Source organism: Nisaea sp., assembly GCF_040217065.1.
Lineage (GTDB): Bacteria > Pseudomonadota > Alphaproteobacteria > Thalassobaculales > Thalassobaculaceae > Nisaea.
The window spans coordinates 626,172-672,488 of record NZ_JAVJNX010000008.1 but is presented as its reverse complement, the minus strand read 5'-3'; the positions used below and the strand labels follow the sequence as shown (position 1 = coordinate 672,488).

Below are 46,317 nucleotides of genomic sequence, written 5' to 3'. Positions count from 1 at the left end.
ATCCAATCCTATGCACAAGAGCTTCTGTGTTAACTTTAGCTCAGGATGCTCAGGATCAATCATCATGATCGAAAACCGGCAAACCACTCATGGCCGCCGCCTGCGCATCCCTTTCCTATATCCACAATGTCAAAGAACTTCTTCCCCGAAAGGAAGAGACAACGAAACCCTGTTCCGCCTTACCGGCGGCCCCGGATATTCCCCGTCTTTGGAAACCGCGAAGACGATCAACGTTTCGCGAAACCCGAATATAGGCGAGGCCGCTGCTGGATGCAAGCCCTCTTTCGAGAGACGTGCGAGCGCTGCGGCGCCGCGAAGTGGGCCGGTGTATAGGACCTCGGGCCGGGGCCTGTCAACAGCGAAAAAGCCTGACAGCCTCCGAAATTGATGGCACTATATATAGCATAAAAGCGGCGCAAAAAAACATTCCGTAGGGTATTTCGGGGTAAAAAGCGCCGCGAGCTCTGGTTTCTGAAATGGATCAAATCGAGATGCAGAAAGAGCGTCACGGCACAAAAATATTTTCTGCCCGTCCGCTGGCCGTGCTGGTCGCCCTGTCGGTGCTGTCACTCGGTGCCTGTGTGCCCCCAAACTTTCCGTCTTTCGGGCAGTCTGCCTCGACCGGGGCGCCATCGGAGAAGGATGCCGGCCAGGCCGGCGCGCAGACTCAGGACCGCAGCGAAGGCCCGCAATTCGCGGAATTCAGGGATATCCCGATCCCGGCCAATTCGGAAATCGATTTCGACAACCTGCTGGTTCTGGGCGCCGAGGACGGCTGGATCGGCCGGCTGGCCATGACGTCCGGCTACTCGATGCCGGACATGTACGCCTTCTACGAACGGGAAATGCCCCGCTTCGGCTGGGTCAAGATCACCAGTGTCCGCGCCGCGATCAGCACCATGACCTATTCCCGCGGTGAGCGGATCGCCACCGTGACCCTGCAGAGCCGCACCACCGGGGGCACGCATATCGACTTCACCGTCGCACCGGCAAATCCGCTGGCGAACAAGAGCGCCCTGCCCGCGCCCCTTGCGCCCGCGCCTGCCGCCGGGACCGTGGTCAAGAGCTAGAGAGCGTGCGGCCGCCATAACGGCCGCACAAGACTACAGGATTCCGAGTCGCCGCAGCTCCGCCTGCATCTCGTCCGGCATATCGGCATCGATATCGCCGCCGGCCGCGTACAGATCCTGCGGCGCTTTGTCTTCTTCCAGATAACGCCAGCCCTGGAACGCCCGCTGCGGGCGCGGCACGACCCTGACCACAGCCGGATCGAGGACGATACCGCAGCGCGGCCGCCCTTCCCCGGTTTCGACCTCGTCGAGGCGTACGATACGCTGACGGGCCGAGACCTGCCCCTTGATCACCCAGTAAAGCGAGCCGCCGGACAGGATTTCCTCGGCCCGGCGCGGGAAGGACCGCGTGCGATGGATGCTTGTCGGCTCGACGCCTTCGGCCGCAGCGCGCCGGGCCTGGTCCGCCCGGTACTGCTCAAGCTGCTCCACCGTGTCGATCCCGACGCAGAGTTTGATCAGGTTAAGCGGCATGAAATTCTTCCGTGGCAGGTCTCGTCATCGCAGATCACCCCTGTCTACCCGAACATGCCGAGCATCCACCACCAGAGAAAGTCCAGCGGCAATATGACCCCGAGGGAGAGAACGGCCAGAAAGAAGCAGACGCGTGCGCCTTCCCGGATCGGCACATCGCCAAGCTGCATGCCGATGATGAAGGGCGGCACCTGGTAGGGCAGGATCACGGTCGAGAACCCGACCACGATCAGGTTGAGCACGAGAAAAACGGGAAAGCCGCTGGCGTCGGCCACCTGGCCCGCGAGCGGCGCCAGAACCGCCGGGACGGCCGGCATGGTCGACACCATGCCCATCAGGGTTCCGATCCCGGCAATGATGGCGAAATTCTGCGCCGCCTGACCGGGCGCCAGGCCGGCTGATGCGATCAGCTGCTCGCCGATCCAGCTGCCCAGCCCGGAGCGCGATACCAGGGCCCCTACCGCAAGGATCCCGGCGATATAGATCAGTGGATTGAGGGAAATCTTCTGCCGGTAGACCTCGGCGGAGACAAGCCCGACACCGGGCAACAGGCAAAGCACGCCGACCCCGAGCGAGACCCAGGCGGCAGAGACGCCGTGCACCGCATCCGTCGCCCAGAAGACCAGCGCGGCGGCGAGATAGAGGGTCATCTTCCGTTCGGCCGGGCTCATCCCCGACCAGTTGCCCCGCGTGTCCTCCTGCTCAGTCGCATCCGCATGGCCGGGCTCGCGGAACATCCAGGTCAGGAGCATCGCAATCACCACCGCTTTGACGGCGCCAAGCACCGGAAAATGGAGCAAAAGGTAGTCGAAATACCGGATATGCAGGCCATGAGCGGTTTCCGCCGCGCCGACCAGCACATTGTTCGGCACGTTCGCGGGAAGCACCCCGACGGAACAGAGATAGGAGGTCAGAATCATCGCCAGCACCATGCCGTTCCGCCCCTTGCTGCCGGCCGGATAGCCGAGCCGGTCGGCCAGCGCGGTCATGATCGGCATCAGCAGGACGATTCGCGACAGGGTCGACGGCATCAGGAAGATCAGCACCACGGAAACGATGACAATGCCGGAAATAACCGCGCCGTAGCCGCCGGAGATGCGGGCCGTGATGGCCCGGGCCAGACGCTTGCCGAGGCCGGTGACATCGACCGCTGCACCAATGATCAGGCCGCCAAGCACCAGCCAGAAGGCACCAGAGGCGAAACCGGAAAACACGGTTTCCGGCGAGGCGACGGAGAACACCATGGCGAGAAAGAACAGCAGCATTGCCACCAGATGCTCGGCAACGGCGCCGGTCGCCCAGAGCCCGATACAGAGCACGACGAGGGCACCGGCGGGGGCGGCTCCTTCCGGCATGGCCGCGGGCGGCAGGAAGGCAAGCCAGCCTGAAAGAGCGAAAACCGGGAGCAGGATCAGATGGCGGGGCTGCAAATGCGACATCGATACGACAATTCCAACAAGGCCGGGCGGGACCGACAGACAGACGCGAGACCGTGGAGCCGGTCCCGCACCGGCAGATCAGTCAGTGGCGGTCTTCTCGAAGTGAAGCAGATCCGCTCCCTCCTCAACCTGGTCGCCCGGACCATAGTGAAGCGCCGCGACCACACCATCCTCCGGCGCCCGGATCACATGCTCCATCTTCATGGCTTCCAGCACCATCAGCGGATCGCCCTTGGCGACTTCCGTCCCTTCGGCGATGTGAACCGCAATGAGTTTGCCGGGCATCGGCGCCACCAGATGCCCTGAATCTTCTCCGGCCTCGGCCCCGGAAGCCAGTGCCGTTTTCAAAACATAGCGGTGCGCCGCACCGTCGTAAAAGACGGTCACGGCCCCGGCATCAAAGGCGGCCTCGGCGCGCACTGTAATGCCGTCGAGCCGGGCCTGCAGCCGTCCGTCGGCATGCAGCGCGACGGCGATCCGGACCTGGCCACCGCCCTGTTCGAACACATACTCGCCGGCCTCCAGGCGATAGCGCAGCAGCAGCTCGTCGATGCCCTGCAGCAGCGTCAGCCCGTGCAGCGGACTGTCATTCAGGCGCCAGCCATAGGCCGTCGCCCAGGGCGAATAGGGATCGCCGCCAAGGCGGGCCTGCCGCACCACATCAAGGCGGTCCGCTTCCAGCAGCGCCGCTGCCGCCAGCATCGGCATGGTTTCCGCGTCTCCCGCTCCCCTGGCAGCAAGATCGGCGCGATAGGTCTCGATAAAACGGGTATCGACCCCGCCGGCGATAAAAGCCGGATGTTCAACGATTCTCTTAAGATAGGGGACATTGTTCGCCAGCCCGGCGATCCGGACCTCACCGAGCGCCCGAGACATGCGGCGCAGCGCCTCCGCCCGGTCCCGCCCGTGGGCGATCAGCTTGGCGATCATCGGATCGTAATGGACACTGACCGAATCACCTTCGGCGACCCCGGTATCGACTCGCACGCCCGGCATCTCCAGCGGGAAGGCCAGCCGGTTCAAACGGCCGGTCTGCGGCAGGAACTCGCGTTCAGGGTCTTCGGCATAGATCCGCACTTCGATGGCATGGCCTGCATGGGCGATCTGCTCCTGGGACAGCGGCAACGGGCCGCCCTCGGCAACCCGGATCTGCCAGGCGACAAGATCCTCGCCGGTGATCGCCTCGGTCACCGGATGCTCCACCTGCAGGCGGGTGTTCATTTCCATGAAATAGAACGCGCCGTCTTCGTCCATGATGAATTCGACAGTCCCGGCGCCGACATAGTCGATGGCCTTTGCTGCGTCGATAGCCGCTTTCGCCATGGCGGCGCGCACCGTCTCCTCGAGTCCGGGCGCCGGCGCCTCCTCGACGACTTTCTGGTGCCGACGCTGGACCGAACAGTCCCGTTCGAAGAGATGCACCGCGTTGCCGTGCCGGTCGGCGAAGACCTGGACCTCCACATGGCGCGGGCGGGTCAGATATTTCTCGATCAGCAGACGGTCGTCCCCGAAAGCGGCCGCGGACTCGCGTTTGGCGGCGGCAATACCGTCCGCCAGATCCTCTGCCCGCTCGACCACACGCATGCCCTTGCCGCCGCCGCCGGCGCTGGCCTTCAGCAGAACCGGAAAGCCGATCCGGCTAGCCGCTTCTTCCAGGGTTTCAGGATCTTGGTCCGCGCCGTGATAGCCCGGCACCAGCGGCACCCCGGCTTTCGCCATGATGTCCTTGGCAGCCGCTTTCGAGCCCATCGCCTCGATCGCCGGAACGTCAGGGCCAATGAACAGAATCCCGGCCTCGTCGCAGGCCCGCGCGAAGGCTGCATTTTCGGACAGAAACCCGTATCCCGGATGGATCGCGTCCGCCCCCGTCGCCCGCGCCGCCTCGATCAGCCGGTCAATCCGGAGATAGGAGTCGGCGGCTGGCGCCGGGCCGATCGGGCAGGCTGTATCCGCAGCGGCGACGTGAAGGGACAGCGCGTCCGCGTCCGAATAGACCGCGACAGTACGGATTCCGAGCGACCGGGCCGTGCGGGCAATCCGGCAGGCAATCTCGCCGCGATTCGCGATCAGCAAGGTCCGTATGCTGCGCTCCTGCCTCATCAGACCATCCAGTTCGGCGTGCGTTTTTCCAGGAAAGCCGACAGCCCCTCGCGGCCTTCTCGCGTGGCCCGCTGGCCGGCAATGCGCTGGGCCGTCTCCCGCCGGGTCGTATCGTCAAGCTCGCGCCCGGCGATCTCACGCAGCAGGGTTTTCGAGGCCCGGATGGCATCAGGGCTGCCTTTCTTCAACTCCCGCAGGATGGCATTGATTTCCCCATCCAGGGCATCGGGAGTACAGACACCGTGCACCAGCCCCATGCGCAACGCCTCGGCAGCCCCAAATAGCTCCCCGGTCTGAAACCAGCGATGGGATTCGCGAATGCCGATGGCCTGAATGACATAGGGGCTGATAACCCCCGGAATGATGCCTAGCCGGACTTCCGAAAGGGCAAATTGCGCACTGTCCGCCGCCAGCGCGATATCGCAGCAGGCGCAGAGCCCGAGACCGCCCCCCATCGCCGTGCCGTTGACCTTGGCGATCGTCGTCATCGGCAGCGCATGCAGAGCGTCCATCATGTTCGAGAGCCGCATCGCATCCTCGAAATTCTCGTGCTGCGTATGCTCGGCGGCCCGTTTCATCCAGTTCAGATCGGCACCGGCGGAAAAACTCTTGCCGCTGCCGGTCAGAACCACTGCCAGCAGATCCGCCCTGCTTGCCAGAGACCGGAACAGCCCGTGCAGATCCCCGATCAGGATCTCATCGAAGGCATTGTGGATGTCCGGCCGGTTCAGGGTGACGGTGACGATGCCTTCCGCGTCCTCGACGAGCAGGCTCTCGGGCCGTTTTGGCGTGTATTCACTGTGCATCAGTTACATCCGGAAGATGCCGAATTTCGTCGGCTCGATGTCGCGGTTCAGCGACGCGGAAATGGAAAGCCCGAGAACGGTCCGTGTATCGGCGGGGTCGATGATCCCGTCGTCCCAGAGCCGGGCGCTGGCATAATAGGGATGGCCTTGGGTCTCATACTGCTCGCGGACCGGCTCCTTGAAGGCCTCTTCCTCCTCCACCGACCAGTCTTCGCCCCGCGCCTCGAGCCCGTCGCGGCGCACCTGGGCCAGTACGTTCGCCGCCTGCTCGCCGCCCATCACCGAGATCCGCGCGTTCGGCCACATATAGAGCATCCGCGGCCCGTAGGCCCGTCCGCACATGCCGTAATTCCCGGCCCCGAAGGAGCCGCCGATGATCACGGTGAATTTCGGCACCCGGGCGGAAGCGACAGCGGTGACCAGCTTGGCGCCGTCCTTGGCGATGCCGCCGGCCTCGTATTTCCGGCCGACCATGAAGCCCGTGATGTTCTGCAGGAAGACCAGCGGAATACCACGCTGGCAGCACAATTCGATGAAATGGGCGCCCTTGAGGGAGGCTTCCGAGAACAGGATGCCGTTATTGGCGATGATGCCGACCGGGTAGCCCCAGAGATGGGCAAATCCGGTGACCAGCGTCGTGCCGTATAGCGGTTTGAACTCGTCGAATTCAGAGCCGTCGACAATCCTGGAGATGATCTCCCGGACATCGTACGGCGTGCGGGTATCTTCCGGCACGACCCCATAGATCTCTTCGGCATCATGGAGCGGCTCCAACGGCTCGCGCACAGCAAGGCTCGGACGCTTTACCCGGTTGAGATTACCGACGATGCGGCGCGCCAGGCCGAGCGCATGTGCGTCGTCCCGGGCGATATGATCTGTCACACCGGAAATCCGGGAATGCACGTCGGCACCGCCCAGATCCTCGGCACTCACGACCTCGCCCGTGGCCGCCTTCACCAGCGGCGGGCCGCCGAGGAAAATGGTGCCTTGTTCCCTGACGATGATACTTTCATCCGACATGGCAGGAACATAGGCGCCACCTGCGGTACAGGACCCCATCACCACCGCGATCTGCGGAATGCCGTCGGCGGACATGTTGGCCTGGTTGTAGAAGATTCGCCCGAAATGATCCCTGTCGGGAAAGACTTCATCCTGTTCAGGCAGGAAGGCGCCGCCGGAATCCACCAGATAGATGCAGGGCAGACGGTTCTCCCAGGCGATCTCCTGTGCCCGCAGATGCTTCTTCACGGTGATCGGGAAATAGGTCCCGCCCTTTACCGTCGCATCATTGGCAATGACCATCACCTCCTGGCCCATCACCCGGCCAATGCCGGTCAGCAGACCGCCGGAGGAAATCTCCCCGCCATACATGCCGTGCGCCGCAAGCTGGGAAAACTCGAGCCAAGGTGCCCCCGGATCGAGCAGCGTCCGGACCCTGTCCCGTGGCAGCAGCTTGCCCCGGCTGACATGGCGTTCCTGACTGCGCGCACCGCCGCCTTGCTTGACGGCGACAACCTGCTCGTGCAGATCCGCAACCAGCGACCGCATGCGGTCGGCATTGCGGCGGAAAGTGTCTTCCCGGCCCGTGAGAGCGGATTTCAGAACGGTCATTAAATCTGGTCCCTACCAGCCACCGGTGCCGAGCCAGCGCTCGACATGATCGAGCCGGTCGGCGCCCCAGAACGGTTCGCCGTCGACGATGAAGAACGGCGCACCACAGACGCCGGCCTCGATTGACGCGTCGACTTCTGTTTTCAGTTTTTCCTTCACGGCGGCATCGTTCAGAGCCGAACGGAGCGCCTCCGGATCAACACCGTTGGCAGCGGCGATTTCAATCACGGCCTCGGCATTGTTGATCGGCTTCTGCTCCTGGAACGCCGCATTGAACAAGGCAAGCGCGACCTTCTGCGCCAAGGCTTCATCCTGCCCTTTCAGCCACCAGGTTGCCCGTGCCGCAGCGATGGAAAGAAACGGAAAGCTTTCCGGAAATTCGAGAGGCAGGCCCATCAGACGGGCGCAGCGCGAAAGATCCCGCCGGGAATAGGCACCCTTCAGGGGCTGGTCCATCAGCGGCGCATTGCCGTTCAGTTTGAAGACCGCGCCGAGCAGGGTCGGACGCCAGTCGACCGCGCGGCCATAGAGCTTCGCCAGGTCGTTGATCTTATGGGCCGCCAGATAGGCGAACGGCGATGAATAATCGTAGTAAAAAACGATGGGGTCTCCGCCCGTTTCGCTCTCTGTCATTGTTTCGCTCCCTTGAATCCGTGGCCGGTCACCACGGCAATTCCGCTCCGTCGAAGTTAAAGAACCGCCCGTTGTCTGCCGGGCTCAACCCGTCGATCACGGACTTGATCCCGTTGGCGCTGTCCACCGGCAGGACCGGAGCCGCCGCGCCGCCCATGTCGGTACGCACATGCCCCGGATGGAACATCACCGCGGTCAGTCCGTTCGCCGCAAACTCCAGAGAGAGGCATTTGACCGCCATGTTGAGCGCCGTTTTGGAAGACCTATAGATGTAGGAGCCGCCAGTGCATTCCGCGATCGACGCCATCTTCGAGCTGATGAAGGCCATCTGCTTGCGATCGCTGGACAGCACATTGTCCTTCATCGCCTCGGCAATGCGGATCGGACCGAAGAGATTGGTTTCCATGGCGTCGGCCCAGGCCGCGTAGTCGATCTCGGCAAGCATTCCGCGGCCACCGATGATGCCGGCATTGTTCAGCAGCACATCAATCGGACGCCCCCGGTACCGCTCTGCCATGGCAGCGATGCTGGCGGTGTCTGTCACGTCGAGCGGACAGAGATCGACCCCGTCGATCGCCGCGAGGTCGACCGCCGCGTCAGGGTTACGGCAAGCGCCAATCACGGTCCAGCCGTCCCCCGCATAGGCTCGTGCCAGTTCGAGACCAATTCCGCGATTGGCTCCGGTAATCAGGACTGTCGGCATGAAGCGTCTCCCCTAGCGTTCGTTACCTTGATGGACGATGGCTTTCGCCGTCACCTCGACCTCGACGCGCATCTGCTCTTCGGCCAGATCGCAGATCACCGTCGTGTTGGCCGGACGGGCGGCATTGCAATATTTTTTGATGATCGGCTTGATCCGGTCGAACTCTTCCCGGCTGGCGACGAAGACCCGGACGCGGAGCATGTTTTCCAGACTGCTCCGCGCCTGAAGCAGCGCCCGCTGGATGTTCTGGAAACAGAGCTCGGCCTGCTGCTCCACGCTGTCGGGAAAGCTCATGGTTTCCGGGTCGAATCCCGTTGTGCCTGAAACATAGACCATGTCACCGTCGACAACAGCGCGGGCATATCCGGCCATTTCCTCGAACGGCGAGCCTGAATAGATGCGTTTTCCGATCATCATGTCTCCCTGTCGGCACTTTCCGGCCGCCGTTTACCGTCGCTCCCCGACGGTGACGTGACAACCCTCGACATGGTCATCGACCATGCCCATGGCCTGCATGAAAGCGTAGCATGTGGTGGGGCCGACAAAACTCCAGCCACGTTTTTTCAGATCCTTCGACAGTGCCGTCGATTCCGGTGTGGTGGCCATGGTCTGCAAGGTTGCGTAATCGAGCCGCTCCGTCCCGCGATGTTCCGCCCTGAAGCTCCAGACATAGTCGGAGAGCGCGCCTTCCTTTTCGATCAGCTCAATGGCCCGCCTCGCGTTGTTGACGGTCGAGACAATCTTGCCCCGGTGCCGAACAATTCCGGCATCCTGCACACAGCGTTCGATATCCGCGTCGGTGAAGGCTGCAACCTTCTCGATCTCGAAATTGGCAAAGGCCGCCCTGAAATTCTCGCGCTTGCGCAGGATGGTCAGCCAGGAAAGACCGGACTGGAAACCCTCAAGGCAGATCTTCTCGAACAGCGTGCGGTCGTCCCGCGCCCGCTGACCCCACTCGGTGTCGTGATAATGGCGGTAGAGATCGTCTCCGGCACACCACCAGCAGCGCGGCTTGCCGTCAGCCTCATGGATCAGGCCGTTTTCATGGTCGATGGCCACATGGCCCTCCCGGTCAGGCGGTTTCCTTGAATAGCTCGCGACCGATCAGCATCCGGCGGATTTCGCTGGTACCGGCGCCGATCTCGTACAGCTTGGCGTCCCGCAACAGACGCCCTGTCGCATTGTCGTTAATATAGCCGTTGCCGCCGAGGCACTGGATCGCCTCAAGCGTCATCCATGTCGCCTTCTCCGCAGCATAGAGGATCGCGCCTGCGGCGTCCTTGCGCGTGACCTCGCCCCGGTCACAGGCCTTGGCCACTGTATAGACGTAGGCCTTGGCCGAATTCATCGTCACATACATGTCCGCGATCTTGCCCTGCATGAGCTGGAACTCGCCGATCGCCTTGCCGAACTGTTTACGCTCATGGATGTAGGGCACGACGATATCCATGCAGGCCTGCATGATGCCGAGCGATCCGGCGGCCAGCACCGCGCGCTCGTAATCGAGCCCGCTCATCAGCACCCGGGCCCCGCCATTCAGCTGGCCGAGAACGTTTTCCTCCGGGATCTCGCAATTCTCGAACACCAACTCGCAGGTGTTCGAGCCCCGCATGCCGAGCTTGTCCAGCTTCTGCGCCGTCGAGAATCCCTTGAAACCCTTCTCGACCAGAAAGGCGGTGATGCCATGCTGATGCGCCTCGGGATCGGTCTTGGCATAAACCACCAACGTGTCCGCGTCCGGACCGTTGGTGATCCACATCTTGGTGCCGTTCAGGACGTAGAGGTCACCCTTCTTCTCCGCCCGCAGTTTCATGGAAACCACGTCGGAGCCCGCTCCGGGCTCGCTCATCGCCAGCGCACCGACATTCTCGCCGGAGATCAGCTTCGGCAGATATTTCTGCCGCTGTTCCTCGGTGCCGTTCAGCCGGATCTGGTTCACGCAGAGATTTGAGTGGGCGCCATAGCTGAGGCCGACAGATGCGGAGGCGCGGCTGATCTCTTCCATGGCAACAGAATGTTCGAGATATCCCATTCCGGCGCCGCCGTACTTCTCGTCCACCGTCACGCCAAGCACGCCAAGCGCGCCGAGCTTCGGCCAAAGATCCATCGGGAACTCGTTCGACCGGTCAATCTCCGCCGCGCGCGGTGCGATCTCGTCGGCGGAAAAAGAGCGAACGGCGTCGCGCAGCATGTCCGCGGTCTCGCCCAGATCGTAGTTCAGCGACGGGATATCATTCGGGATCATTGTTATTTCCTCCGCTTCGCATTTTCACGCCGTCAGGTGCCGTTCCGGCCGTCTTCGCGGCCGTGCATCAGCATCATTGTGGCAAGGGCGGTTGCAGCCAGTTTTTCGACGCCGTCCTTCACCGCATAGACATCGGCCCGGCAGACCACCAGAGAGCGGCCGGGGCGGATCACCTCGGCCCGGGCAACCAGCCGCTCCCCGTCTCCGGGCGAGACGATGTTCATCTTGTATTCGACGGTCAGGATGCTGGCATCCGCCGGCGCCAGGGTAAAGGCGGCATAGCCGCAGGCATTGTCCGCCAGCGTGCCGATGATGCCGCCATGGAAGAAGCCATGCTGCTGGGTCAGTTCCTCCCGGTAGGGAAGATCGATCTCGCAGCGCCCCGGCGCGACCTCCGCGATCACGGCGCCGATATGCGCCATGAAAGCCTGCCGCGCGAAACTCTCGCGCACGCGCACGGCGAAATCGGGGTTCGGAGTCTGGATTACGGACATTGGACTCTCATTGACGTTCACGTCAATCATTCCCGTCTTTGGCAAGATCCGTCAACGACTCAATGCAACTCGCCTCGACAGCATCGAGCTCGTCCAGGATCATGGTCATCTCGCGAACCTGCTCCTGCAGCTTGGCCCGCCGCGCCCGAAGCTTGCCGAGAAGCAGCAGGATCTGCCGCTCCTCGCCCCGCTCGGCGTCATAAAGGTCAATGATTTCGCGGATTTCTTCAAGCGCAAGGCCAAGCCTGCGGCCGCGCGCGATCAAGCCGACACGCACCCTGTCCCGCTGGCTAAAAATTCGTGTCCGGCCGCGCCGGGCCGGGCAGATCAGGCCCAGAGCCTCATAATGCCGGATCGCCCGTGTTGTCAGATCGTATTCGCGGGCGAGATCCGCCGTGGTGATTTCCTTCAGCATCGGAAAAGAAAATCACCAATTGACGCTGACGTCAATTGGACCTGGCTAAATCAGGAACAGCGCGGCAAGCCCGAGGAAGGTGAAGAAGCCGACCACATCCGTCACCGTGGTGAGGAACACCGTGGAGGCAATCGCCGGGTCGATCTTGAGCCGTTCCAGCGTGATCGGGATCAGGGTTCCGGACAAGCCGGCCACAAAAAGATTGATCATCATCGCCGAGGCCATGACGGCGGCGATCTGCGGATCCCCAAACCACGCCCAGCATGCTCCGGCCGCGATCAGCGCGAACATAACACCGTTCAGAGAGCCAACAGTCATCTCCTTGATGACAAACTTGAACGCATTGGTCGAACTCAGTTCGCGCATGGACAGCGCGCGCACCGCGACTGTCAGGGTCTGGGTGCCGGCATTGCCGCCCATGGAGGCAACGATCGGCATCAGCACGGCAAGCGCGACGATCTTCTCGATCGTGGTCTCGAAGGCGCCGATGACGCCCGACGCGACAATCGCCGTCACCAGATTGACGGCCAGCCAGGAAAACCGGCTCCGCGTCGTGTTGAACAGGCTGCCGTGCAGATCGTCATTCGCGACACCGCCGAGACGCAGGATGTCCTCCTCTGCCTCCTCGTGCATGACGTCGACGACGTCATCCACAGTAATCATGCCGATCAGCTTGTCCTCTGTGTCGACGACCGGCGCGGACACGAGGCCGTACTGGCGGAACAGCATGGCGACATCTTCCTGATCCATCACTGCAGGCACCGTATGAAAGTCGGTCCGCATGATTTCAGCCACCCGGACCGGCCGCTTGCTGCGCAGCATGTTGCTCAGCGACAATTTGCCCAACGGCCGGCGATCAGGGTCGGCGACAAAAATATCGTAGAAATTGTTCGGCAGATCGATTGTGGTGCGCAGGTAGTCGATCGTCTGGCCAACGGTCCAGTGCTCCGGCACCGTCACCATCTCGCGCTGCATCAGCCGGCCGGCGCTGGCCTCGTCGAAATTCAGGCCCTCCTCGACCATCGCCCGTTCGCGTTCCGGCATGGAATCGAGCAGACGGGCCTGGTCCTCGTCGTCCAGCTCACCCAGAATCTCGACGGCATCGTCGGATTCAAGGGTTTCCATCGCGTTCCGGAGAACGTCCTCATCGAGCAGCGGAAGAATTTCCTCGCGCACATTATCGTCGAGATAGGTCAGGGTTTCCGGATCGAAGTAACGCCCCAGAACAGTGACCAGGATCTCCCGGTTTTGCCCGGAATAGCGCTCGATCAGATCCGCATGGTCGGCGGCGTGCAGCGGGCGCACCAGACGATAAAGCTGGCGCGGGTTGTCGGCGGACAGGGCCTGCGCCACTTCCCTTTCAAGTTCTGGCGTGAGGCCATAGAGCTTCGAGGCGGCGACGCTGTCATATACAGCGAGCTCTTCTTCCAGCGACCGGATGCGCCTTTTCAGCTTCTTCTTTTTCCGCTTCGCCCGGGCCTTGCGCTCGTTGACTGTCGCGTCACCAGCGGATTGCGACGCAGCGTCGAAGGGGACCGACGGCTCTTGAAGCGGATCGTTGGGACCTTCGACAGTCAATGGCTCACCCCTTTTTCGCGCGGATACGGTGGTGTTCCTGGGCATCGACAACAGCCACGGCCGCCATATTGGTGATTCCGCGCACGGTGACCGACGAGGTCAGGATGTGCATGGGATAGGCCGTGCCGAGCAGAATCGGGCCCACCGATAGGCCGCGACCGAGAGTCTTCAGAAGATTGAAGGAGATATTGGCCGAATCGATCCCCGGCATGACCAGAAGGTTCGCGGCCCCGGTGAGGCCGGCTCCGGGAAACACCCGTTCCCGGATTGTTTCGCTGAGGGCCGCGTCCGCATGCATTTCGCCTTCGATCTCGACATCCGGATAGGCCTTTTTCAGCGCCGCCACAGATTCCCGCATGCGCACGGCGGATTCCAGATTCGAGGATCCAAAGTTCGAATGCGACAGCAGGGCCACTTTGGGCTCAATGCCGAAACTACGAACCTCTGTCGTCGCCAGCCCGACCATCTCGACCAGATCGGATGCGCTCGGGGTGGGGTTGACGTGGGTGTCGAGAATGAAAATCGGACCCTGCGGCATGATCAGCAGGCTCAAAGCCGTGCAGCGATGAACACCCGGGCGCGGGCCGATGATGTCGATCACTTCGACCAGATGATCCCGCCAGCGTCCGATGGCGCCGCAGATACCCGCATCGGCCTCCCCCTGGGACACCATGATCGACGAAATCGCAGTCGGCCTGTTGCGCATGATCTGCCGCGCCCGGTCCGGCGCAACCCCGCGCCGGGCCATCATCTCGTGATAGGTCGCCGCGAAGGAATCAAGCCTGTCGTCATTCTGCATGTCGACGATCTCGACATCCTCATCGGGCTTCAAGCGGAGATGCAGTTCCTCGATTTTCCCGGCGATGACATCGCGCCGGCCGATCAGGATCGGGCGCGCGATGCCTTCATCGACGATGCTCTGGGCGGCACGCAGAATCCGGTCCTGCTCGCCTTCCGCGAAGGCGATCCGTTTCGGGTCCTTCTTGGCTGCCACCACCACGGGGCGCATCACCTGGCCGGAGCGGTAGACGAACTGGCTCAGTTTCTCGTGATACCAGTCGAAATCCTCCATCGGCATGGTGGCGACACCGCTGTCCATCGCGGCCTTGGCGACGCGCGGGGCGATTTCCAGGATCAGGCGCGGGTCGAACGGCTTCGGGATCAAATATTCAGGACCGAAGGACGGCGCTTCACCGCCATAGGCACTCGCGACAATGTCGGAGGCTTCCTGCTGGGCAAGATCGGCAATGGCCTCGACCGCCGCGATCTTCATTTCCTCGTTGATCGTCGTCGCCCCGACATCCAGCGCGCCGCGGAAAATATATGGGAAGCAAAGGACATTGTTCACCTGGTTCGGATAATCCGAGCGGCCGGTGCAGATCAGCGCATCGGGACGCACTTCACGTACATCTTCCGGTGTGATTTCCGGATCCGGATTGGCCAGCGCGAGAACCAGCGGGTTATTCGCCATCTTCTTCACCATATCCTGCTTCAGCACACCCGGTGCGGAGAGGCCGAGGAAAACATCTGCCCCGTCGATCACTTCACCAAGCGTCCGGGCCTCCGTGTCCTGAGCAAACACTTCAAGGTGCGAATTCATCGCCTTGCGGCCCTTGTAGACCACGCCGTCAATGTCCGTGATGGTGATGTTCTCGTATTTCACCCCCATGGTGACCAGCAGCTTCAGGCAAGCCAGCGCTGCGGCTCCCGCGCCGGAGGTGACCAGCTTGATGTCTTCCAGTTTCTTGTCGACGCAGCGCAGCCCGCTGAGGATCGCAGCCGCAACGATGATGGCCGTACCGTGCTGGTCGTCGTGGAAGACCGGGATATTCATCCGGGCGCGAAGTTTTTCCTCGATCTCGAAACATTCCGGCGCCTTGATATCTTCAAGATTGATGCCTCCGAAGGTCGGCTCGAGCGCGGCCACGATATCGCAGAACTTGTCGACATCGAGTTCATCGACCTCGAGGTCGAACACGTCGATATAGGCGAATTTCTTGAAGAGGACCGCCTTGCCCTCCATCACCGGCTTGGAGGCGAGCGGGCCGATATTGCCGAGGCCCAGCACCGCGGTGCCGTTCGTGATCACGCCGACAAGGTTGCCCCGGGCCGTCATGTTCCGGACTTCGTTCGGGTCCTCGACGATCGCCATGCAGGCGTAGGCAACGCCCGGAGAATAGGCAAGGGAGAGGTCACGCTGGGTCGCAAGCGGCTTGGTCGCCTCGACCGTCAGCTTTCCCGGTCTCGGGTATTTGTGAAAATAAAGTGCCGCTTCCTTGAGTTCCTCGGCCACGATAACTCTCCCGATCACATCCGTATCCGGTCATTGGATAGACCGCATAGCCCTATAACGCCACATCAGATATGGCGCCGAAAGGCAATTAAGTCATTATGATACTGAGAGAGATGGTGCGGTCGAGAAGACTCGAACTTCCACCCTGTTTCCAGGACAGCGACCTCAACGCTGCGCGTCTACCAATTCCGCCACGACCGCACATGTGGTGACATCTGAGGACTTGCATCCTCGGGATGCGGGGGAGTAGCAAATCCCATTGACCGGATCAAGTAGCATTGTGCCGAAAAGAGCGTGGACGTGAAAAAACTACCGTCCCGCCGGGAGAGACAGATGATGAATCTGGAATGGCGGATATCAGATGAACCGGTCGCCTATCCCGATGCGGTTGCCGAAATGGACGCCCGGGCGGCGGCCATTCGCGACGGGACAGCGCCGGAGCTCGTCTGGCTGCTGGAACATCCACCGCTCTATACGGCCGGCACCAGTGCGAACCCGGAAGACCTGCTCGAAACGGAGCGGTTCCCGATCTTCCAGACCGGCCGGGGCGGTCAGTACACCTATCATGGCCCCGGCCAGCGAGTGGCCTATGTGTTGCTGGATCTGAAGGCCCGCAAGCAGGATATCCGGGCCTATGTTTGTGCTCTGGAAGAATGGGTCATCCGAATGCTGGCGGCCTTCAACGTGAAGGGCGAGCGGCGCGACGGACGGGTCGGCATCTGGGTGACACGCGGCGATATCGGCGCGCCGCAGCGCGAGGACAAGATCGCCGCCATCGGCGTGCGGCTCAAGCGTTGGGTCTCGATGCACGGGATTTCCGTCAATGTGGAGCCCGAGCTTTCCCATTTCGACGGGATCGTGCCCTGCGGCATCAGCGAGCACGGCGTCACCAGCCTACATGATATGGGACAACTGGTTAGCCTGGCGGAAGCCGACCTGGAACTGCGCGCCGCTTTCGACACCGTTTTTTGCCGCGACGGACAGTTCGCACGGCAGGCTGCAACAACCTCTCCGGCCCCGGCGTTCATAACTGGCGAATGAGAATTCCACGCAGCCTTCAGAAACCGGGTTCGAAGGCAGGCACCGGATAAGTCATATTTTATTGAAATTTCGAATTAACTTACAGAAATCATTCTGATACGATATGGCGACACACTCTTAATCATCCGGTTATTCAAGTGGTCCTCGCCCACCTCAACATAGCGGACGCAGTCCGTGCCATGTCGCCCGATGAATGCGAAGTGTTCGACTTGATGTTGAACGGGTCGGATCCGTCGGATCCGGAGCATATCGGAGAATTTGTCGCCCGGATCGATACCCCTCTTTCGGAACTGATTACCGGCCTTATCCAAAGAGATCTCCTGCAGAAAATAGAGGCCAACGGGCGCACAGTCCTGCGAGTCAACCCGGCTGCGGCCTGGTTCCTGGCCGCCGAGGAAGAGCGCACTGCCGTACTGTAGGAACTTGAAGGGCAGGTCTAACGAGCCGTTACAGCCTTTATCAGGAGCGTGATTGCGCGGCGTGCTTCCTGCTCGAGGCGCACTGCGTCCTGTTCCAGATCAGCGAGTGTCACGGCCGGCCGCGGATCATCCGCGTGAAGAAGGTGATTGCGCCGGTTGCGCAGCCAGAGATAGTCGGGACCGAAGCGGGCCTCATTCTGCGTCAGACCGTCGATATCCCCCTGGTACAATTCCGCATCCAGCGTCGCCTGCGCAAACACGAGCGCGGCCAGCCAAGCCCCGGCGGAATAGCAATGGCTCAACTCGTCGAAAAGGGCCGCAGCCTGCGGCGAGAGATCCAGGCCGTCGCCATCACTCTCCCGATCGATCAGTGCACCGATCCAGTCGCGCCTGCGGAGCATTTCGATTGCCGATGGCGGCACTCGCTCAACCCTCAGCATGCCCTCAAACAGTCGGCCGTTGGCGGAAACCGATCGGCGGCGGATCCGTATCGTCAAATCTCTCGATGGCAGTGACACGGGCGGCCGGCGGCCCGGCACGACAGGCTTCAATCATGGCATCAACGCTGTCCGACGAACCGGAGAAAACAGCTTCTACGGTCCCGTCGCTCCGATTCCGGACCCAGCCATCCAGACCGGCGGCGCTCGCCTCGCTCACAGCCCATCCGCGATACCAGACGCCCTGGACACGGCCGGAAATCACCACCCGTATCGTTGTCCGTGGAACATGTCCGTTCATGGCCCGTCCCCCGTCATTACGAATCCGTCTCGCCGCACAGAATTAGCCAATGTGCCGGAAATTGTATAGGGCGGCGCGCTTTGGACGGAATGCGGAATCGCCTCCAGTCGCGCTTCCTGAGCCAACCCTTTGTGATCTCAATCGATCGAAAAACCGGCAGCTCGTTTGACCGATGAGACAGGCAATCCGCCGCCTGCGCCAGAAATGCCGACAAAACACGCGATCGCTCTTGCCGGGTCCGGGGAGCAGTCCGTATAAGGGTCCTTTAATGACAAACACTCAGCCCACACTCCAAAGTGACGCGCCCGCGCTTCGACTCCGCCACCTGCTTGGCATCGAAGGGCTATCGCGTCCCGACATTGAAGCGCTCCTGGACCTTTCCGACCGCTATGTCGACATCAACCGCCGCGCGGACAAGAAAATGTCGAGCCTGCGCGGCCGCACAATCATCAACCTCTTCTTCGAGAATTCGACCCGCACGCGCACCAGCTTCGAGCTGGCGGGCAAGCGGCTCGGCGCCGACGTGCTCAACATGTCGGTCGGCACCAGTTCGGTGAAAAAGGGGGAAACCCTGATCGACACGGCGGTTACCCTGAACGCCATGCACCCGGATGTGCTGACCATCCGGCACGGCGACTCTGGCGCGGTGCATTTGCTGGCGCAGAAGGTGAACTGCGGCGTCATCAATGCCGGCGACGGCACCCACGAACACCCGACCCAGGCCCTGCTCGACGCCCTGACGATCCGCCGCCGCAAGGGCGAGCTGACCGGCCTGCAGGTCGCGATCTGCGGCGATGTCGCTCACAGCCGCGTTGCCCGCTCCAATATCCATCTGCTGTCGATCATGGGCGCCCGGGTTCGGGTCTGCGCCCCGCCCACCCTGATTCCGCCTGGCCTGGAGCGCCTCGGCGTCGAGATACATCACGACATGCGTACCGGGCTTGCCGATTGCGACATCGTGATGATGTTGCGGCTGCAGAACGAGCGCATGGAAGGCAGCTTCGTGCCGTCTGTGCGGGAGTATTACCGGCTGTTCGGCCTCGACCATGAAAAGCTCTCGGTCGCCAAGCCGGATGCGCTGGTCATGCATCCGGGGCCAATGAACCGTGGCGTGGAGATCGACTCGGACGTGGCGGACGACATCGACCGGAGCCTGATCCGCGATCAGGTCGAGATGGGTGTCGCCGTTCGCATGGCTTGCCTCGAAGTGCTGGCCGCATCGCAGATCGAACCGTGGGCGAAAAACCAGTGAGCCGAACACTCTTCAAGAATGCCCGCCTGCTCGACCCCGAGTCCGGTCTGGACGCCCAGGGTGCCCTGCTGGTGGACGGATCCCGGGTTCTCGATATCGGCCCGAATGTATTCATCGATGCCGTCCAGCAGGATGTGCGGGTGGTCGATTGCAAGGGGCTCTGCCTCGCACCGGGGCTGGTCGACATGCGGGTCTCCACCGGAGAGCCCGGAAACGAGCACATGGAGACCCTGGCAACGGCTGCCCAGGCAGCGGTCGCCGGAGGCGTCACCACCTTCACCTGCCTGCCGAACACGGATCCCATCGTCGATGATGTGGCCGTGCTTGAATTCGTCGAACGGCTCGGGCGTGATGTCGGATTGGTGAACATTCACTCCTACGCCGCCGCCACCAAAGGGCTCGGCGGCAAGGTGATGACCGAGCTCGGCCTGCTGCACGAGTCCGGTGCGGCCGGGTTCACCGATGGCGGCAAGGCCATTGCGCACCCTCTGGTGATGCGGCGCCTACTGTCCTACGCGCAACTTTTCGACACCGTCATTGTGCAGCATCCGGAAATGCCGGAAATGGTCGGCAGCGGCGTGATGAACGAGGGTGAAACGGCAATGCGGCTTGGCCTTTCGGGCATCCCTGCCGCGGCCGAAGTGATGATGATCGAACGGGATCTCCGGCTGGTCGAACTGACCGGCGGACGGCTGCATTTCTCCTGTCTTTCCACCGGTGCGGCAGTCGATGCCGTGCGCCGGGCCAAGGCATCCGGACTGCGGGTGACAGCGGATACCGCGCCGCCCTATTTCGCGCTGAATGAATCCGCCGTCGTCGGATACCGGACCTTCGCCAAGCTTTCCCCGCCACTGCGAACCGAAGAGGATCGCTGTGCGGTGATCGAAGGCATCGCCGACGGCACCATTGACGCCATCGTCAGCGCCCACACGCCGGGCGACCGGGACCAGAAACGCCTGCCCTTCACTCAGGCGGACTTCGGCGGTGTCGGCCTTGAGACCCTGCTCGCGGTCTCGCTGGAATTGGTTCACAACAATCAGGTGCCCCTTCTGACGGTCCTGAAGGCCCTGACCCAGACTCCTGCGGATCTGTTGAAGTTTCCGGCCGGGCGGTTGCGCCGGGGGCATCTGGCGGACTTCATCCTGTTCGATCCGGACAGGGCCGTGCGCATAGACCGCGACGAGCTCCGCGGCAAGTCCAGGAACACGCCGTTCGACGAACGCCCCGTGCAGGGCCGGGTCGAACGGACCTACCGGGCCGGCAATCTGGTTTTCGATATCGAAACTTCACCGGTCCCCGAGCGACGGAGGTTCCCCGATGCCTGATCTGATGGGCCCCCTCGAATATACATGGCCGTTCTATGCCTGCGCGCTGGCAGCCTATCTGCTTGGCTCCATCCCCTTTGGTCTGGTGTTGACCCGGATCGCCGGTCTCGGAGATATCCGCTCCATCGGCTCCGGCAGTATCGGAGCGACGAACGTGCTGCGGACCGGCCGCAAGGGCCTGGCCTTCGCCACCATGGTCTGCGACGTCGGCAAGGGCGCCGCCGCCGTCCTGATTGCGAAACAGTTCGGGCCTGATATGGCGATCATTGCCGCTGCCGCAGCCATGCTCGGCCACTGTTTCCCTGTCTGGCTGAAATTCAACGGCGGCAAGGGTGTGGCGACCGGTCTCGGGACCCTGCTCGCGCTTTCTCCCGCCGTCGGAGGACTCGCTGCCCTGACATGGCTGGCCGTCGCATTCCTGTCGCGCTATTCCTCGCTCTCGGCACTGGTCGCATGCCTCGCCGCGCCGTTCTACATGGAGTGGCTGGTCGACCGGCAACATGCGGAGCTCGCGCTCTTCATGGCGGCGCTCATCGTCTTCCGGCATCACGGCAATATCCGCCGTCTGATCAGGGGCGAGGAAAGCCGGATAAACTTCTCAAAGTCGAAGCCGAAAAGCTGACCCTGCCGCCTCCGGCCAGAAATCCCCCCGTCCCGCCCATGGCAGTGGCGGGAGGATCGTCATGGCCAGAGGAACTCAAACACCAGCAGTCCTGGACCCGGCTGAAAGGCTGGCCCGGCTGCGCCTGATCCGGACGGAAAATGTCGGACCGGTCACGTTCCAGCATCTTCTTGTCCGTTTCGGCTCGGCGCGCGCGGCCCTGGAAAAGCTGCCTGAACTTGCCCGCCGGGGCGGCCGGCGCGCCAAACTGAAGATTCCTGCCTTGCGTGACATTGAAGAAGAGATCGCCGCCAACGAACAGGCGGGCGCCCGGTTGCTGGTGATCGGCGAGCCCGACTACCCGGCCCTGCTGGCCGAAATCGAAGGGGCGCCGGCGGCACTGTCCCTGCGCGGGCATCCACACCTGTTCCTGGAGCCGTCGGTCGCCGTGGTCGGTGCACGCAATGCCTCGGGAAACGCGATCCGCTTCACGGAAAAGCTCGCCCGCGATCTCGGCGAACATGGCGTCGTGGTCGTCTCCGGTCTCGCCCGCGGCATCGACACCGCAGCACATCGGGGGGCGCTGGAGAGCGGCACTGTCGCCGTTGTCGCGGGCGGCGCAGATGTGATCTACCCGCCCGAAAACGCGGAGCTTCATACCCGGATCGCGGCCGAAGGCGCCCTTCTTGCCGAGGCGCCGATCGGCACCCGCCCCCTGGCCCGCCATTTCCCGGCCCGGAACCGGATCATCGCCGGCCTGACCCGCGCCACCCTGGTGGTCGAAGCGGCCAAACGCTCCGGCTCGCTGATCACCGCACGGTTTGCCGCCGACCAGGGCCGGGAGGTCTGCGCGGTGCCGGGCTCACCGCTGGATCCGCGCTGCGCCGGCAGCAACGGGCTGCTGCGCGACGGTGCCCATCTGATCGAGCGGGCGGAAGACATTCTTGTCTTGCTGCTCCGCGGAGGTGTTCGTGAGGATCCCCCTCTGTCAGACCTTTTCGGCAGCACCGAATTCGCCCCTCAATTCACGGAGGAGATCGACGACAAAGCCCGTGATCGGGTGATGACGATTCTGGATGCGACTCCGCTAGCGGTTGACGAAATCATTCGCCGATGCCAATTGTCACCCCCGGTGGTCCTCACAATCCTCTTGGAAGCGGAACTGGCTGGCGAAGCCGAACGGCATCCGGGGAATAGAGCGGCGCGGCGTTATAACCCTCCGTAATCCGGAGGGTTTTCGGCGCCAAGGCCGGACCACCGCCACAAGGAAAGGACGTCCGGTAGCCCATGAAAGTCGTCGTCGTCGAATCGCCGGCCAAGGCCAAAACGATCAACAAATACCTTGGCAGTGACTACAAAGTTCTGGCGAGCTACGGACATATCCGCGACCTGCCCTCGAAAGACGGCTCGGTCGATCCGGAGGCTGATTTCGCCATGATCTGGGAAGCCCAGCCCCGGGCGGAAAAGCAGATCAAGGAAATCGCAAACGCTGTCAAAGGCGCCGAAAGCCTGTTTCTCGCGACTGACCCGGATCGCGAAGGCGAAGCGATTTCCTGGCATGTGCAGAACGTGCTTTCGGAACGCAAGGCCCTGAAAGGCGTCGACGTCAAACGCGTGGTCTTTCACGAGATCACAAAGCGCGCGGTGCTGGATGCCATCGATAATCCGCGCGAACTCGACCAGGATCTGGTCGACGCCTATCTGGCCCGCCGCGCCCTCGATTATCTGGTCGGCTTCACCCTGTCGCCGGTGCTCTGGCGCAAGCTGCCGGGTTCCCGGTCCGCCGGCCGGGTGCAATCCGTTGCCCTGCGCCTGATCTGCGAGCGGGAAGCCGAGATCGAGGCCTTCCGTTCCGAGGAATACTGGACCATCGATGCGGCGTTCCGGACCAAGGAGCGGAAGAATTTCACCGCCCGCCTGACCCATCTCGACGGCGAGAAGCTGCAAAAATTCTCCATCAATACCGAAGATGCGGCCAAGGCTGCGGTCGACCGTATCAAGGACGGGGCCTATTCGGTCCGCTCGCTCGAAAAGAAGCAGACAAAGCGCAATCCTTATCCGCCGTTCACCACCTCGACATTGCAGCAGGAAGCCTCGCGCAAGCTCGGCTTCGGCGCGTCGCGCACCATGCAGCTCGCGCAGAAGCTCTATGAGGGTATTGATCTCGGTGGCGAGACTGTCGGCCTGATCACCTATATGCGGACCGACGGTGTCCAGCTCAGCCAGGACGCCGTCTTCGCCATCCGCGACGATATCGGCAAGAATTTCGGCGACCGGTATCTGCCGAACAGCCCGCGGATGTACAAGAACAAGTCGAAGAACGCACAGGAAGCCCATGAGGCGATCCGGCCGACAGACGTGCGTCGTCATCCGCGCGAGATGGCCGGCAAGCTCGACAAGGACATGGCCCGGCTCTACGAGCTGATCTGGAAGCGCACCGTCGCCTGCCAGATGGCCAGCGCCGAGCTGGACCAGACCACGGTGACCATCCAGGCCGCCGACAATCGGGCGGAATTCCGCGCAACCGGTTCGATCATCACCTTCGACGGTTTCCTGAAACTATATCAGGAAACCCGTGACGAACCGGCGTCAGGCGGAGAGGAAGACGAGGACGGGCGTCTGCTGCCTTCGGTGACCGAAGGTGAAGCGCTGGCCCATGAGGAGCCCAAGGCGGAGCAGCATTTCACCCAGCCGCCGCCGCGCTACAGCGAAGCGAGTCTGGTGAAAGGGCTTGAAGAGCTCGGCATCGGCCGGCCCTCGACCTATGCCAGTATCCTTCAGGTCCTGCAGGACCGGAACTATGTCATCCTCGACAAGCGCCGCTTCATCCCGGAAGACCGGGGCCGGCTGGTCACCACCTTCCTGTCCAACTTCTTTACCCGCTACGTGCAATACAACTTCACGGCCGAGCTGGAAGATGCCCTCGACAATATCGCCGAAGGGACAGTCGCCTGGAAAAAGGTCCTGACCGATTTCTGGAAGGCCTTCGCCGAAGCGGTCGACAAGACCAAGGACCTGAAGATCTCCGACGTGCTGACCGCTCTCGATGCGGAACTCGGCCCGCACTTCTTTCCGGTGGACGAGAACGGCGAGACCATCCGGGCCTGCCCGACCTGCAGCGATGGCCGGCTCGGCCTGAAGCTTGGCAAGTTCGGCGCTTTCATCGGCTGCTCGAACTATCCGGAATGCAAGTTCACCCGGCAGATGACGCAAGCCGGCGACGGCAGCGAGGACGGCACGGCCGATCTCGCCAACGGCCCGAAGATTCTCGGCCAGGATCCTGCAACGGGGCTCGACGTCTCGATGCGCAAGGGCCCGTACGGGACCTATGTTCAGCTCGGCGAGAAGACGGATGAGGTCCCGAAGCCGAAGCGGGCATCCCTGACCAAGGGGATGAACCCTTCGGACGTCACGCTTGAGACCGCGCTCGGCCTGCTGGCGCTGCCTCGGGAAGTCGGCCCGGATCCGGAAACCGGAGAGGTTATCCTTGCCGGTATCGGACGCTATGGCCCCTATCTGAAGATCGGCAGCACGTATGTGTCGATCCCGGCAGGGGACGACGTGCTGACCATCGGCATCAACCGGGCCGTGGATCTGATCGCCAACAATCCGAAGAAAAAGAGTCCGGGCCGCGAGCTCGGGGAATATGACGGCAAGCAGATCACCGTCGGTGCGGGCCGTTTCGGGCCGTATGTGAAGCACCTGAAAATCTACGCGACGATCCCGAAATCGATAGAGCCTGAAGACGTCACGCTGGAACAGGCCATTGAGCTGATCAAGGCCAAGGCCGAGAAATCCGGCACCACCAAGAAGGCGCCGGCGAAAAAGCCGGCGGCTGCGAAAAAGCCGGCAGCAAAGAAGACAGCCGCCAAGAAGGCACCGGCAAAAAAGGCGGCCGCCAAAAAACCTGCCGCGAAGAAGCCGGCCGCGGCGGCCGGTAACGATTAGCCCGGCGCAGCGCGTGGCCCCGCGCAAGACGCCGCCCGGCCTGCCCAGCCGCGAGGCCGTGCTCGATTTCATCAAAGACAGCCCGACACCGGTTGGCCGGCGCGAGATCGCGCGCGCATTCAACATCAAGGGTGCGGATCGAATCCCCCTGAAAGCGATGCTGAAAGAACTGGCCGTGGAAGGCCTGATCGATCTCGGACGGCACCGTCGCGCGGCGGCGCCCGGCACCCTGCCGGAAGTGACCGTGGTCGCCATCACCGCCATCGACGACGACGGAAACGCGTCCGCGCGCCCGCTTACCTGGCGGGAGGAGAACCCTCCGCCGGCCATCACCATCCCGCTCTCGTCCCGGACGCCGTCTGTCGGGGTCGGAGACCGGGCGCTGGTGAAGCTGGAGAGGACCGATCAGGACCGCTATCGCGGCCGTATCATGCGGCGCCTCGAAAGCTCCGGGGAGCGTGTCGTCGGGCAATTGCGACGGGAAGGCAAGGGCTACCGGATCGTCTCGACGGACCGCCGCTCCCGCAGCGACTATGTGGTGGAGCCCGGCGGCATCGGAGACGCGACGCCCGGAGATCTGGTTGTTGCGGAGATCCTGCCGCGCGGCCGGATGGGGCTGCAGAATGTCCGGATCACCGAAGTTCTGGGCGACGCCAACGCGCCACGCGCCGTCAGCCTGATCGCCATCGCCGAGCACGAGATACCGGCCGTTTTTCCCGATGCCTGCATAGTCCAGGCCGAGACGTCAAAGCCTGTTCCCCTCGGCAAGCGGACCGACCTCCGGGATATCCCATTCGTCACCATTGACGGCAGTGACGCGCGCGATTTCGACGATGCGGTGCATGCCGAAGCCGATACCGATCCGAAGAACAAGGGCGGCTATCGCATCCTCGTCGCGATCGCGGATGTCGCGCATTATGTCCGCCCCGGCGACGCGCTGGACAACGAAGCGCGCAAACGCGGCAACTCGGTCTATTTCCCGGACCGGGTCGTGCCGATGCTGCCGGAAGCGCTCTCGAACGGGCTCTGTTCGCTCCGCCCGGACGAAGACCGTGCCTGCATGGCGGTCGAGATGGTGATCGACGCACGCGGGCACAAAATCCGCCACAAATTCATGCGCGGACTGATGCGCTCCATAGCGCGCCTGACCTATGAGGAAGTGCAGGCTGCGGTCGACGGAACAGCGGATGTCGAAACCGTCCCAGAGGGGGTTGTAGAGCCGCTCTATGGTGCGTTCCGTCTCCTGCTCGCTGCGCGCACTCAACGTGGCGCCCTGGATCTCAACCTGCCGGAACGCAAGGTGGTGCTGGGCGACGATGGCAAGATCGCCTCGATCGAACCGCGCGAACGGCTCGACAGCCACCAGCTGATCGAAGAATTCATGGTGCTGGCAAACGTGGCCGCCGCCGAGACGCTGGAAGCGAAAAAGCGTCCCTGCATGTACCGGGTGCATGAGACACCCGATCCGGAGAAGGTCGGAGCCCTGACCGAGTTTCTCAAGGGGCTCGAGATCCCGTTCGGCACATCCGGCGTGATCCGGCCACAAACCTTCAACGAGCTGCTCGCCAAGGTGCGCGGCGAAGTCCATGAAACCGCCGTCAATGAACTGGTCCTGCGGAGCCAGAGCCAGGCGGTCTACAGCCCCGACAACCTCGGCCATTTCGGCCTCGGTCTCCGGCGCTACGCCCACTTTACATCGCCGATCCGGCGATATTCGGACCTGCTGGTGCACCGTGCCCTGATCGACGCGCATGGATTTGGCAAGGACGGTCTGGGCGATATCGAGCCGGAACATTTCATCGAGACGGCCGCCCATATTTCGATGACAGAGCGGCGCGCCGCCGCCGCCGAACGCACGGCGATCGCGCGCTATGTCGCCGCGTTTCTGAGCGAGCAGATCGGCAACAGTTTTGACGCGCGGGTTTCCGGTATCGCCTCCGCCGGCATGTTCATGGCGCTTGCCGGGGTCGGCGCCGACGGGTTGCTGCCTATGAAACGGCTGCCCAACGATTTCTACGATATCGACGAGCACCGGCACTCCCTCGCTGGCCGCGCGACAGGCCTGACCTTCAAGATCGGGGACATGCTGGTCGTCAAACTGGTCGATGCCGATCCACTGACCGGCGGTGTCCTGCTCGACTATGTCTCGGGCGGCACGTCCGGCATTCCCGGCGACCGGCGCAGATCCGGCAGACCGGGCCCGAAACGGAACCACCGGCGGGGGACGGCAAAACACCATGGCGGCGACGCCAAGGGGCGCACCAAGAAGTCCCGCTGACGTGTGCGGTTTTTTTGCCTATAGTGGCCGGATGAGCGATAAGCCATTGAGCCAAAACAGACAGTGGGGTCTCCCCCCGCTTGCGGGGTGGAACAGATCCAGCCCCACTATAGCTGTTTGCTGTCTGCTGCTGGCTCTGCTCACAGCCTGTGCCGCACCGCGCGCACCATCGGACCCGATGGTGTACAACCGCGATGATGCCGCCGGGATGTTTTCCGCAGGCTTCGACGGCATCACAAGCTTCTATATCGAAGAGACGGACCTGCCGTCACTTGCCGTTGCCGGCCTGTCCGGACTGAAAAACCTCGACAATGCTATGACTGTCGCCGATCAGGGTGATCTGATTGTTGTCGGCCGGAACGGCCGTGAGGTCGCCGCCTTTTCCGTCCCAGATGCAGATGACGTGGCCCGCTGGAGCATGCTGATGGCAGCAGCCGTCGATAGCGGACGCCAAGTCTCCGGCTCACTCCGGGAGGCATCTCCCGAGGCCCTTTACGATGCGATCTTCAAGGGTGCTCTGCAGGATCTCGACAGGTTCTCCCGCTACACCACCTCGGCGGAAGCGAGCCGAAGCCGGGCGCACCGGCGGGGATATTCGGGAATCGGCATCCTGCTGTTCGAGAATCACGGCACGATCTATATCGAAGAAATCTACAAGGATGGTCCCGCAGCCGACAGCGGCCTGCAGGTGGGAGACAGCATTGTCGCAATCGACGGCAATTCCGTTGCCGGGCTCGATGCCGTCGCCGTCTCGGACCTCCTGCGCGGGCCGAGCGGCAGTAAAGTCCGGGTGACAACATCCAGCGATGAAACCCACAGGACCACAGGCATCACACGGGCTCCAGTAATCGAGCAAACGGTGTTCCCGTCCCACAAGGGAAACAGCGCCTATTTCGAGATCCGCAGCTTTAACGAGGACACGGCATCCAGTCTCAGCCGCAGAGTGGGTGAAGCAGCAGCCCAGATCGGGCCCTCCTTGAACGGTATTATCCTCGACCTGAGAAATAACCGGGGCGGCGTTCTCAGGGATGCCATTGCGATCGCCGATCTGTTCATTCGGGACGGACGCATCCTGCTGACCAAGGGCCGGCATGCACGCTCGGTAAAGGAATTCACCGCCCACAAACCGGACATTGCCGCCGGCATACCGCTGATCGTGCTGATCAACCACGATTCAGCCTCGGCCTCCGAAGTTGTTGCCGGTGCGCTGCAGGACAGCGGCCGTGCCGTTCTGATCGGCGGCCGGACATATGGCAAGGGCACGGTACAAATGATCGTCCGCCTGCCGAATGAAGGTGAGTTGATCATCACCTGGGCGCGCATGTACACGCCATCCGGCTATCCGATCGGACCGCTCGGGGTCTATCCGACGATCTGTACGGATGAGATTGAAGATCCCTCCTTGCAGCATGTCGCCGGTACGGCCCGCACAGCTGCCGTACGCGCCCGCGAGTTGCTCCGACTGCGCCGGATAGCCCAGGACCTCGATGACAGCATCCAGGAGGCTCTGCTCGGACGCTGCGGCGACAGGACGCCTGCCGCGGACGGCGCTGACCTTGATCTCGCGCTTGCCTTGAAGCTGTTGGGAGAGCGCAGCCTGTTCGACCGGGCTTTCGAGGCATCGCTGGTCGCCTCGCAATGGCCGTCGAAAGCGCAATAACGGCGTCAAAAACAGGCCGCTTGACAGAGCCTTTTATATGGATATGTTTGCGGCCTTCTAATTCACTTTGACCGATGGGGAACGGCTATGGCCAAGCCCGCGACTGTTTTGATCAAGCTCGTCAGCTCCGCTGACACCGGATTCTTCTATGTTACGAAGAAGAATCCGCGCACGCAGACCGAGAAGCTTCAGCTCAAGAAGTACGATCCGGTGGTGCGCAAGCATGTGCTTTTCAAGGAATCCAAAATCAAGTAGGCAGCGCCTGCTGATGGTTTCTTGAACGGGTCGCTTCGGCGGCCCGTTTTGCATTTGGGCACAGATGCAAGAGCCTGCGGATCAGTCTGAAACAGGAATATCGGAAACGACTCGGTTTCGACCTGCGTTCTTCGCTCCGTAGAGCGCCTTGTCGGCCCGCTTCATCAAGTCCTCGACGGTCTTGTCCGCGCCCGTCCGCATGGTCAGGCCAATGCTGATATTGACCGAAACGGATTCCCCGGTTTCTCCGATAGGCACGCTGGTTTCCGAGACACGCCGCCGCAGCCGCTCCGCCACGGCCTCCCCGAACTCCTCCGTCGTATCCGGCATCACGACAACGAATTCCTCGCCGCCGATCCGCGCAATCATGTCGACGGACCTGAGGCTGTTGATGAGAGCTTCGGCCACTGCCTTCAGAACCTTGTCGCCGAACAGATGGCCGTGGGTATCGTTGACGATCTTGAAATGGTCGATATCCAGCATCAGGAGTGCCAGAGGCTTCCGGCGCTCCACCGCATTGTCCATCAGCCCCTTCAGGTAGGTTTCCAGATAGCGCCGGTTGTAGAGCCCCGTGAGGCTGTCAATCAGCGCCATGGACAGGGAGCGCTCATAGCTTTCACGCAACCGGTCCTGAAACCGGCGGCGGCGTATCTGTGTCCGGGACCGCGCCGCCAGCTCGTTCTTGTCCAGCGGCTTCATGATGTAATCATTCGCGCCCAGGTCGAGTGCCTTGGAAAGCTTGTCGATCTGGTCCACTTCGCCGGTCATCAAGACCGGTATTTGGCGTGTCTTTTCGGTCGTCCGGAACTGCGACAAAAGACGCAATGCGTCCTCGCCGTCCAGATTGAGACTGCAGACAATGAGCTCGATATCCTTTTCCACGGCAATCTGACGCGCCTCCTCGGGATCGGCGCAGACGAAAACGACATTGTCATCGCGGCGCAGAATGTTCTGTGTGTTGGCCGCATCGATTGGATTGTCTTCGATCAGGAGAATCCGCCCGGCCCGAAAGTCGACGGTCAGGCCACTCACCGCGGTATCCAGCACGCCGAAATGTGCCGACGTCTGTTCCCGCAACAGCCACTCGTCGACCATGACCTTCAGCCGCAACAAGGAACGGACCCGGGCGAACAGGGCCGTGTCGTCCACCGGCTTTGTCAGGAAATCGTCCGCGCCGGCCTCAAGACCGCGCACCCGGTCCGACGGATCACTGAGCGCGGTCACCATCACCACCGGAAGATGTGCGGTTGCCGGATTGCTGCGGATTCTCTTGCAGACCTCGAAGCCGTCGATGCCAGGCATCATCACGTCGAGCAGCACGATATCAGGCGTGTCCGACCGGATGATTTCCAGGGCGTCGGGACCATTCGTGGCCGTTCGAACATCGAAATACTCGCTCATCAGCTTTGCTTCGAGCAGCTTGATGTTCGGCAGGACGTCGTCGACGACAAGTACGCGTCCGGGCATGACCGTCTACCCGAGGAACTTCTGAACCGTCTCCAGGAAATGGCTGACTGAAATAGGTTTGGCGATATACGCCTCACAGCCACCTTCCCTGATCTTCTCCTCGTCACCTTTCATGGCAAAAGCCGTGACGGCAATGACGGGAATCGAACTCAAGTCGTCGTCTTCCTTTATCCATTTCGTGACTTCCAGGCCCGAAACTTCAGGCAACTGAATGTCCATCAGGATAAGATCCGGACGCTTCTCTCGAGCGATCTTCAATGCTTCCATGCCATCGCGCGTGCCGAGAATATTGTATCCGTGCGCTTCCAGCAGATCGTGAAACAGCTTCATGTTGAGTTCGTTATCCTCAACGATAAGTACTGTTTTTTCGACCGACGTTTCTGCCGTCACTATGTCCTCCATCCGACCCGCTGGTTCGAGCCTGCCGCTCGATTACCCGTATGTCCCAGGGACAGGGTAAAAAAATAATATCTAACAAATGAATAAACAGTCTAAACCCTTCCAACGCAAGACACCAATGAACTAAGCGGAGCTGGGAATGAGGCAGTTCGGCCCGTCCGGTTTCAGGATCGGGATTGATCTCGGCGGAACGAAAACCGAAGCCGTCGCGCTGAACCCCTCCGGGGCTGTTGTCGCGCAGGAAAGGGTCCCGACCCGCAAGGGCGATTATTCGGCCACGATCACAACCATTTCAGGCCTGGTGCACCAGACGGAGAGCCGTATTGGGCAGACCTGCACGGTCGGGATCGGCATGCCCGGTGCCGCGTCGCGGGATACCGGCCTGGTCAAGAACGCCAACTCGACCTGGTTGATCGGAAAACCGCTGCAGAAAGATCTGGAGGAGGCCCTGGATCGCCCCGTCAGGTTGCAGAACGACGCGAACTGCTTCGCTGTATCAGAAGCCGTAGACGGCGCCGGCCGGGATGCGGAGATTGTGTTCGGCGTCATCCTGGGTACCGGCGTCGGAGCGGGAATTGCAATCCGCGGAGAATGTCTTGAGGGCCGCAATGCCATCGCCGGTGAATGGGGGCATAATCCGCTGCCGGCACCACTGGACGACGAGCGCCCCGGTCCTCTCTGCTATTGCGGACGGCACGGCTGCATCGAGAGCTTTCTCTCCGGCCCCGCATTCGAGCGGCAATATGCCGAAGCCAGTGGAAAGGAGTGCACCGCGCGCGAGATAGAAGCCCTCGCGGCCGCGGGCGACCCGCTGGCGGATGCCATCATGAGAAAATATGAGGAAAGGCTGGCGCGGGCCCTCGCCCATGTCATCAATATTCTCGACCCTGACATCATAGTGCTTGGCGGCGGCCTGTCCAACATCCGCAGGCTCTATGACACTGTGCCGACGCTCTGGGAGCCGCACATATTTTCAGATAGTGTCGAAACCAGATTGAGCCCACCCAGGCATGGCGATTCGAGTGGTGTCAGGGGAGCCGCGTGGCTTTGGCCGCCCTCCCGTTAGGAAATGACCGGCCAACATGGCTGCGACAGGACTGCGACCGTGACCGAGCATTCTTCCGATCCTCCGGTATTATGCCGGGATTGTTTTACATGGCTCGCCGGAATGGCATTGCATGGTGATGCCCGCTGTCCGAAATGCGGCTCGCCACGGATGATGTCACATCCCGAACTTAGAACCCTCCCCATCGCGCATATCGACTGTGACGCCTTCTACGCCACTGTCGAGAAAAGGGACAATCCCGAGCTGCGCAGCAAACCGGTGATCGTCGGTGGCGGCCGGCGGGGGGTGGTTTCGGCTGCGTGCTATGTAGCGCGGACATACGGCGTTCGTTCGGCGATGCCCATGTTCAAGGCGCTCGCGGCCTGCCCCGGTGCCGTTGTGATCAAACCGGATATGCAGAAATACAGCCGCGTCGGCAAACAGATCCGCGAGCTGATGCTGTCGGTCACGCCGATGGTCGAGCCGATCTCCATCGACGAGGCGTTTCTCGACCTCTCCGGCACGGATCGATTGCATCACGCGCCTCCCGCGGAAACATTGTGCCGACTGGTCGCCCGGATCGAGGCAGAGACCGGTGTTACGGCCTCGATCGGGCTGAGCTACAACAAGTTCCTTGCCAAAGTGGCGTCCGATCTCGACAAGCCCCGGGGCTTCGCCGCCATTGGCGAAAAAGAAGCACTCTCCTTCCTGAAAAACCGGCCAGTGACAACGATCTGGGGTGTCGGCAAGGCGCTGCACGAAAAACTGCGAAGCGACGGTGTCGAGACTGTCGGCCATCTGCAGGGCATGGAAGAAGCGGCCCTGATCCGCCGCTATGGCAGCATTGGCACGCGTCTGGCCCGGTTCTCCCACGGCCGGGACGATCGCAAGATCGAGCCACGATCACCAGCCAAGAGCGTCTCCTGCGAAACCACATTTGCAGACGACATTTCCGAACTCGGCGTACTCGATCCGATCCTCTGGCGCCTGTGCGAGGAACTTTCCGGCCGGCTGAAGACCAAGGCCCTCAGTGGCCGGACAATCGTCCTGAAGCTGAAGACGTCGGATTTCAAGAGCATCACCCGTCAGCTGCACCACCACGGCTCGACGCAGATGGCGGACACACTCTATCGCGCCGGCAGACATCTCCTCGAACGCGAAACCGATGGCCGCCGGTTCCGCCTGATGGGTATCGGTGTTTCGGATCTGGCCGCCCCGGACGGCGCCGACCTGCCCGATCTGGCAGATCCCGGAATGGAGCACCGCCGGAAAGTGGAACATGCAATGGATGCCGTGCGGGCAAAGCTCGGCACGAAGGCGATAGAGAAGGGCCGCGGCTTCAGAAAAGCCATCGAGAAACAGGGCGTGAGTGCCCGCGTTTCCGAAGAGAATGACAGTGATCACTGACTGGGCGGCGCGCCGGCCGGTTAACAGCCTCCAGGCTGGAAGCGTTCAAGACGCTGCAACGCAACGTCTACCGTGAAGTCCTTGAAATGAATCTCGAGCCGCCGGGCGATACCGTTTTCATGCAGATCGACGGCGAGTTCGTAATCCGGAGACTCGGTCTTGTTCTCCGGTCCGAAGAAGGCCAATCGGACAGGCCAGTACGGCCCGGAGATCAGCGGGTCCGCCTCGCCTTCGGGTACAATCTTCAGGCCTATGGCAGCGGAGACAAAACCCGCTGGCTCGAATTCCGAGCCATCAAATAATGATGCCGCGAAAAACTTCTCGCCGGCGGCGATGCTGTCGAGCAGGGCCAGAGTATGCTGGCTCGGGAACATCACGTCCGCCGGCAGATCCATCTCAACCTCGCTTGGAGCGGTGAATCGGGCAGTCACTGCCCCCGTCCCCGTCCGCTGCGCCCGGCCTTCTACGATCTCGCCACCACCGGCACCAAAGTCCTTGTCGATGATAAAGCGGAAAGACGAGCCATCCTTGGCTTCCCAGGTGGTCATCCTGGAATCGACGCTGCGCATCACGCCTTCCGCGCTCTCCAGGAGCATCAGGTTGCGCTGATTGATTGCCCAGCCGTCACACGCGTCGCGCCATTCAAACGCCATCTGGCCGCCCACAGCCGAAACATCGTTGGTACCGGACGAACCCTTTAATGACAGCCGGTAGAGTGCTTTGTGCGGCACGAGTTGGTTGACCGACGCGGCCGCGACAGGGATCGTCGCCGTGCCAGGCGCGGCGACGACGGCGAGAACCAGCGCGATCAGTTTCAGAGCGGACTTCAATCAGACCTCCTGCGGCTCAACGGAACCAGGCATTCAATGATGCGGCAATGACCCGGCATAGCTTGCCCTGTGCCCGGCAATTCCTTCCGCCTGCTTATCCATATGGCGTGACACCGGGAAATTGTAACCGGGTATTGAAAGAATTTTTCGATTAATTTCAATCACTTCCAAATCACCTAACCCGTGGCATGGGCCATGCACTCCCTAGAGGGCGAGAAACAACAGTTAGGTGGTGTGACATGCCGAACCTCATGCACCCGCAGACCCAGAAGCTGGAAGATACGAACTTGACGAATGCGTTCGCAAATCTTGATGTCGGCAGCCTGCTCTCCCGCATGCCGGCGGACATCGCGGATCGCGCCTCTCAGATCGTAAAGGACCAGGATCTTGATGATACGGAGATTGCTCTGCGTCTCGCCATGATCGCAATGACCGAGGCCGAGAACCGGATCGCCCGGCAGGAAAAGCGGATTGCTTTCCTCGAGGGGCTGTCGGTCACGGACGAGCTCACCGGACTGTTGAACCGCCGTGGTTTCAGCGATCGCCTGCAGAGCGCTCTTGCTGCGGCCAAGCGCCAGGGCCTGACAGGAGCCCTGCTGCTGATCGACCTCGACAAGTTCAAGGCTGTCAATGACACCTATGGACATATGGCAGGCGACGCACTGCTTGTAACTGTTGCCAGCATCCTGCAGTCGCGGACCCGGGAAACAGACAGCATCGCGCGTCTTGGCGGCGACGAGTTTGCCGTCATCATGCCGGGCGCCAATGACGACGAAGCGACCGCGCGGATCACTGCGCTTGATCAGGAACTGAATACACGGACCCTGCAGTGGAACGGGTCCTCCATCCACCTTCATGCGAGTGTCGGCCATGACTCCTACAGTCCGGACGACACTGAAACCGAATTGCTCGACAGGGTCGACCGCGCAATGTACGCGCGGAAGCAGAACAGTCCGTTCTCGGCGCTGTAGCTGACCCTGGCGTGCAACCTACTTGTCGATACGGGCATTTTGCCTCCTCTGTCGGCAAGCACCCAGAGCAAACCTGAGGGAGCTGAGCAATCAGCTCCCTCTTTTTCTTTTCGCTCCGCCTCAGCCTCCAGTTGCCCACCCGGATTGAAATGCCTAGGTTCGGCCTGCCGGCGACCCGAAGCACCCGCCCGGGAAGCTGCTGATCCGGAGCTCTGACGGGAGCAAGCCGCATGGCTTACCTCTTTCTCGCCCTCGCTATCATTGCCGAGGTCATCGGCACGATGGCGCTGAAGGCAACCAACGGGTTCACGGTTGTCCTGCCATCGGCAATCGTCCTGGTGGCCTATGGTGCCGCCTTCGTCCTGTTGAGTTTCTGTCTGCGGGAGATACCCGTCGGCATCGCCTACGGCATCTGGGCCGGCATCGGGATTGTGCTGGTGACCGTGGCCGGGGCCGTCATCTACAAGCAGATCCCGGACCTTGCCGCTGTCATCGGACTGATGCTTATCGTGGCCGGTGTCACGATCATCCATGTTTTCTCAAAAAGCACCGGACACTAGAAAACACCCGGCCCGGAAGCCGGATGCGATCCAGTCAGTACGAAACGGCCGATGACGGGGCGGTTACCCGGTCAGTTCGTGATCTTGGCCGCCCAGGGTTTTTTGCCGGAGACCGGCGCAAGTGCGGAAGCCATGACCAGCGCGTCTTTGCCTGTGAACGGGCCGATAGCCACCCGATGCCACAGACTGCCCTTGATGCGCACTGACATGATCACGGGCACCGGCCTGGAGTCGGCGGTATCGAATGCAGGCCGAAGCTCTTCCTGCAGATGTTCCGCCCGGCCCTTGTCCCGGAACGAGCCGAGCATCACGAAATGATCGGCAGGCTGCCCTTTATCGTGCCGCATCGGGTCGCGATGACCGGGCCGGAGAACCGGCATGACGGACATTTCCGTTGCGCTGACAGCGGTGGTGGTCAGCGTGTCATTCGACATATCCGTGTCCGGTGACATTTTCCAGCTCGCCAGGGAGGCCGCCGGCAAAGCGAGTTGATCATCCTCCGAGACAACGCTTTTCAACTCGATCGGTGCCAGCGCATAACCGGGATCAACCGGCGCAAACCCGGCGACAGTCAAATCATTGAGCGGCTGAATACCGGCGCCGAGAGCCGCCGGTATTCCACGCCCCTTGTCGTCTTCAACCGTCGTCTCCGCATTGAGCGCTGCGGCGGCCTCGGCAGCCGCCTTTTCGGCATCGCCGGTCCCGTCCAAATATGCGTTAAGGATCGACGTTCCAGTGACCGCGCCCTGCGGAATCGACTCCCGGTCCACCCAGTCATCGGAATCGCCAGGATAATAGGCGACGATTTCCGTCAGCGGCTTGGCGTCATCCTCTGTATAGGCGCGACACGGCTCATTGCCGAACACAACCCGCAGCATCGAGCAATTTTCATCGACAGCTGCGGAGATGACATGGTCTGCCGTACTTTTACCGGTGGTCAGGAAGGCGAGACCGGTAAATCCGGTGGTGGCGAGGCTGATCGCCGGGGGAATCACCGGGAGACAACCGCTCAGAAATACCGGCAATATTGCGATCAGAAGACCACGCCTCATATCCATTTCCCCGCGTGAATCAATAGTTTATTGGAGTTTATTTTACCTATGTCTGAGAAATTGGCAAGCAGCGCAATTTATCTTGATTTATCTCGTCTCTGCCTGATTGCGTATGACATTGAAATCAGGTGACTGTTTTGGCCCAAGGGCGGCATTCCGCTGCGCGGGTTTTCCGTGTATGAGATCCCTATGACCGTTATTACAGATACCGAAGCGCTCTCCGCCGTCTGCGCCGAGTTCGCAACCGAGGACTTCGTCACGATCGACACGGAGTTCATGCGCGAGAAGACCTACTACCCCCAGCTTTGCCTGGTTCAACTGGGGAATGACGAAAAGGCCGTCGCCATCGACACCCTGGCAGACGGGCTGGATCTCGCCCCCCTTATCGCGCTTCTGACGAACAAGAACGTCCTGAAGGTCTTCCATGCAGCGCGCCAGGATCTCGAAATCTTCTATCATCTCTGTGGTGAGCTTCCGGCGCCGGTCTTTGACACCCAGGTCGCCGGCATGGTATGCGGCTTCGGCGATTCGGTCTCTTACGACAAGCTGGTGCAGAGCCTGACCGGGATTCAACTGGACAAGAGCTCACGCTTCGCGGACTGGTCCCACCGCCCGCTCAGCGAAAAGCAGATTGGATACGCGCTCGCCGATGTCATCCACCTCCGGCCCGTCTACCGGGCATTGGTGGAAAGCATTCGAAAGTCCGGCCGGATGGAGTGGATCGAGGAAGAAGTCGCGAAGATGGCTGATCCGGCGATCTACGACCCCGATCCCGAGACCGTCTGGCAACGCCTGAAGGTCCGCAGCGGAAAGCCGAAATTTCTCGCCGTTCTGCAGCAGATTGCCGCTTTCCGCGAACGCGAGGCACGGCAGCGGGATGTGCCGCGGAACCGGATCCTGCGTGACGACGTGCTGATGGATATCGCCGCGCACGCACCGACGACGCCCGAAGAGCTTGCCCGCACACGGACCTTCAATGCACAGGTTGCCAATGGCCGGCTGGGCCAGGAGATCATCAAGGTTGTCAACAAGGGCCTCGCAATGCCGAACGATGCCTGCCCGAGACTGCCGGCAAAAGATGACCGCCGCGAAGCCCCGGCCCCGATAGTCGAGCTGCTGAAGGTGCTGCTGAAAATCCGCTCGGAAGAGGAAAAGGTCGCCGCCCGGCTGATCGCCAATGCGGCCGATGTCGAGGCCATTGCCCTGGACGATGATGCAGATGTCCCGGCCCTGACAGGATGGCGCCGCGACCTTTTCGGCGCCGACGCCGTCAACCTGAAACATGGCCGCATCGGCCTGACGGCCGAAGCCGGTAAAATCAAGCTGATGCGACTCTGAGCGGAACGCATCGCCGCTCAGTGGTCGATGCGGATTTCCTGCCCAAGCGCCTCGGAAAGGGATGCGATCCGTCTTGTCACAACGTCTCCGGCAAGGCCGCCCTGGTGGCCATGCATGCTGATAACGAAGCCGCGCTCCCCGACCATGTCCCGCTCACGGTCGAGCCGGGCGCTCTCCAGCAACTCCGTCGCGCCGCCCGACAGGGTCAGCGCAAGCCGGAGCGCCAATCCGACGCGGTAGGCCAGATCGCGCCGGCGGAGCGACAGCAGCTTGCGGACCCGCAGGGTCCCCTCTTCCTCAACCCCGCCGGTATACCGGGTCAGGATTGAATAGGCGAGGAACACCCGGTCGGCGTGGTTGATACCCACGACCGGCAGGCGCAGCACCCGGATAAAGGCATGCTCGCCGCGATAACTCGGATGCTCGCCCCAGGCAAAATCACTCAGAATGCACGCTGCCCGGATAAGGCGCCGCTCCGCCGCGGGAACGTCCTCGAAAAACGGCGCGATCCAGCGTTCCAGCACTTCCGGGTGTGGACTGAACCGGCTGGTCTTGCGGGCAATGTCCATGCAGCTGTCGAGCAGCGGATCGCGCGATTGCGCACCTTGCGGCAGCCGGTCATAGAGGCATCCTTCCCGCAGCCCGAAGGATGAAAACACAACCTGACGCGCCCGGCCGAGCTCGATCAGCCGTTTCAGCACCAGCGCGGTGACGGGGAATTTCTCGACACGGCGCTTCGAGACAGCGTCCAGGGCGCGCAGATCCTTCCGCCCCATACGGACGATCTCATCCAGGTACCGGACGGCCTCTTCCGCACCAATGGCGTAATGATGAATCACCGCCAGCGGATAATCGGTCAATTCCATATGTGCGCGCGCAAGACTGCGCCACGCGCCGCCAACCGCGAACAGATCCCGGTCCGCCATACTGTCCAGCCACAGGACACTATTCAGGGCTGAATCTATTCGACCGACCAATTCGTCCCGGTTCTGCCGTGTCAGTTCACCAAGCCGGAGCGGACCAAGCGGCGCCGTCTCGAAGCGTCTCGCCTTGCTGTTCTGCACATCGACAAGTTCGAGGCTGCCGCCGCCAAGGTCACCGACCACGCCGTCAGCCTCCGGGAAGGCGCTGATCACCCCGAGGGCGGACAACCGGGCCTCTTCGTCCCCGGACAGCACCGTGACACGAATCCCGAACCGGTTTTCGACCGTCGAGACGAACTCGCCTCCGTTCCGGGCATCGCGGACCGCTGCCGTCGCCAGCACGCTGACCTCGGAGACGCCCATGCCTTTTGCGATGGTGAAGTAGCGCTCCAGATTCTCCATCGCCGAGCGCACGCCTTGCTCCGACAGGTGTCCGGTTTCCTGCAATCCCGTTCCGAGACCGCAGAGCGCTTTCTCGTTGAAGAGCGGAATCGGCATCCGGCCATCGCCTTCGAAAACGACGAGACGGATCGAGTTCGACCCGATGTCGAGAACGCCAACGAGACCGCTGTGATCGGTCCCGGTGTTGGTGATCCAGTCATCTTGCAAAGTGGGGTCTGACAAACGCTATTCCGTGCCGCTCAGCTTCTTGGGCATTTCATTCGACCGTTTCAGAGCACTGCCGCGGCCGGACAGGCTCGGATTGGTCATGAAGTATTTATGCGCCGAGAACGCCTCGGCACCAGCCGCCACCCGGACAAAATGCCCATCCGGTCCCGCGACCCAGGAATTGGTTTCGTCCTTCAGGTTCGCCACCATGATCTGGTCGAGTACCTGACGATGCACCGTCCGGTTCTCGATCGGAACGAAATGCTCGACCCGGCGATCCAGATTACGCGTCATCCAGTCTGCGGAAGACATGTACACTTTCGCCTGATCGGAAGGAAGCTTCCGGCCATTCCCGAAGCAGAAAATCCGTGAATGTTCCAGGAACCGGCCGACGATGCTGCGGACATGGATATTCTCGGACAATCCCGGCACACCCGGCCGCAGACAGCAGATGCCGCGGATTACCAGCTCGATTTTGACGCCTTCGTTGGACGCCCGATAAAGCAGGTCGATCAGGTCAGGGTCGACCAGAGAATTCATCTTCGCCCAGATTGCCGCCGGCTTGCCTTCCCTTGCAAAGGCGATTTCCGTGTCGACCAGCTCGTGCACCTTCTTGCGCATGGTCAGCGGCGAGAGCGAGAGCTTGTCCATCGTCTGCGGCGTCGCGTAGCCGGTCATGTAATTGAACATGCGCGCGGCATCCCGGCACAGCACCGGATCGCAGGTGAAGAAGGACAGGTCCGTGTAAATCTTCGCCGTGATCGGGTGATAATTGCCGGTCCCGAAATGCACATAGTTTCTGAGGCCGTTGCCCTCGCGGCGGACAATCAGCGAGATCTTGGCGTGGGTCTTCAGGTCGACAAAGCCGTAGACGACCTGCACGCCTGCACGCTCCAGATCGCGGGCGAGGCGGATATTCGCCTCTTCGTCGAAACGCGCCTTCAGCTCGACCATGGCCGTGACCGATTTTCCGGCCTCGGCCGCCTCGATCAGGGCATTGACGATCGGGCTGCCCTTGGATGTCCGGTAAAGGGTCTGCTTGATCGAGACCACCGCGGGATCCGCCGCCGCCTGACGCAAAAACTGAACGACAACGTCAAAACTCTCATAGGGGTGGTGGACGACGATGTCCTTTGCCCTGATCGCCGCCAGACAGTCGCCACCGAAATCCCGGATCCGTTCCGGAAAGCGCGGGTTGAAAGGTTTCCAGAGCAAGTCCGAGCGTTCGCTTACAATCAGCTGCGACAGATCGGCGAGACCGACCATTTCGTCGAGGGTGAAAAGATCCTCCTTCGCCACCTTCATCTCGTCGGCCACGAAGTTCCGGAGATCTTCCGGCATGTCCCGGTTCATCGAGAGCCGGATGACATTGCCGCGCCGCCGGCGCTTCAGGGCGGATTCAAACGAAAGCACAAGATCTTCCGCTTCTTCGTCGACTTCCATTTCGCTGTCGCGCAGCACCCGGAAAATGCCGTGTCCCGAGACTGTGAAGTTCGGGAACAGCTGGTCGACGTGTTCGATTATCACTTCTTCGATGGAAATAAACCGGATGTCGTCGCCCGGCAGCCGGACAAATCGCCCGACCTGCGCCGGAAGCGGCATCAGCGCGTCCATATCGATCCCGTTTGCGACATCAGACAAATGCATGGCGAGACAAACGCCACCATTTGGAAGGAACGGAAACGGATGCGCCGGATCAATCGCGAGCGGTGTCAGAAGCGGGAAAACCTGATCAATGAAATGCCCCTCGAGCCATTTCCGGTCCGCTGCCGTCAGATCGGCTGCCGACACCAGGTAGAACCCGGCGGTCCTTAGTTCTGCGAGCAGCTGAGACAGATACTGTTGTTGAACGGCGATCAGTTCGGCCGCTTTTTCTGCGATGGCAATGAGCTGGCTGGTCGGTGACAACCCGTCCGCGCTGGGCGTGGTCACGCCCGCATTGACCATTCCCTTCAGACCGGCAACCCGGACGGTATAGAACTCATCAAGGTTCGATGCGGAAATGGAAACGAAACGCAGCCGCTCCAGCAGCGGGTGCGCCGGATTGGTCGCTTCCTCAAGCACCCGGGCATTGAAACCGAGCCAGGACAGTTCCCGATTAAAGAACCGTTCCGGCGATGCGGCGTCAATCCGTGCTGTACTCTCCAGCTGACTCTCGCTCACGGAACCATCTCCTCGCCGTCATGTTTACGAAGCCTCCGCGCGCCAACAGCGCTTCTTGGCTGTCATAACACAGGTCGGCCCGGGATATGGACTATCCCGGGCCGGACCGTAATCACGTCATGTTTCAGTTCGATGACGGTTTCCGGCAATTGGCTGCGAAAACCGTCTTCCGAGACTTTACATCGTGCTGCGGAAGGCGCCGCCATCCATGAGCACGTTCTGGCCATTGATATATCCGGCATGGGCGCTGCACAGGAACGCGCAGGTCTGGCCGAATTCATCAGCAGTACCGAACCGGCCGGCCGTATGGGCCGCAGCCTGCTCGGCATAGTAGGTCTCGAAAGCAACCCCCGCCTTTTCGGCTTGCAGCTTCATGTTGCCGCGCAGCCGGTCGGTGTCGAACGGACCCGGGAGCAGACCGTTGATGGTCACGCCGTCCTTGGCAACTTCCCGGGCGATACCGGCACAGAAGCCAGTCAGGCCGGTACGGGCGCCGTTGGAGAGGCCGAGAATGGCAATCGGCGATTTCACCGCACCGGAGGTGATGTTAACGATCCGGCCGAACTTGCGCTCGATCATGCCGTCGATGGTCGCCTTGAGCAGCTCGATCGCGGTCAGCATGTTGGCATCGACCGCCTTGATCCAGTCGTCCCGGGTCCAGTCGCGGAAATTGCCGGGCGGCGGACCGCCGGCATTGTTCACCAGAATGTCGAGCTTGCTGTTGAATGGCGCCAGCGCTTTCGCCCGGCCCTCTTCCGTGGTGATATCGCAGGCCACCGCATGCACCGTAACGCCCGTCGCCTTGCGGATTTCCTCCGCCGTGGCCTCGATCGCTTCCGGCGTCCGCGAGCAGATCGTCAGATCCACACCGTTCTGTGCCAGCGCCATTGCCGATGCCTTGCCAAGCCCTTTGCTCGACGCGCAAACGAGCGCTTTCTTCCCTTTAATTCCCAGATCCATGGGTCGTGCTCCGTTTGTTGGTTATTGGTTTCATGTTCCCGGCGCTATTCCCCTGCGCGCGCTTCCAGCGCACGGCGTGCGAGCGGCAGCGTGATCCGGCGCCCCTCGGCAAGCGACACGGCGTCTATAGCCTCAACCAACGCCCGCGCTTCCGAAAACGATCGTTCCATGCGCCCGACCAGAAAGGCCAGCACCTCTTCAGCAACGAACAATTGCCGGTCGCGAAAGAGTTTATCCATGATTCCTGCAATCAATGCGTCGTCGGGATCACTTATCGCGACGGCAGGCAGCGCCGCGAGGCGGGATTTCACGTCCTCAGGGTAGAGCTGCATGCGCGAGACCGGTGCCCGTGACAGAACCAGCAGCGCGCCCCGGCGCTCCACGAGCATATTGTAGAGATGAAATGCAGGCACGCCCGGAAGGGTCTCGTCGACATTGTCGAGTACCACAAACCGGGACTCGCCAAGCACGACCGGAAGCGTGTCCGTATCAAGGTCGGTCGGTCGCAATATGACAGCCTTCGCTTTGCGGGCCCAGACCTCGGCCAGGTGACTTTTGCCCGAGGCTTCCGGGCCGTGCACATTGAGCCCCCAGGTCGAATCCGGCCAGGCGGGCCAGGAATCGATCCAGGCGGTCGCCGCCTGGTTGCAGGCAGAGACCAGGTATTCCCCGCGATCAAACGCCGGACGGTGCTGCAGCGACAACGGCAATTGTCCGCCTGCGCCGTCGATCACGCGCGAGCCATTGTTCTGATCACTCATGATATGCCCGCCGGCCGGTCCTCAATGCGCTCCATCGTCCGCCTCATCATCTGCCGGTGGAATGCCATGCAGATGGAGCGGGCTGGCGAGATAGCGCGACAAGGCAAAGCGGATGACCACACCGAGCACGGCCGCGACCGGAACCGCGATCAGAATTCCGAGAAAACCAAACAGTGCCCCCCCCGCCAGCAAGGCGAAAATCACCCAGACCGGATGCAGACCGACAGCCTCGCCAACCAGGTTCGGCGTCAGGAAATTACCTTCGACCGCCTGTCCGGCGACAAAAATGGCAGCGACGATGGCGATGGGAGTCAGACCGTCAAACTGCATGGCAGCAAGCCCGATACTGAGCAGCCCGCCAAAGATCGAGCCGACGAAGGGGACGAACGAGATCAGGCCGGAAAACAGCCCGATGATCACGCCGAAATCGAGGCCCGCCAGCGACAGGCCAACGGCATAGAAACCGCCCAGGATGAGACAGACGGACCCCTGCCCGCGCACGAAGGAGGCAAGTGTTTCATCGATGATCCTTGCCTGTTCCCTGATCGTCTTCGCCTGCGCCCGCGGCAGCCAGCCATCCACGGCAGCGACGATACGGTCCCAGTCCCGCAGCAGGTAGAAGGCGACAATCGGCGTGATGATCGTCAGCGACAGCAGATTGGCCAGCGCAGCGCCGCCGCTCAGGAGCTGTCCCGCGACGGAGATGAGCCATGTCCCGGCCTTCGCGGCGATGGCTGAGAGATTAAGCTCCTCCGCCCCGCCATTGCCGAGCCAGGACCGGGCCATGCTGACGATCGGGTCCGCGAAGGCCAGCAGCCGCTCGAGATAGCCGGGCAGTTTCTCGGCCAGAAGAACGGCCTGAGCCTGGACCAGCGGCACCAGCAAAAGCAGTGCGCCAAGGCCGGCAAGGAAGAACCCAAGCAAGACGACAACCGTCCCCGCAGTGCGGGACATGCGCAATCGCTCGCAGCGATCCACCAACGGGTCCAGAAAGTAGGCGATCGCCATGCCGGCGACGAACGGCACCAGCACGCTTTTCAAGACATAGAGCGCAAGAAGCAGGGCGATCAGAAGCCCGGCCCAGAAGCTCAGGCGTTCACGCTGCGTCATGGCGCTCTCCGTTTCCGGCGCGGCTCCGGCATGTAATTGCTGAGGACATCATTGAACAAGCGGCGGCAGCACGAGCGGAGAGACGGCGGCGGGCGGCCGCTGCAAGACCGGCTCTGCCCCCGAAGTCGGGGCGGCGAGCGGTGCCGGACGATACCGCTCCGGCAATTCGGCACCCTGCTTGTAAAGCACCCAACCATCCTGTGTTTCCATCAGTATGAAATCTTTCTGCTTCAAGGCCAGCGCGAACTGATCGGCATCACCGTTTATCCAGACGTCGACAAGGGCTTCGGTGCGCGATATCCGAAGCAACTCGCGGCGGGATACCGATGAGACCTGGTCCAGAGCCTTGCGGGTTTCCAGCCATGTTTCGAAAGAAGAGACCGGTACAATCACGGTCACCTGCGTCTCGAACCCCGGGCTGATCAGGTTTTCCGCTTTCCAGGCTTCCTGGATCTCGGACGCGGCGGTCCGTGCGGCGAGTGCCAGCAGATCGGCGTCAGGACGGGCCGGGTCAGCTGTCACTGTCCGGACCAGGGACTGTCCGTCCGCAACACCGCCGACATGAGTCAGGTTGAGTTCTATGGCTTGTCCGGCCGAATCGGTGGAGACCGGGCGGGCACTGGCGATCACCGCCTGTTCCGCGCCATAGCGAGCGGCAATCGTCATGATCGCTTCGCGGTCCGCCAGAACGGCCTGGACCGCGCTGATGTCGCGGATATCAGCAAGATCTCCATATGGGACGGTGATCGGCACCAGACCGCTGGTGAAGGGCCGGTCCAGCCAGGCCGCCAGCCACGGGCTTTCCTCCTCCCAGAGCAGCGGCTTGCTGCCGTTGATATAGACCGGGAGAATCAGCACCGGTCGGGAGGCGACCTCGGCATAGGCAACGCCGAGAGACGCAAAATACTGTCGGACCGCCGGCGGATTGAAGCGGAAATTGAGCGATCCGAGATAGCGGACGTCGGAGGTTCGTTCCCGCGCAACTTCATACCCGACCGTCAAGCCGACAAGTAAATCGTCGGACAGCGGCGGCAGGGTCGCGGCCCCTGCCTGCGGCACCAGACGGCCAGCCAGACGGCGCCAGGCCTCGCGGCGGCCCTCCCCGATTGCCTGTGCCTGCGCCTGTGCAGCCGTGGCGGCCCGCGCATCCACCGGCACGTCGCGCACTTCGAAGACACGGTCGGTATCCGACTGCGCCCGGACGACGCCACCGGCACATGTCAGCGCCAGCAATACAATCGCAAACAGCGAAACACGGCAGGCTTCCTGCATTCCGGCAGCCCGTTCCCCATCTCGCGCGCGGCTTCCAGCCCCAAAACCCATCAGCACAATCTTCCCCGAACC

General features: G+C 61.9%; 42 protein-coding genes and 1 tRNA gene. 16 read left to right on the top strand and 27 right to left on the bottom strand.

The genetic code is table 11. The features are described from left to right. The first annotated feature begins 491 nt into the window (after window positions 1-491). Entirely contained in the window at window positions 492-1,070 is a 579-nt protein-coding gene (locus tag RH950_RS12270) for a hypothetical protein (protein ID WP_350057112.1), read from the top strand. 33 nt (window positions 1,071-1,103) lie between these two features. Here RH950_RS12270 and RH950_RS12265 read toward each other — a convergent pair whose 3' ends face one another. The 15 genes from RH950_RS12265 to RH950_RS12195 form a co-directional block, all read right to left on the bottom strand. Then, window positions 1,104-1,544, bottom strand: a complete 441-nt coding sequence (locus tag RH950_RS12265) for a DUF1489 family protein (protein ID WP_350057110.1) — start codon at window positions 1,542-1,544, stop codon at window positions 1,104-1,106. A 44-nt stretch (window positions 1,545-1,588) separates the two neighbouring features. Then, complete coding sequence (locus tag RH950_RS12260) at window positions 1,589-2,983, bottom strand: SLC13 family permease (RefSeq protein WP_350057108.1); 1,395 nt, start codon at window positions 2,981-2,983, stop codon at window positions 1,589-1,591. A gap of 78 nt (window positions 2,984-3,061) precedes the next feature. Then, window positions 3,062-5,083 (bottom strand): acetyl/propionyl/methylcrotonyl-CoA carboxylase subunit alpha, encoded by a 2,022-nt coding sequence (locus RH950_RS12255; RefSeq protein WP_350057106.1) that lies wholly within the window; start codon window positions 5,081-5,083, stop codon window positions 3,062-3,064. Then, on the bottom strand, window positions 5,083-5,889 hold the full coding sequence (locus RH950_RS12250; protein ID WP_350057104.1) for an enoyl-CoA hydratase/isomerase family protein: 807 nt from the start codon (window positions 5,887-5,889) through the stop codon (window positions 5,083-5,085). The genes RH950_RS12255 and RH950_RS12250 overlap by 1 nt, the downstream gene beginning before the upstream one ends. 3 nt (window positions 5,890-5,892) lie before the next feature. Beyond that, the gene (locus RH950_RS12245) at window positions 5,893-7,500 is read right to left on the bottom strand and encodes a carboxyl transferase domain-containing protein (RefSeq protein WP_350057102.1); all 1,608 of its coding nucleotides are present in this window, start codon (window positions 7,498-7,500) and stop codon (window positions 5,893-5,895) included. 12 nt (window positions 7,501-7,512) lie between these two features. Continuing rightward, window positions 7,513-8,133, bottom strand: a complete 621-nt coding sequence (locus RH950_RS12240; RefSeq protein ID WP_350057100.1) for a 2-hydroxychromene-2-carboxylate isomerase — start codon at window positions 8,131-8,133, stop codon at window positions 7,513-7,515. A gap of 28 nt (window positions 8,134-8,161) precedes the next feature. Beyond that, complete coding sequence (locus tag RH950_RS12235; protein WP_350057098.1) at window positions 8,162-8,836, bottom strand: SDR family oxidoreductase; 675 nt, start codon at window positions 8,834-8,836, stop codon at window positions 8,162-8,164. 12 nt (window positions 8,837-8,848) lie between these two features. After that, window positions 8,849-9,250, bottom strand: coding sequence for a RidA family protein (locus RH950_RS12230; protein ID WP_350057096.1), 402 nt, complete (start codon window positions 9,248-9,250; stop codon window positions 8,849-8,851). A 33-nt stretch (window positions 9,251-9,283) separates the two neighbouring features. Continuing rightward, the gene (locus RH950_RS12225) at window positions 9,284-9,895 is read right to left on the bottom strand and encodes a DNA-3-methyladenine glycosylase I (RefSeq protein WP_350057094.1); all 612 of its coding nucleotides are present in this window, start codon (window positions 9,893-9,895) and stop codon (window positions 9,284-9,286) included. Between the two features lie 13 nt (window positions 9,896-9,908). Continuing rightward, complete coding sequence (locus tag RH950_RS12220; RefSeq protein ID WP_350057092.1) at window positions 9,909-11,081, bottom strand: isovaleryl-CoA dehydrogenase; 1,173 nt, start codon at window positions 11,079-11,081, stop codon at window positions 9,909-9,911. Window positions 11,082-11,113: 32 nt separating this feature from the next. After that, window positions 11,114-11,575, bottom strand: coding sequence for a PaaI family thioesterase (locus tag RH950_RS12215; protein WP_350057090.1), 462 nt, complete (start codon window positions 11,573-11,575; stop codon window positions 11,114-11,116). Between the two features lie 22 nt (window positions 11,576-11,597). Then, a complete protein-coding gene (locus RH950_RS12210; protein WP_350057088.1) occupies window positions 11,598-11,990 on the bottom strand; it encodes a MerR family transcriptional regulator in 393 nt (130 codons plus the stop codon). 45 nt (window positions 11,991-12,035) lie between these two features. After that, window positions 12,036-13,568: a magnesium transporter gene (mgtE, locus tag RH950_RS12205; RefSeq protein ID WP_350057086.1), complete on the bottom strand. Its 1,533-nt coding sequence runs from the start codon at window positions 13,566-13,568 to the stop codon at window positions 12,036-12,038. Window positions 13,569-13,572: 4 nt separating this feature from the next. Beyond that, window positions 13,573-15,861 (bottom strand): NADP-dependent malic enzyme, encoded by a 2,289-nt coding sequence (locus RH950_RS12200; RefSeq protein WP_350057084.1) that lies wholly within the window; start codon window positions 15,859-15,861, stop codon window positions 13,573-13,575. A 114-nt stretch (window positions 15,862-15,975) separates the two neighbouring features. Next, a tRNA-Leu gene (locus RH950_RS12195) sits at window positions 15,976-16,062 on the bottom strand. A gap of 99 nt (window positions 16,063-16,161) precedes the next feature. Between RH950_RS12195 and lipB the strand changes: the two genes are divergently transcribed. Then, entirely contained in the window at window positions 16,162-16,902 is a 741-nt protein-coding gene (lipB, locus tag RH950_RS12190; RefSeq protein WP_350057082.1) for a lipoyl(octanoyl) transferase LipB, read from the top strand. A gap of 179 nt (window positions 16,903-17,081) precedes the next feature. Continuing rightward, window positions 17,082-17,321, top strand: coding sequence for a hypothetical protein (locus tag RH950_RS12185; protein ID WP_350057080.1), 240 nt, complete (start codon window positions 17,082-17,084; stop codon window positions 17,319-17,321). 17 nt (window positions 17,322-17,338) lie between these two features. On the opposite strand, the gene RH950_RS12180 is transcribed toward RH950_RS12185, so the two are convergent. Then, on the bottom strand, window positions 17,339-17,722 hold the full coding sequence (locus RH950_RS12180) for a hypothetical protein (RefSeq protein WP_350057078.1): 384 nt from the start codon (window positions 17,720-17,722) through the stop codon (window positions 17,339-17,341). Between the two features lie 43 nt (window positions 17,723-17,765). Further along, a complete protein-coding gene (locus RH950_RS12175) occupies window positions 17,766-18,059 on the bottom strand; it encodes an acylphosphatase (protein ID WP_350057076.1) in 294 nt (97 codons plus the stop codon). 268 nt (window positions 18,060-18,327) lie between these two features. On the opposite strand from RH950_RS12175, the gene RH950_RS12170 reads away from it, so the two are divergent. The 8 genes from RH950_RS12170 to rpmG all read left to right on the top strand — a co-directional run bounded on the left by RH950_RS12170 (window position 18,328) and on the right by rpmG (window position 29,378). Continuing rightward, the gene (locus tag RH950_RS12170) at window positions 18,328-19,311 is read left to right on the top strand and encodes an aspartate carbamoyltransferase catalytic subunit (RefSeq protein ID WP_350057074.1); all 984 of its coding nucleotides are present in this window, start codon (window positions 18,328-18,330) and stop codon (window positions 19,309-19,311) included. Further along, window positions 19,308-20,636, top strand: a complete 1,329-nt coding sequence (gene pyrC / locus RH950_RS12165) for a dihydroorotase (RefSeq protein ID WP_350057072.1) — start codon at window positions 19,308-19,310, stop codon at window positions 20,634-20,636. The genes RH950_RS12170 and pyrC overlap by 4 nt, the downstream gene beginning before the upstream one ends. Then, a complete protein-coding gene (plsY, locus tag RH950_RS12160) occupies window positions 20,629-21,258 on the top strand; it encodes a glycerol-3-phosphate 1-O-acyltransferase PlsY (RefSeq protein ID WP_350057070.1) in 630 nt (209 codons plus the stop codon). Before pyrC ends, plsY begins: the two co-directional genes overlap by 8 nt. A gap of 61 nt (window positions 21,259-21,319) precedes the next feature. After that, entirely contained in the window at window positions 21,320-22,462 is a 1,143-nt protein-coding gene (gene dprA, locus RH950_RS12155) for a DNA-processing protein DprA (RefSeq protein ID WP_350057068.1), read from the top strand. 62 nt (window positions 22,463-22,524) lie between these two features. After that, window positions 22,525-25,185, top strand: coding sequence for a type I DNA topoisomerase (topA, locus tag RH950_RS12150; RefSeq protein ID WP_350057066.1), 2,661 nt, complete (start codon window positions 22,525-22,527; stop codon window positions 25,183-25,185). Window positions 25,186-25,198: 13 nt separating this feature from the next. Next, window positions 25,199-27,463, top strand: coding sequence for a ribonuclease R (gene rnr, locus RH950_RS12145; protein WP_350057064.1), 2,265 nt, complete (start codon window positions 25,199-25,201; stop codon window positions 27,461-27,463). Between the two features lie 181 nt (window positions 27,464-27,644). After that, entirely contained in the window at window positions 27,645-29,123 is a 1,479-nt protein-coding gene (locus RH950_RS12140; RefSeq protein ID WP_350057062.1) for a S41 family peptidase, read from the top strand. 87 nt (window positions 29,124-29,210) lie between these two features. Beyond that, entirely contained in the window at window positions 29,211-29,378 is a 168-nt protein-coding gene (gene rpmG / locus RH950_RS12135; RefSeq protein WP_350057060.1) for a 50S ribosomal protein L33, read from the top strand. Window positions 29,379-29,459: 81 nt separating this feature from the next. Here the strand turns inward: rpmG and RH950_RS12130 are convergent, their stop codons facing one another. Continuing rightward, entirely contained in the window at window positions 29,460-30,845 is a 1,386-nt protein-coding gene (locus RH950_RS12130; protein WP_350057058.1) for a PleD family two-component system response regulator, read from the bottom strand. 6 nt (window positions 30,846-30,851) lie between these two features. Continuing rightward, entirely contained in the window at window positions 30,852-31,247 is a 396-nt protein-coding gene (locus RH950_RS12125; protein WP_502889766.1) for a response regulator, read from the bottom strand. A gap of 136 nt (window positions 31,248-31,383) precedes the next feature. Between RH950_RS12125 and RH950_RS12120 the strand changes: the two genes are divergently transcribed. Together RH950_RS12120 and RH950_RS12115 are read left to right on the top strand one after the other, a co-directional pair. After that, window positions 31,384-32,310: an ROK family protein gene (locus RH950_RS12120; RefSeq protein ID WP_350057054.1), complete on the top strand. Its 927-nt coding sequence runs from the start codon at window positions 31,384-31,386 to the stop codon at window positions 32,308-32,310. Window positions 32,311-32,313: 3 nt separating this feature from the next. Next, entirely contained in the window at window positions 32,314-33,696 is a 1,383-nt protein-coding gene (locus tag RH950_RS12115) for a DNA polymerase IV (RefSeq protein WP_350057052.1), read from the top strand. A gap of 20 nt (window positions 33,697-33,716) precedes the next feature. Here the strand turns inward: RH950_RS12115 and RH950_RS12110 are convergent, their stop codons facing one another. Next, the gene (locus RH950_RS12110; RefSeq protein ID WP_350057050.1) at window positions 33,717-34,526 is read right to left on the bottom strand and encodes an EipB family protein; all 810 of its coding nucleotides are present in this window, start codon (window positions 34,524-34,526) and stop codon (window positions 33,717-33,719) included. A gap of 239 nt (window positions 34,527-34,765) precedes the next feature. Between RH950_RS12110 and RH950_RS12105 the strand changes: the two genes are divergently transcribed. Together RH950_RS12105 and RH950_RS12100 are read left to right on the top strand one after the other, a co-directional pair. After that, window positions 34,766-35,497, top strand: a complete 732-nt coding sequence (locus tag RH950_RS12105) for a GGDEF domain-containing protein (RefSeq protein WP_350057048.1) — start codon at window positions 34,766-34,768, stop codon at window positions 35,495-35,497. A 230-nt stretch (window positions 35,498-35,727) separates the two neighbouring features. Continuing rightward, a complete protein-coding gene (locus RH950_RS12100) occupies window positions 35,728-36,057 on the top strand; it encodes a DMT family transporter (RefSeq protein WP_350057046.1) in 330 nt (109 codons plus the stop codon). A 71-nt stretch (window positions 36,058-36,128) separates the two neighbouring features. Here RH950_RS12100 and RH950_RS12095 read toward each other — a convergent pair whose 3' ends face one another. Further along, window positions 36,129-37,109, bottom strand: a complete 981-nt coding sequence (locus tag RH950_RS12095; protein WP_350057044.1) for an SPOR domain-containing protein — start codon at window positions 37,107-37,109, stop codon at window positions 36,129-36,131. 189 nt (window positions 37,110-37,298) lie between these two features. Between RH950_RS12095 and rnd the strand changes: the two genes are divergently transcribed. Beyond that, window positions 37,299-38,447: a ribonuclease D gene (gene rnd / locus RH950_RS12090; protein ID WP_350057042.1), complete on the top strand. Its 1,149-nt coding sequence runs from the start codon at window positions 37,299-37,301 to the stop codon at window positions 38,445-38,447. 17 nt (window positions 38,448-38,464) lie between these two features. Here rnd and RH950_RS12085 read toward each other — a convergent pair whose 3' ends face one another. The 6 genes from RH950_RS12085 to RH950_RS12060 form a co-directional block, all read right to left on the bottom strand. Further along, window positions 38,465-39,994 (bottom strand): Ppx/GppA phosphatase family protein, encoded by a 1,530-nt coding sequence (locus RH950_RS12085; protein WP_350057040.1) that lies wholly within the window; start codon window positions 39,992-39,994, stop codon window positions 38,465-38,467. A 3-nt stretch (window positions 39,995-39,997) separates the two neighbouring features. Further along, a complete protein-coding gene (locus RH950_RS12080) occupies window positions 39,998-42,142 on the bottom strand; it encodes an RNA degradosome polyphosphate kinase (protein ID WP_350057038.1) in 2,145 nt (714 codons plus the stop codon). A gap of 177 nt (window positions 42,143-42,319) precedes the next feature. Continuing rightward, window positions 42,320-43,102: an SDR family oxidoreductase gene (locus RH950_RS12075; RefSeq protein ID WP_350057036.1), complete on the bottom strand. Its 783-nt coding sequence runs from the start codon at window positions 43,100-43,102 to the stop codon at window positions 42,320-42,322. A gap of 44 nt (window positions 43,103-43,146) precedes the next feature. Then, the gene (locus RH950_RS12070; protein ID WP_350057034.1) at window positions 43,147-43,863 is read right to left on the bottom strand and encodes an HdaA/DnaA family protein; all 717 of its coding nucleotides are present in this window, start codon (window positions 43,861-43,863) and stop codon (window positions 43,147-43,149) included. A 21-nt stretch (window positions 43,864-43,884) separates the two neighbouring features. After that, the gene (locus RH950_RS12065; protein ID WP_350057032.1) at window positions 43,885-44,973 is read right to left on the bottom strand and encodes an AI-2E family transporter; all 1,089 of its coding nucleotides are present in this window, start codon (window positions 44,971-44,973) and stop codon (window positions 43,885-43,887) included. A 48-nt stretch (window positions 44,974-45,021) separates the two neighbouring features. Next, entirely contained in the window at window positions 45,022-46,245 is a 1,224-nt protein-coding gene (locus tag RH950_RS12060; protein WP_350057030.1) for a DUF2066 domain-containing protein, read from the bottom strand. Window positions 46,246-46,317: the final 72 nt, after the last annotated feature.

Coding starts and splice junctions, on each gene's coding strand:
- RH950_RS12260 (WP_350057108.1), bottom strand. CDS start 2,983: ATGTCGCATTTGCAGCCCCGCCATCTGATCCTGCTCCCGGTTTTCGCT.
- RH950_RS12180 (WP_350057078.1), bottom strand. CDS start 17,722: ATGCTCCGCAGGCGCGACTGGATCGGTGCACTGATCGATCGGGAGAGT.
- RH950_RS12240 (WP_350057100.1), bottom strand. CDS start 8,133: ATGACAGAGAGCGAAACGGGCGGAGACCCCATCGTTTTTTACTACGAT.
- RH950_RS12075 (WP_350057036.1), bottom strand. CDS start 43,102: ATGGATCTGGGAATTAAAGGGAAGAAAGCGCTCGTTTGCGCGTCGAGC.
- plsY (WP_350057070.1), top strand. CDS start 20,629: ATGCCTGATCTGATGGGCCCCCTCGAATATACATGGCCGTTCTATGCC.
- RH950_RS12130 (WP_350057058.1), bottom strand. CDS start 30,845: ATGCCCGGACGCGTACTTGTCGTCGACGACGTCCTGCCGAACATCAAG.
- RH950_RS12215 (WP_350057090.1), bottom strand. CDS start 11,575: ATGTCCGTAATCCAGACTCCGAACCCCGATTTCGCCGTGCGCGTGCGC.
- RH950_RS12235 (WP_350057098.1), bottom strand. CDS start 8,836: ATGCCGACAGTCCTGATTACCGGAGCCAATCGCGGAATTGGTCTCGAA.
- RH950_RS12100 (WP_350057046.1), top strand. CDS start 35,728: ATGGCTTACCTCTTTCTCGCCCTCGCTATCATTGCCGAGGTCATCGGC.
- rpmG (WP_350057060.1), top strand. CDS start 29,211: ATGGCCAAGCCCGCGACTGTTTTGATCAAGCTCGTCAGCTCCGCTGAC.
- RH950_RS12210 (WP_350057088.1), bottom strand. CDS start 11,990: ATGCTGAAGGAAATCACCACGGCGGATCTCGCCCGCGAATACGATCTG.
- RH950_RS12070 (WP_350057034.1), bottom strand. CDS start 43,863: ATGAGTGATCAGAACAATGGCTCGCGCGTGATCGACGGCGCAGGCGGA.
- RH950_RS12175 (WP_350057076.1), bottom strand. CDS start 18,059: ATGAACGGACATGTTCCACGGACAACGATACGGGTGGTGATTTCCGGC.
- RH950_RS12125 (WP_502889766.1), bottom strand. CDS start 31,247: ATGGAGGACATAGTGACGGCAGAAACGTCGGTCGAAAAAACAGTACTT.
- RH950_RS12230 (WP_350057096.1), bottom strand. CDS start 9,250: ATGATCGGAAAACGCATCTATTCAGGCTCGCCGTTCGAGGAAATGGCC.
- RH950_RS12095 (WP_350057044.1), bottom strand. CDS start 37,109: ATGAGGCGTGGTCTTCTGATCGCAATATTGCCGGTATTTCTGAGCGGT.
- RH950_RS12245 (WP_350057102.1), bottom strand. CDS start 7,500: ATGACCGTTCTGAAATCCGCTCTCACGGGCCGGGAAGACACTTTCCGC.
- RH950_RS12120 (WP_350057054.1), top strand. CDS start 31,384: ATGAGGCAGTTCGGCCCGTCCGGTTTCAGGATCGGGATTGATCTCGGC.
- RH950_RS12265 (WP_350057110.1), bottom strand. CDS start 1,544: ATGCCGCTTAACCTGATCAAACTCTGCGTCGGGATCGACACGGTGGAG.
- RH950_RS12060 (WP_350057030.1), bottom strand. CDS start 46,245: ATGCAGGAAGCCTGCCGTGTTTCGCTGTTTGCGATTGTATTGCTGGCG.
- dprA (WP_350057068.1), top strand. CDS start 21,320: ATGGCCAGAGGAACTCAAACACCAGCAGTCCTGGACCCGGCTGAAAGG.
- RH950_RS12270 (WP_350057112.1), top strand. CDS start 492: ATGCAGAAAGAGCGTCACGGCACAAAAATATTTTCTGCCCGTCCGCTG.
- RH950_RS12170 (WP_350057074.1), top strand. CDS start 18,328: ATGACAAACACTCAGCCCACACTCCAAAGTGACGCGCCCGCGCTTCGA.
- RH950_RS12255 (WP_350057106.1), bottom strand. CDS start 5,083: ATGAGGCAGGAGCGCAGCATACGGACCTTGCTGATCGCGAATCGCGGC.
- RH950_RS12115 (WP_350057052.1), top strand. CDS start 32,314: ATGACCGGCCAACATGGCTGCGACAGGACTGCGACCGTGACCGAGCAT.
- RH950_RS12105 (WP_350057048.1), top strand. CDS start 34,766: ATGCCGAACCTCATGCACCCGCAGACCCAGAAGCTGGAAGATACGAAC.
- RH950_RS12250 (WP_350057104.1), bottom strand. CDS start 5,889: ATGCACAGTGAATACACGCCAAAACGGCCCGAGAGCCTGCTCGTCGAG.
- topA (WP_350057066.1), top strand. CDS start 22,525: ATGAAAGTCGTCGTCGTCGAATCGCCGGCCAAGGCCAAAACGATCAAC.
- RH950_RS12185 (WP_350057080.1), top strand. CDS start 17,082: ATGTCGCCCGATGAATGCGAAGTGTTCGACTTGATGTTGAACGGGTCG.
- RH950_RS12065 (WP_350057032.1), bottom strand. CDS start 44,973: ATGACGCAGCGTGAACGCCTGAGCTTCTGGGCCGGGCTTCTGATCGCC.
- rnd (WP_350057042.1), top strand. CDS start 37,299: ATGACCGTTATTACAGATACCGAAGCGCTCTCCGCCGTCTGCGCCGAG.
- RH950_RS12220 (WP_350057092.1), bottom strand. CDS start 11,081: ATGATCCCGAATGATATCCCGTCGCTGAACTACGATCTGGGCGAGACC.